The following is a 56,511-nucleotide window of genomic DNA, read 5'->3' as shown; positions in this document are numbered from 1 at the left end:
CAACCGGCACGGCCTCGGCGACGGCTCGGACACGGACCGGATCAAGCGGCAGCAGAAGTTCCTCGGCGCGGTGGTCAAGAAGGCCACCAGCAACGGCACGCTGACCAACCCGGGCAAGCTCTACAGCTTCTTCGACGCGGCCACCAAGTCGGTCACCACCGACAAGGACTTCACCATCGACGAGATGAAGAAGGTCGCCGGCAGTCTGCAGGGCATGTCCGCGGGCAAGGTGCAGTTCGTCACCGTGCCGTGGGGGGCCTACGCCCCGGACCCCAACCGGATCGCGTGGCGGCAGCCGGACGCGAACAACCTGTTCGCCGCGGTCCGCAGCGACAACCGGATCCAGGCCGCGGCGCCGGCCAAGAAGGCGACCGTGCCGCCGGCCCAGGTCAAGGTCCACGTGCTCAACGGCACGAGCACCCCGGGTCTGGCCCAGCGCGTCGGCGACCAGCTCACCGCGCGCGGCTACACCGTCGTCGGCATCGGCACCTCGCCGACGAAGCCGAGCCAGACCCAGGTGCGCTTCGGCACCGGAGCCGACCAGCAGGCCGCCGCGCTCGCGCAGATCGCACCGGGCGCCGCGCCCGCCGCGAGCACCTCGGTCACCGCGGGCGTCGTCGACCTGGTCCTCGGCGCCGACTGGGAGGGGCTGAAGGGCACGCAGCCTGCGGCGATCCCGAAGACCTCCGGTGCGGTCAACGCCGCCGACGACGTCTGCAAGTCGCAGTGACTTCCTGAGTTCTTTCTGGGAGTTTTTCGACCTGGCGTCCGATCAACGAGCGGTGTAGGTATGGTCGTTCGCGGCCCGGGGGCCGCCCGGACCGCTTTCGCCGCTCATCTCACGGGAATCGATGACTTCGCCGAGTACGCCTTCGACCACACCCTCAGCCGCCCCGACCGGCATCCCGGCCGACCCGTCCACTCCGGGGCTCGCCGGACCCGCGCGAGAGACGGTCATCGAGCAGCGCCCCGCGCGGCGACCGCGCGACCCCTTCTTCGACAACGCGAAGTTCATGGCCATCGTGCTGGTCGTCGCCGGCCACTCGATCGTCGAACTCCGCGACGTACGCATCGCTCACGCCGCCTACCTGTTCGTCTACACGTTCCACATGCCGGTGTTCATCGTGATCACCGGCTACTTCTCCCGCAACTTCACGTTCAGCGGTGGCAAGGCGCGCAAGCTGATCACGAACCTCGGCGTGCCGTACGTCGTGTTCGAGACGGCGTACTCCACCTACCACTGGGCGGTCGGGCACTCGAAGTTCGAGATCAGCCTGCTCGACCCGTACTACCTGACGTGGTTCCTCATGGCGCTGTTCCTGTGGCGCCTGTCCACGCCCGTCTGGCAGCAGATCCGCTGGCCGGTCGGGGCGGCGGTGATCATCTCGCTGGTGGCCGGTATGACCGAGCTGCCCGGTGAACTGGAGATGAACCGCACGCTCGGCCTGGTGCCGTTCTACGTACTGGGGCTGATGCTCAAGCCCGACCACTTCGAGATGCTGAAGCGCCCGATCGCGCGGGTGTTCGGCGCGATCACGCTGTTCCTGGGCTTCGTGTTCGTGCTGTTCGTCGCCGACAAGCGCATGGCCACCAGCTGGGTGTACTGGAAGACCGGCAACTCCGGCATGCATGTGAACAACATCGTCGGCTCGGGCATGCGCCTCGGACTGCTGTTCGGCGCCACCGTCCTCGTGATCGCCTTCCTCACGATGGTGCCGGCCAGGCAGACGTGGTTCACCGGGCTCGGCGGCGCCACGCTGTACGCCTACCTGCTGCACGGCTTCTTCACCAAACTGCTGGACTACATGGGCTGGTACGACCCGGCGTTCCTGCACACGATGCCGGGCGTGGCCGTGACGGCGGTGACCGGAGCGCTGCTCGCGACGTTCCTGTGCACCCCGCCCGTGCGCTGGCTCATGCACTGGGCGCTGGAGCCGGATATGTCGTGGGCGTTCGTGCCGCTGCGCCGTCCCAGGAGCGTGTGAGCAGCCCGGCCCACGTGTCGCAGACGAGATCGAGGGCGTAGGACCGCCGGACCTCCGCGCGTGCCTGCGCCCTCTCCTCCTGCCAGCGGCCGTCCGCGACGGTGGCGGCGATGTGCTCCGCCATCGCGACCGGGTCCTGGTGGATCCAGCGCTCGTCGTAGATGCGGTCCGAGCCTTCCCAGGGGAGCAGGGCCGGCACCGCGCCGGAGGCCATGCCCTCGGCCGGGGCCAGGTGGAAGCTCTCGTCGTCGCTGGTCGACAGCACGAACCCGACGCGCCGTAGCCAGGAGGCCACGTCGGGGCCCGCCGGGTCGAAGACGACGCCGGGGGCCAGCAGCGGCGAGCGCCGGATCCGGTGGAACAGCGCCTCGAAGGCCTCGCGCTCCTCCGTGCGGTTCCAGATCCACGGCAGGTCCCACGGCAGCTTGGACTTCACGAACAGCGTGAACCGCGGGTCGTGGCGCCGCAGCTCCTCCAGCACGTCCACCGCGAGGTCGAGCCGCTTGCGCCAGGGCGCGATGCCGATCATGCCCAGGTGGTGCTCGGCGCCCGGCAGCTTGGCGCGGTCGAACTGCGCGTCGTCGACCCAGTTCGGGATCACGGTGATCTTCTCGGCGGGCCAGCCGGTCATCTTTCGCGTCAGGTCCGCGTAGTGCGGGCTCACGCACACGACCTGGTCGATCGCGTCGATGTCGAGGCGGCCGGGCCACGCGCCGTACAGCTCGAAGCGGTGCAGGCGTACGACGAGGCGCTGCTCGGGCCGTCCGTTCTTCTTCAGCCACTCGCTGTACCAGACGGCGTTCGGCCCGCACCACTCGCACACCACGACGTCGGCCCACGCGGCCAGCTCGGTGCTCTTGTCCGGGTCGTGCTTGCCGAGCGCGGGCCACTGGTCGACCCGTACCTCCACGTCCGGCAGTGAGCGCAGGTGGTCGAGCAGCCGGGTGAAGAACTTCAGGTCGTGTCCCGCCACGACGATCTTCGTACGGCCCGCACCCTCCGGAGCGGGCGGGAACGCCTGGCGCAGGTAGCCGCGGAGCCGGCCGGCCGCCGCCTCCAGCGTGAACTCCTTCGCCGCCTCCAGGCAGCGGTTCCGCGCCCAAGTGTAGATCGCCGGCTCGGCCGCCTCGGCGAGGACGTCGACGACCTCCTGCTCGGTGCCCGCGAACAGCGGATAGTCCGCGCCGAGGAGGTTCTCGTGCATCGGGGTGCGGTTGAGCACGACCGGCAGCCCGAGCGCGCCCATCTCCAGGACCTTCGTGGACAGCTCCAGGCTCGCGTCCAGGTCCGGGTGGCGCCACGACAGGCCGACGTCGCAGCCGGAGGTCACCCGCATGGCCTCCGCCCGGGGGTGGCCGCCGTGCCAGACCAGGCCGGGCGTGGACTCCAGCGCGACGCGCATGCGGCGGGAGAACCCCGGGTCGGCCCGGTCATTGTGGATCTTGTCGCCGATCATGTGCAGCTCGGTGTCGACGCCGCGCGCCGCGAGGCGGCGGGGCAGCGCGGTCATCTCGTAGGTGTTCCAGCGCGGCGCGAACTTGCCCGTGTAGACGAGCTTCAGCGGCCGGCCGGGCTGGTGCCCCGCCTTGGGCTCCAGGCCCTCGGGCAGCGCGACCACCGGCGGGAACAGCACGCACTTGCCGGCCGCCTTGCTGAGCACGCCTTCGAGGAAGCAGCGCAGCTCCTCGGTCTGGCACAGCAGGAAGCGCGAGGCCTTGGCGACGGCCGCCAGCTCCCCGCGTACGCCCTTGTTCTTCGGGCCGGCCAGCTCGGCGACGTTCTGCGGCACGTCGGTGAGATAGGTCCAGAGGCGCCCGGCCAGCGGCGTGCCGGTGAGCCGCACCGCGAGCCGCCGTCCGCGCACGACGACCAGGTCGTACGGCGCGGCGGCGTCCAGCTCGGTGAGCGTGTTCGCCGCGTTCTCGACGGTCAGCGAGCCGTTGCCGGGAAGAGGAGCGTCCTCGGGGAGCCGGCGTACGGTGACGCCCGGCAGCCGCTCCAGCGGGGCGACGAGCCGGTCCGTACGCACCGGCGCCTTGAGCACGAAGGTCACCTCGACGCCGGCCTCGTGCAACGCCTGCACCATCGCCTGAGCCCAGATCGCCGACCCGTCGATGATGTTGAGGTCGACGTCGCCGTACACGAGAGCGCGCACGCGGTTTCCTTTCGCGGTGTGAGTGTTCACGGCCGGCCGATGCCGAACCGGGTGCGGAGGCCGGCGAGCGCCTCGTCCAGCGGAGTGCCGTCCTTGACCGTCGCGTCCCAGCGGAGCACGGCCAGGCCCGGGGACGTGCCGAGGAGCACGACCGGCCGGTTGCGGCCCCGGGCGACCTCCAGCAGGCCGTGCAGCGCGCGCTCGCGGTCGGGCACGCCGGGCACGCCGAGGTAGGCCCACGGGCCGCCGGGCGCGCCCGCCGCGGCGTCCACGATCACGAGGTCGACGTCGGCGGTGTCGAGCACGAGCGCGGCGTCGTGCGGCATCAGCGGCACGATGTGCGCCGCCCGGCCCAGGGCCTCGGCGGACTCCGGGCCGAGGACGCCGGCCACGATCAGGTCCGTACGGACCGAGCCGGCGATGAGGCGGTCCTCGTCGCGGGCGCTGAACATCGGGCGCTCGCGGGCGTCGACCGAGGTCACGACGTTGGGCGCGCCGCGGTGGCGCCACATGCGGTACAGCTCGCGCGGCAGCGCCACGACGCCCTTGCCCGGCTTGCGGGCGGCGTCGGTGACGGCGCGGCCCACGCGCAGCGAGGTCGACGCCTCCAGCGCCGCGACCCGCGCTTCGAGGATCCGTACCCGGGCCTCGCGGTCGGCCAGCGCCGCCTTCAGCCGGGCCGCCTGCCGGTCAGCCATCGAGCCGCTCCTCCACGACGCGGGCGATGCGCGGCCCGGCCATGCCGTCCCACAGCGGCGGGACCTCGCGCTCGCCGGTGACGGAGACCAGTGCCTGCTCGACCGCCGCGACGAGGCCCTCGGCGGTGACGAGCCGGTTGGTGCCGTGGGTGATGGTGATCGGCCGCTCGGTGTTGGGCCGTACGGTCAGGCACGGGACGCCGAGGATCGTGGTCTCCTCCTGGACGCCGCCCGAGTCGGTCACGACGGCGACGGCGCCGCGTACGGCCGCGATGAAGTCGACGTAGCCGAGGGGTTCGAGGAGCGTGACCCGCGGGTGGTCGTCCAGCCCGGCCTCGGTGAGCACCTTGCGCCCGCGCGGGTGCACGGGCATGACGATGTCGGCCAGGTCGGCGATCTCGTGCAGCCGCTTGACCAGCCCGGCGGCGACCTCGGGATCGTCGACGTTCGCGGGCCGGTGCAGCGTCGCGACGATGTAGCGCGCGGGCAGCCCGTGGGCGGCGCGCACCGCCTCGGTGTCGAAGGAGTCGATGTGGGAGAGCAGCGTGTCGATCATCGGGTTGCCGACGAAGTGCACCCGGCCCACGTCCACGCCTTCGGCGGCGAGGTGGCCGATCGCCTCGGGGCTCGTCACGAAGAGCAGGTCCGAGAGCTGGTCGACCAGCCGCCGGTTGACCTCCTCGGGCATGGTCATGTCGAAGCTGCGCAGCCCGGCCTCGACATGGGCGACCGGGATGTGCAGCTTGGCCGCGACCAGGGCGGCGGCGATGGTGGAGTTCACGTCGCCGTACACGATGACGAGCTCGGGTGAACGCTCGATGAACTCCTTTTCGAGCGCGATCATGATCGCCGCGGTCTGGGCTGCGTGACTGCCGGAGCCCACGCCGAGGTTGACGTCCGGCTCGGGCAGGCCGAGCTCGCGGAAGAAGACCTCCGACATGCGTTCGTCGTAGTGCTGGCCCGTGTGGATCACTCGTTGTTCGTGTTCCGGACCCCCGCCGCGGCGCCGCCGGTCGGACAGCGCTGCGATGACGGGTGCCGCCTTGACGAAGTTCGGCCGGGCGCCGAGAACGTGCGCGATCAAGTTTGCCTCTCGTTCATTGAAGGTGCTTAGCCTCGCCCGCCATGCAGGTGGCCAAGATGTTCTTTTTCTCCGCGGCGCTGGCCTGGCGGCACGCACGCGACGATCCCCGGCGCGCGCTCCGACTCGCCGTACGCCTGGCGCTCCGCGTCGTTCCGGGGAGGGTACGTCCTCACCTGGCCAAATGGGCAAGACCTACCCCGAAGTCGGATGAGTCCGGCGACCTGCGCGCTCTGCTCGCCGCAGCGCCCGGATCGGGCACCGGACGGCGCGCTCTCGCCGCCGGCCGGCCCGCTGATCGGCTGCGGGTGCTGCACTTCGTGACCAACGCGCTGCCCGCGACCCAGGCCGGCTACACCGTACGGACGCAGCGGATCGCGGTCGCCCAGCGGGAACTGGGGCTCGACCCGCACGTCGTGACGCGGCTCGGGCATCCCCTCGCCCAGGGGATCTCCGACGCGCGGCCGGAGTGCGAGGTGGACGGCGTGCCGTACCACCGGCTCCTGCCGTGGCTGGCGCCGCGCGGGCCGGTACGGGAGATCCGTAAGGCCGCCGACCTGGCCGGGCCGCTCGTCGAACGGCTGCGGCCCTCGGTGCTGCACGCGGCCAGCAACCACATGAACGCGGCCGTCGCGCTGGAACTGCGCGACCGGTACGGCGTCCCGGTGGCGTACGAGGTCCGCGGCTTCCTGGAGGACTCCTGGCTGTCCCGCGACCCGGCGCGTACGGAGGCCGATGAGTTCTACCGGCTCACCCGCGAGGTCGAGACGGCGCGGATGCGCTCGGCCGACCTCGTGGTCACGCTGGGCGAGGCCATGCGCGAGGAGATCGAGAGCCGGGGCGTACGCGACGTGCTCGTCGTGCCGAACGCCGTGGACGACTCGTTCCTCACGCCCCTGCCCGACGGCGCCAAGCTCCGGGCCGAGCTGGGCATCGCGCCCGGCGAGGTCGTGGTGGGGCTCACCTCGACCTTCTACGGCTTCGAGGGCATCGCGACGCTGATCGAGGCGGCCGCCCTGCGCCGCGACATCACCCTGCTGCTCGTCGGCGACGGGCCCGAACGGGCCGCTCTCGAACGTCGCGCGGCCGAGCTGGAGGTTTCCGCGGTGTTCACCGGCCGGGTGCCGGTCGACCAGGTGCGTCGGTATCAAGCCGTCCTCGATGTGTTCGCGGTCCCGCGAACGGCGGACCGTGTCTGTCAGCTGGTCACTCCGCTGAAACCGCTGGAGGCCATGGCTGGGGGAATCCCAGTAATAGCAAGTGATGTCAGAGCGCTTCGCGAAATCATCGAACCAGGCGTGACCGGCACGTTAACAGTTCCGGAAGAGCCGGAATCATGGGCCAATTGCCTGGACCAGCTCATTTACAGTCCCAAGACACGCGGCGAAATCGGACAAGCGGGCCGAGAGTGGGTCGCAGAAAATCGCACCTGGCGAGCCGTCACGGCTCGCTATCTCAAGCCCTACCGAAAAATCGCCGAAGCAGCGTCTTGAAGGGAGCCACCTGGTGGACCTGGTGGTCATCGGACTCGGATACGTCGGCCTCCCGCTCGCGCGGGAGGCCTGCCGTGCCGGACTTAGGGTCGCCGGTCTCGACCGCGATCCCCGCGTCGTGGCCGGCCTCAAGGCGGGGCTGTCCCACGTCGACGACGTCAGCCCCGCCGAGATCGAGGAGATGCTCGCGGCGGGCTTCACGCCCAGCCGCGACGAGTCGATCCTCGAGGGCGTGCGCACCGTCGTGATCTGCGTGCCCACGCCCCTGTCGACCGACGGCGGGCCGGACCTCACGGCCGTGCAGAAGGCGACCCAGACGGTCGCGCGGCACCTGGAGCCCGGCACGCTCGTGGTGCTGGAGAGCACCACGTACCCGGGCACGACCGAGGAGGTCGTCGCGCCGCTCCTGGAGGAGTCCGGGCTCAAGGCGGGCCAGGACTTCCACCTGGCGTTCTCCCCGGAGCGGATCGACCCGGGCAACCCGGTGTACGGCGTCGCCAACACGCCCAAGATCGTGGGCGGCATGACGCCGACGTGCGCGGGTGCGGCGGCGAGTTTCTACGGCAAGTTCGTGGAGCAGGTCGTGCAGGCCAAGGGCACGCGCGAGGCCGAGATGGCCAAGCTCCTGGAGAACACCTACCGGCACGTCAACATCGCGCTGGTCAACGAGATGGCGGTGTTCTGCCACGAGCTCGGCATCGACCTGTGGGACGCGATCGGGTGCGCCGCCACCAAGCCGTTCGGGTTCCAGGCGTTCTACCCCGGACCCGGCGTCGGCGGGCACTGCATCCCGATCGACCCGAACTACCTGTCGTACAAGGTGCGCTCGCTCGGGTACCCGTTCCGGTTCGTCGAGCTCGCCCAAGAGATCAACGACCGGATGCCGCGCTACGTGGTCGAACGGGCCCAGGCCCTGCTCAACCGCGAGGGCCGGGCGATGAAGAGCGCCAAGGTCCTGCTGCTCGGGGTGACGTACAAGGCCGACATCGCCGACCAGCGCGAGTCGCCGGCACGCCCGGTGGCGCGGCGGCTGCGGAAGATGGGCGCCGACCTGAGCTTCCACGACCCGCACGTGGAGGAGTGGGAGGTCGACGGCGTCGCCGTGCCGCGTGCCCGCGTGCTGTACACGGCGCTCGCCGAGGCCGACCTCGTGGTCGTGCTCACCGACCACGCCGAGTACGACGCCGACACCCTGACCCGGCACGCCCGGCTGCTGTTCGACACACGCGGCCGTACGCGACTGGCCGACGACCGGGTGGCCGAGCGCGTCGAATTGCTTTAGGCCGGTGGCCGTGCGGAATTCACCGAATGTTTCCCTCTTTCCAGAAGACTGCCCGGTGAAGTGAAAACGATGCGGGTTTTCGTCTGTACGGTGGTCCATCATCCCGAGGACGCGCGAATTCTGCACCGGCAGATACGCGCGTTGATCGACGCGGGACATGAGATCACATATATGGCGCCATTCCATGCGTGCAGTGTCGCGCCCTGGCCCGACCTCGTCCCGGTGGACGTGCCTCGCGCGACCGGCCGGCGCCGGCTGCACGCGCTGCGGGTGGCCCGCCGTGTGCTGAAGACGCGCGGCGGGGAGGCCGACCTCGTGCTCCTTCACGACCCCGAGCTGCTGCTCGCGGTGCCACGGCGGCTCCGGTCCCGTACGGTCTGGGACGTCCACGAGGACACCGCCGCGGCTCTCGGCATGAAGGGCTGGCTGCCGGCGCCGCTGCGGGTGCCGCTGCGGTTCGCGGTACGGCGGCTGGAGCGGCGTGCCGAGCGGCGGCTGAAGCTGCTGCTGGCCGAGGAGGGGTACCGCTCGCGGTTCCGCTCGCCGCACCCCGTGGTGCCGAACACCACGAACGTCCCGGAGACCCCGCCGGCGCCTCCGGGCGACGACCGGGTCGTCTACGTCGGGCAGCTCTCCCTGGCCCGCGGCGCGGCCGAGCTGATCGAGCTCGCCGAACTGCTGCGCACGGACGGGATCACGCTGGAGCTGATCGGCGCGGCCGACGCGGCCGTACGGCCGCTGCTGCGCGAGGCCCAGCGGACCGGGATGCTGCGCTGGTACGGCTTCGTGCCCAACGACCGCGCGCTGCGCATGGCCGAGGGCGCGATCGCCGGGCTGGCGCTGCTGCACGACTCCCCGAACTACCGGCACTCGATGCCGACCAAGGTCGTGGAGTACATGGCGCGCGGCCTGCCGGTGATCACGACGCCGAACCCGATCGCGGCGGAGATCGTGACGGAGGGCGCCTGCGGCCTCGTGGTGCCGTTCCAGGACCCCGAGGCGACGGCCGCGGCCGTCCGCCGCCTGCGCGACGACCCGGCGCTCCGCCTGGACATGGGCAAACGCGGCCACGAGGCCGCCCGCGCGAAGTACCACTGGCCCGAACAGGCCCGCCTGTTCGTCGCCCAGCTGGAGGAGTGGGCCTCCACCCGGACCTGACCCCGCGGGACCCGGATCACGCCGGTGACGTCCGCTGACGCCGCTCAGGCGGAGCGCAGGCGGGCGGCGATCAAGGTGGCCAGGTGGGTCGCGGTGCCCGGCAGCCCGGCGGTGACCGTCACGATCGTGCGGCCCACCCGCATCACCACCGTGCCCGACGGGGCGCCCAGACCGTACGCCGCGTCGCCCGCCTTCACCGGGTCGCGGACCCCGCTCTGCGTGTCGCGCGCCGCCCAGAACAGGGCCGACGCCGTGGTCGGGTCCGGGGCGACCCACTGGACCGTCACCGACAGCGTGCCCGCCTCGCGCTCCGGGCCGCTCGTGGCGTGCCGTTTCGGGCGCCTCAGCCGGTAGGTGCACCCGGCCGGCAGCCGCAGGCCCTCGACGCGTGCCGGGGTGGGCTCGCCGGAGTAGCCGTGCGGCAGGTCCTTCTTGCCCAGCAGTGAGCAGGCGTCCGGCCAGTCGTGTGCCGGCACGCCCGCCAGCTCGGGCGGCCCCGAACCCCGGATGCCACCGCGGAGGGCGACCAGCCGCCCCCCGCCGAACGGGCGCGGGCGGGCCGTGGGCACCGCCACGTACAGCAGGCCGCCGCCCGCGGCCAGCCACGGCCGTACGCCGTCCAGGCCCGGACGTGTCACGAGCGGCACCGGTACCGTCTTGCCCTCTCCCGTCTCCGGGTCGATGACGTCGATGCCGGCGGGCAGCAGCGGGTCGGCCAGCCGGGACCGCAGGCCGTACAGAACGCCGCCCGCCACCGAGAGCGCGGTGTACCCGGACATCTCGCGCCGCCAGGACAGCGCCCCCGAGGCGACGTCCACCGACTCCAGCCGGCGCGTCGCCGTGCCGTCCTCGGGCCGGCGGGCGAGGTCGTAGGCGACGAGGAGGTGCCCGCCGACCACCGTCATGGGGCACATGTCCCGGCAGACGTCCTCGCCCCTGCGGACCAGGAACTGCCGCCCCGTACGGTCGTAGGCGTACAGCCCGGTGCCGTCGAAGACGGCCGTCACGTCGCCGCTGACCGACACGGCGGCGTGCGCGGCGTTGGTGGTGAACAGCGTGCGTCCGGTGCGCGGGTCGACGGTGAGCGTGTGGTCGCGCGCCCCGCAGTCGAGGCTGAACGTCGCGACGGTCTCGCTGCCGCCCGAGCCGTACGGCACGGCCTCGGGCACCAGGCAGCCGTGCGCGAGGTGCTTGGTCCACATCCGGCGGCCGGACCAGGCGGACCGGCCGTACAGCGTGTGCCGCCCGTCCTCGGTCACGATCACGACGCCGGCGCCGGCCGGCCAGCGGAGCGTCGTGCGCTCGGTGGCGGCCGGCACGTCGCCGCGCTGGCGCCAGAGCAGGGTGCCGCTGACCGCGTCGAGGCCGACCATGAGGCGGTTGCCGCGGTGGCCGGTGCGTTCGAGGTAGGCGACGAGCACCTGGCCCGTACGCGCCCAGCCGAGCAGCGACCACTGCCCGCGGTAGTAGTGCCAGCGCTCGCGGCCCGTACGGGCGTCGCGGACGGTCAGGCCGCCGCCGGACACGACGACGAGCTCGCCGTCCACGATGGTGTAGGCCACCCGGTCGTACGCGGGGAGTTCACTGTCGCCCACCCGGGTGCTGAGCTGCCAGCTCACGGTGACCGGGCCGGGCGGCGGGCCGAGGTCGGCGAGCGGCGGGCGCGGCGCGTGCGTCACCGTACGGTTCACCTGCCACCACTCCGCCTGGAGGATCAGATGGTCGGCCAGTATCGCGCCGCAGACGAGCGTGACCAGGGTCGCCAGTACGCCCGGCACGGCGCGCCACCGGCTCCGCGCGGACTCGACCTTGATCACCTCCAGGACTCGGACTGCCGAGCGTAACGGGGTCGGCCGCCTGCCATCGATGATGGCCGCATGACGGCATCGGTCAAGGCGAATCAGTGGCCGGACGCGGGGCGGCTCACCGCGGTTGTCATGACATCGGTCACGTTCTTGATCAGACATGGAGACGCTTGCGAAGCGTAAAAGGTTCCTTCCGTAAGGTAAAAAACGGGGGTTCGTTATTTAACGTTCATCTAAGAAATCTCGCATTTGTCACCTGATACCGCCCGCTATCCTCACTTCGTAAATCAATCGAGGGCGGAACAAGGTGCACAACGTCGCAGTCGTCCTGGCCGGGGGTACCGGGCAGCGGATGGGCCTGGAGATCCCCAAGCAGCTCGTCAAGATCGCCGGGAAGCCGATCATGCAGCACACGCTGCAGGTCTTTCAGAGCGCACCACAGATCGACGAGATCATCGTCGCGATGACGCCCGGTTTCGTCGCGGAGGCCGAGGCCATCGTCGCCGCCGCCGGCTGCACGAAGGTCACGAACGTGATCGAGGGCGGGGCCACGCGAACCGAGACCACTATGCGCGCCATCGAGACGGTCAGCGCCACCACGCCCGAGGCGAACGTCCTCTTTCACGACGCGGTCCGGCCGTTCATCGACCACCGCGTGATCGAGGACTGTGTCAAGGCCCTGGAAAGGTACGAGGCGGTCGACGTGGCCATCCCCTCGGCCGACACGATCATCAAGGTGGACGACTACGGCGGCACCGTGATCAAGGACGTGCCCCGCCGCGACCTGCTGCGCCGGGGGCAGACGCCGCAGTGCTTCCGCCTGCCGACGATCCGCGAGGCGTACCGGCTCGCGCTGGCCGACCCCGACTTCACCGGCGGGAAGGTCTCCGCCACCGACGACTGCAGCGTCGTCCTGCGCTACCTGCCGGACGTGGCGATCGTCGTCGTGCCCGGCAGCGAGCAGAACATGAAGGTCACCCATCCGGTCGACGTGTTCCTCGCCGACAAGCTCTTCCAGCTGTCCTCCCAGGCCCCGCCCCCGCCGCCCGGCACCGAGAAGGACTACACGAGCAGCCTGTCCGGCAAGACGGTCGTGATCTTCGGCGGCAGCCAGGGCATCGGCGCCGACATCGCCACGCTCGCCCGGTCGTTCGGCGCGCAGGTGTACTCCTTCTCCCGGTCCGAGACCGGCACCCACGTCGAGAGCTCCCCCGACATCGAGGCCGCCCTGGCCAAGGCGCACGGCGAGACCGGCCGCGTCGACTACGTCGTCAACACCGCGGGCGTCCTGCACACCGGCCGCCTCGACGAGATCGACGACGCGATCGTCGAGGAGTCACTGCGGATCAACTACCTCGGCCCGCTGAAGATCGCGCGGGCGGCCATCGGCTACCTGCGCGAGTCCAAGGGCCAGCTCCTGCTCTACACCTCCAGCAGCTACACGCGTGGCCGCGCCGGGTACAGCCTGTACTCCTCGGCCAAGGCCGCCACCGTCAACCTCACCCAGGCGCTGGCCGACGAGTGGGCCGAGGACGGCGTGCGCGTCAACTGCATCAACCCCGAGCGCACGGCGACGCCGATGCGGACCCGCGCCTTCGGCGAGGAGCCCGCCGACACCCTGCTGTCCTCCCACGACGTGGCGCTGACCTCGATCGACGTGCTCATCTCCGAGCTCACCGGCCATACCGTCGACATCCGCAGGCACGACCCGACGGCGGTCTCCCGATGACCCGCGAACGCCTGCTCGGCCTCGCCCTCGTCCTGGCCTACCCCGCCACCGTCGCGGCGGCACTGTGGCCCAGCACCTGGGCCTTCGCCGCCACGGCCCTGGTCGCCTACGCCGCCGACGCGATGGCCTCCCGCGAGGACGAGAGCCTCACTGAGCGTCTGGCGCAGGTCAACGCGGGCGTCACCGTACGGTTCCTGCTCCGCGACCTGGCGCTCCTCCTGCTGCTGGCCCGGCAGGGTCACGCGGGCCGCACCGGCTTCGTTGTCCTGGCGCTGGGCCTCCTCGGCCTGCACGGGCTGCGCGGCGCGTACTCCGCGCTGACCCTGTACGTGATCCGGCGCCGGCGGCTGCCCGCCGTCACCCGCGGCATGGACCTGGCCGAACTCCGCATCCCGGACGCGCCGCACCCCGTGCTCACGACCCGGCACGCCCGTACGATGCTCCACCTCGACGTTCCGGTCCTGGCGGGAGCGCTGTTCGGCGTGGGAGCAGGCCTCGGCGGGCTCGCCGTGGCGTACGCGCTCGGGCTGGCCGCCGCCGGGCTGATGGTCCGGCACGCGCTGCGCAACCGGCACCTCGCCGACGAGGACCGGATCTTCGACGTGGTCAACCGGCGACTCGCCGAGCTGCGGCCGGAGGTCGCGCTGTACTTCTCCGGCTCCCCGGACTCGGCGTACCAGGCCAACATGTGGCTCTCGACGATGGACGACCTCGACCACCGAGCCGTGATCATCCTGCGTGAGCGCGCGATGGTCCCGCTGCTGGGCCGGACGCGTACGCCGGTGCTGTGCGTGCCGAAGGCGATGGACATGGTGCGGCTCGACCTGTCCACCCTCCGGACCGCGCTCTATCCCGCCAACGTCGGCAAGAATCTCCACCTGCTGCGCATGTCCGGCATCCGGTCGGCCTTCATCAACCATGGCGACAGCGACAAACCCGCCAGCTTCAACCCGTTCGCGCGGGCGTACGACGAGGTGTGGGTGGCCGGGCCGGCCGGCCGCGAGCGCTACCTGACCATGCGCACGGGCGTACGGAACGAGGACATCGTCGAGGTCGGCCGCCCGCAGCTCGCCCCGATCGACGGCTCCGGCGTCACCCCGGACCCGATGTTCACCGTCCTGTACGCGCCCACGTGGGAGGGCTGGTCCGACGACCTGGCGCACAGCTCCGTCGCGACGATGGGCCCGGCGATCGTAGCGGCGCTGCTCGACCACGCCCCGCAGATCCGGCTGCTCTACAAACCGCACCCGCTGACCGGCACGCGCGACCCGCAGGCGACCGAGCGGCACCACGAGATCGTCGCCATGATCGAGCGCGCCAACGCGCCGCGGCCCGGAGGCGGCGACACCGAACGACTCAAGGCCCTCACGCGGCGCCTGGAGGCGCAGGCCGGCGACGAGACCGCCGGCGATGAGGCCCAGATCTCCCGCGACACCGCCGGCGCCGGCTCCTCCGGCGACCGGCGCGAGACCGAGGAGGCCTGGACCGAGGCGTACTGGCAGGCCGGCGGCCCGCAGCGGCACCGGGTCGTCACAGGCCCGCATCCGCACGTGTACGACTGCTTCAACCACGCCGACCTGCTCGTCACCGACATCTCCAGCGTCGCCGGGGACTTCATCGTGACCGGCAAGCCGTACGCCGTGACGAACGTCAAGGGCCTGGACACCGAGGAGTTCCGCCGGCTGTTCCCGACCGCCGCCATGGCCGCGTACCTGATCGGCCCGGACTGTGCCGGGCTGGCGGATCTCGTGGCGCAGGCGCAGAGCGGCGGCCCGGACCCGATGGCCGGGCCCCGGCAGGAGCTGCGAGACCACCTCCTGGGGCCCGACGAACTCGACGCGAGCAAGAGGTTCGGCGCCGCGGTCTCCGCGCTCGGCGCCAAGTCACTCATCCACGAAGAACGGCCGCAAGCATGAGCCCCTCCCGCATCTTCCAGCAGGTCGTCCGGCGGTTCGAGGGCGATACGGCCGGTCCCGCCGTCGCCGCCGGGCTGGCCCTGTCGTACGTGCTGCTCGTCGTCGCCGCCGTGTGGCCGAGCGCCCCGCTCGTCGCGGTGTTCGCGCTGGCCGGATACGCCGCCGAGGCGTTCGTGGGCCGCCGCGCCGCGTACTTCAGCAACGCACTGAGCCAGGTCGGCCTCGGCGTGGCGCTGCGCGCGATGGTCCGCGAGGCGGCGCTGCTGCTCCTGCTGGTCCGCGAGGACACGCTGTCCGCCGGGTGGCTCGCCGCCGTCGCGGCGACGCTGGTCCTCCTGCACGTCGTACGGGCGGTGCACTCCTCCCTTGCCGTCCTGGTGACCGAGCGGCGGAAGCTGCCCGTCATCACGCGGGGCTTCGACCTCGGCCGGCTGCGCCTCCCCGCTCCGCCGCCGTTCTTCGTCCGGGAGCACCGCGGCCTGGTCTACCTCGACGCTCCGGTGCTGGCGGGCGCGCTGCTCACCGTCGCGGCAGGCGCCTCGTGGCCGGTCCTCACCGGCATGGTGCTCCCCCTCGTGGCCGGACCGGCCGCCATCGCCGTCACCGCGTGGCACGTACGGCTCAACCGGCACCTCGCCGACCGCGAGCAGGTGCTGCACCTGGTCGCCGAGGAGGTGGCGGCGTACGCGCCGGAGGTGGTGCTGTACTTCTCCGGTGCCGACGACTGCATGTACCAGATCAACATGTGGCTCGAGACCTTCGACCGGCTCGACCGCAAGAAGATGATCATCATGCGGGAGCGGCTGAACATTCCGTTGCTCGGCCGCACGTCCTCGCCGATCCTGTGCTTCCCCGGCGGCACCGAGATGATGAACTTCACGATGCCTTCTTCGACGCGCGTGGCACTCTTCCCGGCCAACGCCGGCAAGAACATCCACATGCTGCGGCTGCCGGACGTCGGCTGCGTGTTCATCGGCCACGGCGACAGCGACAAGGCGGCCAGCTTCAGCCCGTTCAGCAAGGTCTACGACGAGGTCTGGGTCGCCGGCCCGGCCGGTAGGGAGCGGTACCTCCGCAGCGACGCGGGCGTCCGCGACGACGAGATCGTCGAGGTCGGCCGCCCGCAGCTCGCCCCCATCTCCGTCTCCGGCGTCACGCCGGACCCGATGTTCACCGTCCTGTACGCGCCCACGTGGGAGGGCTGGACCGGCGACAGGTTCCACACGTCGGTCGCCACGATGGGCGTGAAGCTGGTCCGCACGCTACTGGACCACGCCCCGCACGTACGCCTGCTGTACAAGCCGCACCCGATGGCCGGCAAGACCGACCCGGCCGTACGACGCGCGCACCAGAAGATCGTCAAGATGATCGCCGAGGCCAACGCGGCGCGGGACGCGAGCGGCCAGTGGCCGGCGGACCCGGCCCACGACGCCGCGGCCCGGGCGCGCCTGTCGGAACTGACGGACCGGCTGTCCCGCCTCGGCCGCGACTCCGCCGGCTCGCAGGACGAGGCCGAGGAGTCACGGCTCGCCGCGCAGGCCGACGTGGCGGGGGACGCCCTGTGGCGCGACACGGAGGCCGAGTGCGCGCAGGCGTACTGGGAGTCGGAGGGCTTCTGGCGGCACCGCGTGGTGACCGGCACCCTCCCGCACCTGTACGAGTGCTTCAACCGGGCGGACGTGCTGATCACCGACATCTCGAGCGTGGTCGCCGACTTCATCGCGAGCGGCAAGCCGTACGTGGTGACGAACGGCGCGGACCTGACGGAGGAGGACTTCCGCCGCGTGAACCCGAGCGCGTCGGCGGCGTACCTCGTGGGCCGCGACTGCGCGGCCCTGCCGGAGATCCTGACCGCGATCGGCGGTACGGGCCCGGACCCGATGGCCGAACGCCGGAACGCCCTCAAGCACCACCTGCTGGGTGCCGACTCACCGGACGCGATGGCCCGCTTCGCCCAGGCCGTGGACGCCTTGGCCGCCAAGCGCTCCCGCGAAGCCGTCGGCGAGCCCGCCTGAACCCGCCGGCCCTTCTCCCTGTCGCGGCCGCGCTGCGCGCCCCGGCGAGGTTGTCGTCCGGGTGGCGGGACCTCAAGACCGCGTCCAGGGCCGCCGGGCCTTCTCCAGGTCGCGGCGGGCGATCTGGGTCATCGGTGCGTCGGGGCCGTGTTCGCGCTCGATCAGTGCGAGGTTCCGTTCGAGGGCTCTGATCGCCTGGTCCGGGCGGCCGGCGGCCATGTAAGCGTCGGCCAGTTCTCCGCGGGCGGTCAGCGTACGGGGGTGGGCGGGTGAGAAGAGGCGCTGGTGGAGCGTCAGGATTCTCTCCCGCAGTGTGACCACGTCGTCCAGGGCTCCCGATGACCGGCGAGCCTCGGCGAGTGCCCGGAGTGTCGGGATGATCTCTGGGTGGTCCGGGCCGCGGACGCGCTCGCGTCCGCGCAACGCGCTCTCCAGCGTCTGGACGGCCTCGGCCGGCCGGCCGGCCGGCGTGGACGTACGCTTCGCCGAGGTTGGACAAGGTCAGAAGCGTGTCCGGATGGTCCGCGCCCAGCTGGGCGCTGCGGTCGCGCAGTGCCTCCTCCAGCATGCGCAGCCCACGCTTCCGGCGGCCCGCGGCCATGTGCATGACGGCCAGGCTGCTGCGCGTGGTCAGCGTGTCGGGATGGAGCTCTCCCAGGGTCGCGGTCTGAACACGGAGATTCTGCTGGAGCAGGGCGCTCGCACGGTCGTGGTCGCCGGCCGGCCGTACGCCCCGGCCAGGTTGTTGCGTGCCCGCAGCGTCTCCGGATGCTCGGGACCGAGAATGCGCCTGCCGTCGGCACACGCCGTCTCGCCGAGGTCGACCGCCTTCCCCGGCTCTCTGCTCTCCATCAGGATGGTCACCTGTGCGGCGCGGAGCCGCACCAGGTGCGCCGCGGCCTCCCAGTCGCCGGAGACATCCTGCGCCACGGCCGCCCAGAGAGCGGAGATCTGCTGGCCGAGCCCTTCGATCTCCTCGGCCGGCCGGACGCGGAACGCCCGCGCGGCGACCGCGTCGTACAGCAGCCGGGCCGTGTCCAGGGCCGCGGTGGCGAGCGTGCCGCGCATGCGGGCGCGGTCCCGCGCGATCCGCTGGACGAACCGGTGCATGAAGACGGTCGCGCCGTCGATCCCGAAGGTGAGCAGTGACGCCTCCGCCAGTACACCGAGAAGATCGTCGATCTCGGCAGCGGTCCCCGTCTCGCGGACCAGCTCACGGGCCACGCCGGCGGGAGAGAGCAGGGCCAGGATCTCGGTCAGCGCGGCGACCCGGGCGTCGTCACCCTCGACGGAGGCGAAGGACAACAGGATCGCGGCCGCGGCGCCGACGGGGTACGGGTCGCCGGAACCGCGGCTGAGATAGTCCCGTACGGGGAAGGCCCGCAGCCGTTCGACGAACTCCGGATAGGTCAGCCGCTGGCGGCGGATGACGGCGGCGGACTGCGCGAGGGCCAGCGGCAGGTGGCCGACCTCCTCGGCGAGCGCACGGGCGTTCGGGTCGTCGGCGAGTGCCGTCCGCTCGTCCAGCAGGGCCAGGGACTCCTCGTCGGTGAAGACGCCGACCTCGATGAAGGCGGCGAGCTGCGTCTTGCCGATGCCGCGCAGCCCGGTGAACGCGACGGTCGTGGAACCCGCCGCCGTCAGCCGGTCGTACTCCTCGCGCAGGTCCGTACGGGGCTGGAAGGCGGGCGGCCGCTGCGGGACGGGCCCGGCCACGACCGGCCCGTCCGGACGTTTCCGCGCCGGACGGTGGATGTGGACGCCGCCGTGGATGTGGCCCGCCTGGACGAGGTTCCCGAGCACGTCCCCGCGGACCTCGTTGCTGGGCCGATCGCGTTCCACCGTCACATCCCGTGAGAGTCCGGGCCGCCCGGATAGCCGCGGGAAAGGCCGACAATCGAGGCATGGCGACGTTCTTGGAGACCAGGCGGCTGCGGTTGCGGCGCTTCACCGAGGCCGACGAGGACGACCTGGTGGAGCTCGACGGCGACCCGGAGGTCATGCGCTTTCTCACCGGCGGGCGGCCGACCTCCCGCCAGGAGGTGCGCGACCACGTCCTGCCGACCGTCTTCGGCTTCTACGAGCGCTTCGACGGGTTCGGCTACTGGGTGGCGGAGGAGAAACAGACCGGACGGTTCCTGGGCTGGTTCCACTTCCGGCCCGAGAAGGAGCCGCGGGACGGTGAGGTCGAGCTCGGTTACCGCCTGCGCAGGGCGGCGTGGGGGCAGGGCTACGCCACCGAAGGATCGTTGGCGCTGATCCGCAAGGGGTTCACCGAGCTGGGCGTCGAGCGCGTGATCGCCAGGACGATGACCGTCAACGAAGGCTCGCGGCGCGTCATGGAGAAGTGCGGCATGACGCTCGTCCGCACCTTCCATCCCGACGGGCTGGAGGCGATCGACGGCTCCGAGCACGGTGAGGTCGAGTACGCGCTCGGCCGGGCCGGCTGGAGGCCTAGATGATCGGCGGACGGCCCAGCCGGGTCATCCGCCAGACCGTACGCCACGAGATCGGGCGCCGGGGGCCGGCCGGCTTGCGCCAGCCCTCGCGGAAGCCGCCGAACCACGGCCGCAGCGAGGCCAGATTGCGTTCGCGGGCGACCGTCATGCCGACCCAGACCGTGAGGTACGTGAAGGCGATCGGCCAGGGCAGGTTGCGGCGGGCCAGCCACACTCGGTTGCGGGCGTTCAGGCGATAGAACATCGCATGCCGCGTCGGGGCGACCGCCGGGTGGAACATCACGCAGTCGGCGTCGTAGACGATGTGGTAGCCCGCGTTGAGGGCCTGCCAGGCGAGGTCGGTCTCCTCGTGGGCGTAGAAGAAGTCCTCGGGCAGGCCGCCGGCCGCGTCGAAGACCGCGCGGCGTACGGCGCAGGCCCCGCCCAGGAACGTCGTGACCTCCGAGGACCGCAGCGGGTCGCCGGCACGCAGCCGGGGCACGTGGCGGCGCACCCCCGGGCCGCCCTCGGGGTCGCGTACGCGGAAGGACACGATGCCGAGCTTCGGGTCCGCGAGGAAGCGATCGCGCAGGTGGGCGCCGAGGTCGGCCGAGTCGTAGTAGCCGTCGTCGTCCAGGAAGACGATCAGCTCGCCGGTCGTCGCCTCGACTCCGCGGTTGCGGCCGGCCGGGATGCCGACGTTCTCCGGCAGGCGCACGACCCTGACGTTCTCCGGCCACGTGCCGGGGACGTCCGCGCCGTTGCCGACCAGCACGATCTCGACCTCGACGTCCCGCTGTACGAGGGCGCTGTCGACGGCGCGCTTCAGCTCCATCGGGCGGTTGCCCATCGTCAGGACGACCACCGAGAGCTTCACTTGAGCCTCCGCGAGGCGACGATGCTGACGAAGTGCAGGCCCGTCTGGACCACCGCGACGACGGCGACCGCGACCGCGAGCACGCGCGTGGCGGCGATTCCGTCCGTCAGGCGGTCGACCACCGCAGCGGCGACGATGAGCAGGGACAGCTCGACGGCGCCGATGATGCGGTGGAACTTCAGCAGCGAGACCGCCTCGCGGGCCAGCGCCAGGCCGGTCGACTCCGGGCGCAGGGCCCGGTCGCCGGTGGCCGGGTCCGCCGAGAGGCCGGACTTGGCGCGCGCCACCACGACGTTGTCGGTCTCCGCCTTGATCAGCGCGGCGCCGAGGGCGGCGAGCAGACCGAGTTCGACGTAGCCGCCGTTCTCCCACGCGCCCTGGGCGCGTACGCCGAGGCCGACGAGCAGCGTCACCTCGGACATGTAGTGCCCGATCCGGTCGAGGAAGACCCCGGTGATCGAGGTGCGCTTGCGGAACCGCGCGACCTCGCCGTCGGAGCAGTCGAGGAGAAGGTAGGCCTGGATGAGCACCGCCCCGGCGATCGCCCAGACGAGCCCGGCGGCACCGTGGGGGGTCACCGCGACGGCCGCTCCACCGAGCATCCCGCACAGGATCATCAGGTAGGTGAGCTGGTTCGGGCTGAACCCGATGCGCACGAAGAGCCAGGTGAAGTAGGGCGAGACGTTGCGCATGTACAGGCGCCCGGCCCAGTGCTCCTCGTTGCGCCGATCCTTCAGACCGGGGGGTTGCCCGCCCGCCCTGACCTCAGCCAGCGAAGGTGCCGACATATTCGCGTACCGCTTTCAGCAGGGCACCCTCGTCCAAACTCAGGTGCTCCAGGATGGTGTACCGGCCCGGCCTGGTCGACGGAGCGTACGCCACGGCTTGGGCGAACTGCTCCGGCGTCAGGCCGATGTCATGGGGAGTCTTGGGCAGCCCATGACGGTCAAGGCTCGCGACGATCTCGCCGAGGCGCTCGGCGCCCTCGCCGAGATGTGTCGCGCGCAGGTGATAGCAGAACGCCGCGCCCAGGCCGGCCAGCTCGCCGTGGTTGGCCGTGCCGGGGAACAGCGCGTCGATCGCGTGCAGGATCTCGTGGTCGCCGCCGCTCGCCGGCCGTGAGGACCCAGCGAACGACATCGCCATCCCCGAGAGTACGAGCCCTTCGGCGAGTACGGTCAGGAACTCGTCGGACTCGATCGAGCGGGGCTGGAAGAGCAGGGCCTCGGCGGCGACGCGGGCGAAGGTCAGTGCGAGCCGGTCGATCGGGTCGCCCTGCTCGCGGTGGGACAGCAGCCAGTCCTCGACCGCGGAGAAGTTGCTCAGGACGTCGCCGATGCCGGCCCGTACGAGACGCTCCGGCGCGGCGCGTACGTAGTCGAGGTCGACGATCATGGCGAGCGGCATCGTCACGCCGAACGACGCCTTGCCCTTCTCGTGCTCCAGCGAGGCCGTCGGCGAGCAGATGCCGTCATGGGAGAGGTTGGTCGCGACGGAGACCATCGGCATGCCGGCGAGCGTCGCGGCGTACTTGGTGGCGTCGATCGTGCGGCCGCCGCCGATGCCGACGACCGCCTCGTACGATCCGCCGCGCAGGCGCGAGCCCAGGGCCATGGCCGCGTCCACGGACGCGCCCTCGACCCGGAACACCTCGCATTCCTGCAGGCTGGGGCGTACGTGCTCGGCGATCTGGTCGCCCTGGCCGGGACCGACCGCGATGGCCACCCGTCCCTCCGTCGCGATGCGCCGGTCGGCGAGCAGCTCACCGAGGTGCGCGATCGCACCTCGGCGCACGTCGATCGACAGCGGAGCGGGGAGCATCCGCGACAGCAGGGGCATCTCAGTAGGCCTTGGCGATCCGGCGGGCCTTCTCCAGGTCGTCGTGGTTGTCGACCTCGACCCAGTCGACCGCACCGATGGGGGCGACCGAGATCTTGCCGCCGCGGTTCACCAGCTCCTGGTAGCCGTCCTCGTAGTACTGGTCGGGGTCGCTCTCCCAGGTGGCCTTCAGCGCGTCGGCGAGCGGCTCGGCCGCGGCCGGCTCCAGCAGCGTGGCGCCGATGTACTCCCCGTTCGCGGTGGCCGGGTCCATCAGCTTCGTGATGCGCCGCAGGTGCCCGTCGCCGTCGAGGATGACCTTCATCTCCTCCTCGGCGAGCTTCTTCACGTCGTCCACGGCGAGCAGGACGTCCGGGCCGCGATTGCCGAGCAGCGTGCGCTCGACGCTCACCGGGTGGACGGTGTCGCCGTTGACCATGAGGATGCCCTCTTTGAAGAAGTCGCGGGCGAGCCACATGGAGTAGGCGTTGTTCCACTCCTCGGCCTTGTCGTTGTGCACGAGGGTGATGTCGACGCCGTACCGGCTCTCCAGCGCGGCCTTGCGCTCCTCGACCGCTCCCGCGCAGTAGCCCACGACGATGACGACGTCGGTGAGCTCGACCTCGGCGAGGTTGCCGAGCGCGATGTCCAGGATCGTCGTCTCGCCGTCCACGGGCACGAGCGCCTTGGGGAGGGTGTCGGTGTACGGGCGGAGCCGGCGCCCCGCTCCTGCGGCGAGAACCATGCCGATCATTAGACGGTCTCCTCTGATGCTGCCTTCGCCTCGGCTCGCGCCGCCTCGGCTTCTTCTTCCTGCTCCGCCGCGGTGCCTCCGGGCGCTTCTCCCTCGTCCTCGAGGTCGACCATGATCCCCTTGCCGGTACCGGTGCGCGTCCAGGTGTAGACGCTCTCGATGCCGAACAGCAGGCCGAGGTAGACGGTGAGCACCGCGATGGTGATCGGCAGCTCGCCCGCGAGGGTCGCGATGGCCACGATGAGCAGCCGGCCGTCCCAGCCGAGCCCGGCGCGGAAGACCCACTTGGCGGGCCACAGCCGCTGCCGGGTGCGGTAGACGGTGTCGTAGTGGTGGTAGGCGAGTACGCCGATGAAGGCGTACGTCAGCGGCTTGGACACATCGTGCGCGAAGGCGAGCGTGGAGATGTAGCCGTACTCGATCGCGCGCATGATCGGCGGCACCAGCCAGTCGAGCCGCCCGTTGTGCGGGTGGGTCGAGGCGGGACCGGCGAGCAGCAGCGCCAGGACGGGAGCGAAGATCGCCGGGCTGGTCTGGCCGCCGACGCCGGCGATCAGCAGGATGCCGGTGACGATCGCGGCCACGAGCAGCGGGAGCAGCGGCGGGAGCTGACCGCCGCTGAGGCGGCCGAGCGTCTGCGCGACCGGGCCGTCGTCGCGGTAGGCCACCAGCCGGTCGCCGTGGAAGAGGAACTCCTCGCTCGGCTTCTGCCGCTGCTGCGGCGCCTCCGACATTCCCCCAGGAAGCACGGTGCTCACTGGTCGCTCACGCTCCTCACTCGCTGCGCGGCCGACCTCGTCCCTCGGCCATCCACTCCGCTCCCTGCGTAGCGATCGCTCCGGCTCACTGGTCGCTCACCTTCCGCAGTTCAGTTGTCGTCTCAGGCGTCAAGGCGGGCCGCCCTCGGCTGGGTCAGCGAGCGGAGGAACCGGCCGCCGATGGTGTAGGAGGCGGCGATGACGCCCCAGGTCAGCAGCGCGATGAACGTGACCTTCGCGTTGAAGATGGCGGCGGTCAGCGAGATCAGCGCGAACCGCTCGCCGATCGGCAGCACGATGATCTTCTTGAACCAGTGGAAGATCCGGATCTTCTCCGACCGCGCGGACAGCCATACCGCGAGGTGGCTCAGGCCGCCGCCCTTCGGCCGGCTCTTGGCCGGCTCGGGCTCGTCGAGCATGGTGTCCTCCGGCATCGCCAGCGGCACGATCGGCAGCGGGTCCGGCGTCTTGCGCCGCTTGGAGGCGCCGAACGCGAAGTCGACCATGTGCCGGCAGGTCTGCAGGGTCAGCGCGGCCACCGCGAGGTACCAGACGTCGCCGCCGTGCACGGAGCTGCCGACCGCGGCCGCGGTCGAGCCGACCGCCAGCCCGGCGAACACGGTGTACTCCTTGGCCCGGTCGAACGTCGCGTCGAGCCAGGCGCCCAGCGTGCTGAACTGCCGGGAGTAGCGGGCGAGCTGCCCGTCCACACAGTCGAAGACGAACGCGAAGTAGAGGCACACCGCCCCGAGGAGCATGCCCCAGCGGTGCCCGGTCGCGAACCACGCCGCGGCCACCACCGAGATGCCCATCGAGATCGCGGTGACGCCGTTCGGCGTCCAGCCGCGCTTGGCGCACCAGCGGGCGATGTAGCGCGAGTAGGTGCTCACCGCGTAGGTGGTGAAGAACCCGTCGTTGTTCTTGACCGCGGCGCTGAGGCGTACGCGGTCCTCATCGACCGCGTCGACGGCCTGCTGGAGCGCGTCGGCCTGCTCCTGGTCGAGCACCCGCTCGCAGACGAGCTCACGGCTGCCACGCGCGGTGACCTTGACGCCCGCGCGCACCATGCCGACGACCAGCAGGGCGGGCGCGTCGTCGCCGGTGATCGGCGTGCTGCCGATCAGCGGGGACAGGCCGGTGTTCTCGGCCTCGGCGTCGCCGTGGTTCTCGAGCTCGTCCTGGGTCTGCCAGAGGATGCGGACCGGGCTGATCTCGGTGAGGCCGCCCGGCACGTCGGCGAGCTCGGCGAGCTGGTCGGCCACGGACGCGAGGGTCTCGGTCTGCTCCTCCGAGACGCGCAGCACACCACGGAAGAGACCGTTCGGGTCGGTCACCTGGTGGAAGCGCGTGCCGGACGAGACGATGCGGCCACGGCGGATGCGCATCGCCGGACGGCGAGGCTCGTCGCCGACCGGCCGTACGCGCGTCGCGGCCGCGGAGGCGGGAGCCTTGGAGTTGAAGACGAGCCGGAGGAACACCTCGCGGTGCGCCACGACGTCTCCGTGGACGACGAGCATCGGCTCGGTGGCCTCACGCGCCACCCGGGCGATCTCGCGGAGATCTTCGGCCAGTCCTTTGGACTCGATCACCGTGCAGCCGAGCTCTCTCAGCTCAGCGGCGTTCTCCGGGCGGGTGAGCACACGACGGTCCCCCACGTCGAGGGATTTGAGCTGATCAAGCAGCCGGCCGACGACACTGCCGCTCCGGAGCGCCAGTCCGGCCGTCGGCGAGGATACGGACGCGACCGTCTCGGTCGCGACTACCAGTGCCAACGTCATGGGCGCCCTCCGAACGTCATCTCACAGTCCTTGGGGTCTTGGGGGTCTTTCGCGGCGAACGCCGCGAGATACGAGCGCCGACCTTACCGGAGGCGTCACCCTGTCGGTGCTTCGCCGTAAACATCTGTTCGCCCGCTGGCCGGGTGGAAAGTCCCCATAGGTTACCGTCGCCCGCGACCGGTGATCCGCACGCGCGGCCAGTAGAGTTCGGGCCCATGAGTTCGTGGGGAACGCCATGAGCACGACAGCGGTGGTCCTGGCCGGTGGCACCGGCCGGCGTCTCGGTCTCGAAGGACCGAAACAACTGGCGTCGGTGGGCGGCCGACCCATTCTCTCCCGCGCGATCGGCGCGTTCGACGCGGCGCCGGAGATCGACGACATTCTCGTCGTGATGGCCCCGGGCCATCGGGCGGCGGCCGAGCTGGCCGCCCGGCCGTACGCGAAGGTCACCGGCGTCATCGAGGGCGGCGCGAGCCGTACGGACTCGACGCTGTGCGCGCTGTCGGCCCTGGCCGGGCTGCCGGGACGGACGCGGGTGCTCTTCCACGACGCCGCCCGGCCGTTCGTGGACGGGCGGATCATCGCCGAGTGCGCCGCCGCGCTGGAGACGGCCGAGGCCGTCGCGGTGGCCGTGCCCTCATCCGACACCGTCGTCGTGGTGGAGGACGGCCGGGTGGTGGAGATGCCGCGCCGTGACAGCCTGCGGAGGTTCCAGACGCCCCAGGGCTTCCGGCTCTCCACGATCCGCACGGCGTACGAGCGCGCGCTCGCCGACCCGGAGTTCGCCGGTACCCCTCCGACCGACGACTGCGGGGTGGTGCACCGCTATCTGCCCGAGGTGCCCATCGTGGTGGTCCCGGGCAGCGAGCGGAACATCAAGATCACGCATCCGGTCGACCTGATCGTCGCCGAGCAGATCACTGCCGGCGAGGAGGACGCCCCAGGCTCGGCGGGCTGACGAGGAAGCCGGCGCCCCAGGACAGGTGCATCGTCGCGTACACGATCGGCAGCCGCAGCCACGCCGAGAGCGGCAGGCCGCGCCCGGTCGGCACGGAGCCGGCGATGATCGCGGCGGCGTACCCGCCCGGCAGGATCCAGCCCGGCCAGAAGCCGATGGCGCCGACCACGACGCCGACGACGATGGCCACGACCGCGATGGGCGGCGCGAGATAACGCAGGTTGAGGGTGCCCTGGTGCTCACGGCCCACCACACGCCGCCACTTGCCGGTGTGGAAGAACTGCTTGGCCAGCGCCCGGATGTTGGGCCGCGGACGATAGGTCACCCGCATGCGGGGGGTGAACCAGACCTTGCCGCCCGTCTGGCGGATGCGGTGGTTCATCTCCCAGTCCTGCGCGCGTACGAATGTCTCGTCGTACCCGCCGACGCGTTCGAGCGCGCTGCGCCGGAACGAGCCGAGGTAGACCGTCTCGGCCTCACCCGCGCCGCCACCCGTGTGGAACGGCGCGTTACCGATGCCGATCTTGGAGGTCATCGCGCGGGCCACGGCCTTCTCGAACGGCGTGACGCCCTCGGCGGCCATGATGCCGCCGACGTTGTCGGCACCGCTGTCCTCCAGGGTCTCCACCGCGGCCTGTACGTAGTCCGGCGGCAGCACCGAGTGCCCGTCGACCCGCACGACGATGGAGTACTGCGACGCCTTGATGCAGGCGTTCAGGCCCTGCGGCGTACGCCCGGTGGGGTTGGGGACGAGGATGATGCGCGAGTCGTCCGCGGCGAGCTTTTCCGCGATCTCCTGCGTACGGTCGCGCGACGGGCCGATGCCGAGCACCAGTTCGAGGTCACCGGCGTACTCCTGGGAGAGGACTCCGCCGACCGCCTCGGCGAGGTGCCGCTCCTCGTTGAGCACCGGCATGATCACGGAGACCGCGGGCCAGGCGCGGTTTCCGGCGAGGGGTGTGTTAGGCGAGGGATTCATGACGGCGCCACGGTACTGTACGAACGCGAGGTACGCCGCAAGGTAGGCAACACTTCGCACCTCGGGGAGGCGAAACCGGCATGTCCGAAGACACCGAGTCCGACCCGCAGGAGCGATACTTTCGCCCCCGCCCGGGCGCTCCCGGTGACGGCATCGGCGACACAGAGGACGCGGACCAGCCCGACGGCGTCGCCGTCGGTGACGCCGAGGCCACGCACGTCAAGGTGGAGCGCCAGCCGCGCCGGACGTACGCGGGCGGTGCGCGCAGGCATCGCCGCGGCATCGTGGCCACGGGCGCGATGTCCGCGTTCGTCCTGCTGTTCTCCGGTGGCGGATGGGTGTTCCAGGACTACGTCCTGGGCAGCGTCAAGCGCGTCAACGCCTTCGACGGACTGAAGAACCGCCCGGACTCCGGCCCCGAGGGCTCCATGAACATCCTGCTCGCCGGCGTCGACCGCCGCGAGGGCCTGAGCACCCAGCAGATCAACCAGCTCCACCTCGGCAAGGTCGGCGGCCAGCGCTCGGACACGATGATGCTGGTGCACATCTCGTCCAAGCACGACAAGATCACCGTGGTCAGCCTGCCGCGCGACTCCCTCGTGACGATCCCCGGCCACCGCTCCAACGGTTCCGAGGGCACCAAGGGCAGCCAGGTCGGCGAGCGTCAGGGCAAGCTCAACTGGGCCTACATGTACGGCGGGGCGCCGCTGACCGTGCAGACCGTCGAGCGCGCCACCGGCGTGCACGTCGACCACTACATCGAGGTCAACTTCCTCGGCTTCCTCAAGGTCGTCGAGGCCCTCGGCGGCGTCACCGTCTGCACCGAGCAGGCGATCGACGACCCGAAGAGCGGCCTGCGGCTGCCGGCGGGCAAGAGCAACGTCGACGGCCCGACCGCCCTCGCCTACTCCCGCGCCCGCTACACGCTGACCGGCGGCAGCGACCTCGGCCGGATCGACCGGCAGCAGCAGTTCATGTCCGCGGTGGTGCACAAGGCGCTGAGCGAGCCGGCCAAGTTCCCGGCGTTCCTCAGCGCCTCACTCGATGCCATCCGCGCCGACAAGGACCTGTCGAAGAACACCCTGACCGCGCTGGCCATGCAGATGAAGGGCATGAGCACCGACAGCATCGCCTTCACCACGGTGCCGCTGTCCAACTCCAACTACATGGTCTCGATCGGCGGCCAGCAGCAGTCCACTGTGCTGTGGGACCGATCAGCGGGCGACCGGCTGTTCCGGCAGATCGAGGGCGACAAGCCGATCATCCAGCCCACGACGCCCCCGCCGAGCGCCTCCCCCACGGTCAAGCCCAACGGGCTCACCGTGCCGCCGGGGCAGATCGACGTACGGGTGATCAATGGCGTCGGCACCGTGGGGCTCGCCGCCAAGGCGGCCCGCGCCCTGCACAAGGTCGGCTTCGGCACGACCGTGGTCCCGGGCGCACGCCAGGGCGTCACGACGACGGTGATCCAGTACGGGCCCGGCCGCGAGGACTCCGCCAAGACGCTGAAGGCGGCGATCCCGGGCGCGAAGATCAAGGCGGTCTCGTCGCTCGGCTCACGCCTGCAAGTCGTCGTGGGCTCCTCCTGGCCCACGCCGAAGCAGGTCAAGGTGGCGGCGACGCCGTCGGTCTCGCCCACGGGCGGCGGAGATCAGATCAAGGCGAAGACGGCCACACAGAACCTCTGTAAGTGACCGCCTGATGCGATTTCCGCGACGCTGCGGATAGTGATCATGACGATTCGAATCGTCAGGCGTCCCACTCCCCAAATGTGGCTTTTGCCTACTAGCCTGGCTGATCTAACGCCGGATCGTGCGGGTCGCGGCCACTCTGGAGGAGTAGCGATGTCCAACGGCGCTCGCCACACCTGGGGCTTCTTCGCGGGGGTGGTTCTCACCGCCGCGCTCGTCGCTTTGCTGATCTTCGGTACCTACCGGCTGCAGCACGGCTACGTGACGCAGTTCCACAAGCAGGACAAGTGGATCGGCGGCGGCCTGCTGGCGGGGGCCGCGATCGTGTTCGCCCTCCTCGCCAGCTCGCGTCTCTCGCCGCTCGGCTCGCTCATCGGCGGCCTCGTGCTCACCGCCGCCGGCGTGGTCTTCTTCGTGTCCCAGAAGACGACCGCCGACCTGATCAACCGGTTCCCGTTCAAGGAACAGCGCGTCACGCTGGCCGGGCTCGAGGAGGAGGGGTTCATCCTCTTCGCCGGGGTGGGGCTGTTGTTCTCGTCGTTCTTCCCGTCCCGGTGGCGGGCGCGCGAGGACGAGGACGACGACTCCGGCTATGAGTACGGCCTGCCCGAGGCGCGGCACCCGTACCGCGACCCGGCGGGCGCCACCGACCCCATCGGCGGGCGGCACGCGGCCCGCGACGAGCAGCCGACGTCGTACGCGTCCTATGAGGGTCCGCAGGGCTCGTACGAGCCGCAGCGGACGAGCTATGACTCGCCGCTCTACGAGCCGACGCAGCAGCCGCAGTCGCCGTACGCCTCGGGCCGCGCGCCGTTCAGCCCGCCGGACGAGAGCGGCGGCACGCGGGAGATGTACCGCCCCGAGTAGTCCCAGGTCAGGCCATACCTCACCGGGTATTGCCGGGCCCGTCGCGGTGGCCGGAGGATCGCTGTCATCCTCCAGAAGGGCCATCTGCTCATGCTCACCTATCGGCTCGACGAGCCCGGCGGCGTCGACGGCATCGTGGCGTACGAGACCGGCCGGCCGGACCCGAAGGCCACCGAGATCGTCGTACGTGTCCGCGCGGCCTCCATCAACCGGCGCGACCTGCTCATCCTTCACCAGCGCTACCCGCTCCCGGCGGTGCCCGGGGTGATCCCCCTCAGTGACGGGGCCGGCGAGGTCGTGGAGGTGGGCGACCAGGTCACCCGCTTCAAGGTCGGCGACCGCGTCGTCGGCGGCTACTGGCCCCGCTGGCACGATGGCCGGCTGCGGCCCGAGCTGGTCACCCAGCTCGGCTGCACCCAGGACGGCATGCTCACCGAGTACGCGCTGCTGGACGAGCAGTGGGCGGTGGGCGTACCGGAGCACCTGACGTGGGCGGAGGCGGCGAGCCTGCCGTGCGCGGCGCTGACCGCGTGGACGTCCCTCGTCGGCGGCCGGCCGCTCCTGGCGGGACAGACGGTGCTCACGCTCGGCACCGGCGACGTCGCCCTGGCCGCCCTGCAGTTCGCCAAGGCCATGGGGTGCCGGGTCGTCTCGACCACCTCCAGCGAGGCCAAGGCCGCCCGGCTCCGCTCGCTCGGCGCGGACCACGTCGTCAACTACGTCTCGACCCCGGAGTGGTGGCGTGCCGTACGGGAGCTGACCGGCGGACTTGGTGCGGACATGGTCGTGGAGACCACCGGCCCCGCGACGATCGAGCAGTCCGTACGGGCGGCGTCGACCTACGGCCAGATCGTGCTGCTGTGGGGAACGGGCGACCCGGCCGGCACACCGGGGTCGGCCATCGAGATCCCCGGCACCGCGTTCCGGTCGAGCCTGGTGACCCTCCGGCGAGTGTTCGTCGGCCACCGGGCCGATCACGAGGCGATGAACCGGGCGATCTCGACCAACCTCCTGCGCCCGGTCGTGGACCGCGCGTTCGACCTCGCCGACGCCCGCGAGGCGTACACCTACTATGCCGAGGAGAACCCGTTCGGAAAGGTGGTTATCACTTCCGGGGCCTGATCTGATGATTTATCACGACGGTTCGTAGGGGTCAATCCCGTACTTTCGGGGTGGCGCTTTTCCCCGCTTCGGCTGTTTCCTGACAGTGATAAAAGGGGCCGGAGAAGAAGCGGGGGGGCCGCTATGCCTCACTGGACCTATTACGATCATCAGCGGCCGGGGGGATCCGCCTGTACACGCTGCCCGAACGGCACGTTACGCCACCTCACATGGCCTGAGATCATCGCCATGTACGGCTCGGTAACCGAATTGGTTTCAACATGGGGACGCGCGATACGGGCGGAATACCGGCAACTCAGAGACGGGGGGTACGTTCCGCAGGGCCATGTCATCCGATGTGATGACTGTTCGGCGTTCCATGTTCTCCATAGCGCCTTTGACTGCGAGGCGCTATGGCCGGTGAAGTCGGCCCCGGAACCGTACGGCGAGATGACGTGCCCGGGCTGCCGCCAGACCCTGCTGGTGGCCCCGGGGCGCCTGGGGTCACTGCGAGCGGCGTACTTCAAGAGCCGCCGGCAGACGACCACCGGCTGGATCTGGCTGATGCCGACGTAACCGCGGGGGCGCCGGGGCGGCTGCTGCGAAGCACCTGCCCCGGCGCGGGGCCGGAGGCCTCCTTAAGGAACCGGCGGGCGTTCTCTGGGTCACGAGTCGGCAGTCGCGGTCAGCAGGGCTACTGAGACACGGAAGTGACATCGGGTTGTCGCGCCCTTCACGTCGACGAGCCAGCTGTCGGGACTCAGCTGGAACACCTGTCGGCCCTTGGGGCGCATTGGACTACGGGGCCGATGCCGCCATGCCACGTCTGCCGCCACGGCGCGGGCCTGTTCGATGTGGGGCCCGATCGGCAAGACCGCCGTCATTTGGAACCTGTGCTCACCGCCACCGACCATGGACTCCTCGATCAGAACATGCCACTCGTTCACCCGGCTTTGCGGGAAAGGTTCCATGTTCTGATCATCTCCTAGCCAGAACTAGCCCACGGTGAGCGATGCAACAGCCGGCTGGCCCATGATCAGCGCCTCAGGGCGGTCACCTGACCCTCTTGATCCGATCGCCGCCGATAAGGCGGAGGGGGCCTACTTCAGGATCTGGCGGGCCATCACGACGCGCTGGATCTGGTTGGTGCCCTCGTAGATCTGAGTGATCTTCGCGTCGCGCATCATGCGCTCGACCGGGTAGTCCTTCACATAACCGTAGCCGCCCAGGAGCTGGACCGCGTCCGTCGTGATCTCCATGGCGGCGTCGGAGGCGAAGCACTTGGCCGCGGACGAGATGAACGTCAGATCCTTCTCGGCGGCGCCCAGCATCCGGCGTTCGGACTTGGCCGCGGCGGCGTACGTCAGCTGCCGTGCCGCCTCCACCTTCATCGCCATGTCCGCCAGCATGAACTGCACGCCCTGGAAGTCACCGATCGGCTTGCCGAACTGCTCGCGCTCCTTGACGTAGCCGACCGCGTAGTCCAAGGCGCCCTGGGCGATGCCCAGCGCCTGGGCCGCGATGGTGACGCGCGTGTGGTCGAGGGTGGCGAGCGCGGTCTTGAAGCCGGTCCCCTCCTCGCCGATGATCCGGTCCGCCGGGATGCGCACGTCCTCCATGATGACCTCGCGCGTCGGCGAGCCCTTGATGCCGAGCTTCTTCTCCGGCGCGCCGAAGCTCACGCCCTCGTCGGACTTCTCCACGACGAAGGCCGAGATGCCGCGGGCGCCCTGAGACGGGTCGGTGACCGCCATCACGGTGTAGTAGTCCGACACGCCCGCGTTGGTGATCCAGCGTTTGGTGCCGTTCAGAACCCAGTGGTCGCCGTCGCGTACGGCGCGGGTCCGCATGGCGGCCGCGTCGCTGCCGGCGTCGGGCTCGGACAGCGCGTAGGAGAACATCGCCTCACCGCGAGCGACAGGACTCAGATACCGCTTCTTCAGATCTTCCGATCCGGAAAGCAGGATCGGTACCGTGCCGAGCTTGTTGACCGCGGGTATCAATGAGGAGGAGGCGCACGCCCGTGCGACCTCCTCGATCACTATGACGGTCGCGAGGGCATCGGCGCCGACCCCCTCGTACGACTCCGGAATATGCACGGCGTGCAGGTCCGCCCGGACCAGCGCTTCGTACACGGCCTGGGGAAACTCTGACTTCTCGTCCGTCTCGGCCGCCGACGGAGCGATCTTCGCGTCGGCGAGAGCCCGGACCGTCTCCCGCAGGAGCCCGTGCTCTTCGGAGAGTTCGTACAGAGGAAAGTCTGGGGTCATGTGCCGATCGTACGCTGTCTACCTACTCGCCAGTAGGGCCGGTAGCATCGCGATCTGGCCCGTGGGGACGTCAGTGGGGTCGGGCATCAATTTCTCATGAAGGGAGGCAGGGCCTTGGCACAACGCTTGACCGTGATCGGCACTGGCTACCTGGGCGCCACCCACGCGGCTTGCATGGCCGAACTGGGCTACGAGGTGCTCGGCATCGACGTGGACGCGGACAAGATCGCCCGCCTGTCCGCAGGTGAGCTGCCGTTCTACGAACCCGGCCTTGAACCGATCCTGCGCCGCAACCTCGAGAACGGACGGCTTCGGTTCTCCACCTCCTACGACGAGGCGGCCGAGTTCGGCGACGTCCACTTCGTCTGCGTGGGCACACCGCAGAAACCCGGCGAGTACGCCGCCGACATGAGCTACGTCGACGACACGATCACCGCGCTCGCGCCCCGCCTCACGCGCGCCTGCCTCGTGATCGGCAAGTCGACGGTCCCGGTCGGCACCGCCGAACGCCTCTCGCGCCGGCTCGCCCGGCTGTCTCCCGCCGGTGACCTGGCCGAACTCGCCTGGAACCCGGAGTTCCTCCGCGAGGGCTATGCCGTCGAGGACACCCTGCACCCCGACCGCATCGTCATCGGCGTCGAGTCCGACCGCGCGGAAAAGGTCCTGCGCGACGTCTACACGCCCATGACCTCAGAGGGCGTGCCCCTGATCGTCACCGACTACGCGACCTCCGAGTTGGTCAAGGTCTCGGCGAACGCCTTCCTCGCCACGAAGATCTCCTTCATCAACGCGATGGCGGAGGTCTGCGAGGCCGCGCACGCCGATGTGACGAAACTCTCCGAAGCTCTTTCCCACGACGATCGAATCGGCGGCAAGTTCCTCGGCGCCGGTCTCGGATTCGGCGGCGGCTGCCTTCCCAAGGACATCCGCGCGTTCATGGCGCGCGCCGGCGAGCTGGGCGTCGACCAGGCGCTGTCGTTCCTGCGCGAGGTCGACGCGATCAACATCCGGCGCCGCATCCGCATGGTCGACCTGGCGCGCGAGCTGCTCGGCGGCTCGTTCATCGGCCGTACGGTCGGCGTGCTGGGCGCGGCGTTCAAGCCCAACTCCGACGACATCCGCGACTCGCCCGCGCTCGACGTGGCCACCTCGATCCGCGCGCAGGGCGGCCAGGTGACCGTCTTCGACCCGCAGGCCCTGGAGAACGCCCGCCGGGCCCACCCCGAGCTCGGATACGGCACGTCCGCCCAGGACGCCGTCGCGGACGCACACGTGGTGCTCCTGCTCACGGAGTGGAAGGAGTTCCGCGACCTCGACCCCGAGGAGCTCGGGGCGTTCGTGGCGGAACGCAACATCGTCGACGGCCGCAACGCGCTCGACCCCGAGCGCTGGCGGGCCGCCGGCTGGCACTACCGCGCGCTGGGCCGCCCCTAGAAGCGATCCCGGCTCCCGCCGTCAGGCGGGGGCCGGGCCCTCGGTGACGGCCTTGATCCGCTCGTACGGCAGCCGTACCCGCTCGACGGTGGCGTCCACGGCTTCCGTGCACGCGGCGGTGAACACGCACAGCAGGCGGTGCTGGGCGGGCATGTACATCCCGTTCACGTAGTGGACGGGGCGCCCGGCCTCCGACGTCTTACGCGCGGCGTCCGCGAGGGCGCGCTGGATCCTGGCCAGGGCGCCCGGCATCGCGTCGGCCGGCAGGCAGATCGCCACGTACACCGTGGCGGGAAAGCCTCCGGGTGAGTCGAACACGGGGTTCACCATGGTCCTAGCGCAGAGCCGGTACGGCAGCGCGGCAGGAGCGCGCCGCGCCTCGCTCCGGGTGTACGGCGATGCGATCGGGTCCGGCGCATCGGGACCGTTGCCGGCGCATGGTGCCCCTCCTCTTGTCGGCGGTCCGGGGCCTCCTTCCACCTTCGAAGGTGGGCCGGGCCGACGTCTGCACGGCCACCCACCGTTCTCCGCCCCCTGCCAGCCTTACCTGCGGATTCCCGTTATCCGTACTCGCGAAAAACCGCGCGTACTGTTGTGGATATGGGTGTCCGATGCCTGATCGTCGACGACGATGACGGCTTCCTCCGGGTCGCTCGCGACCTTCTGGAGCGGGAGCAGATCAACGTCGTCGGGGTGGCCTCGAACAGCGCGGGAGCGCTTAGCCTGATGTCCGACTCTCGGCCGGACGTCATGCTCATCGACGTCAACCTCGGCGACGAGAGTGGCTTCGACCTGGTCGACTCCATCGCGGGAGACGCCCCTTCAGCGTCGCCCCTCCTGATCCTGATCTCCACCTACACGCTGGACGACTACCTCGACATGCCGGTGCCCGGCTGCGTGGCGTTCGTCCGCAAGTCCGATCTATCCGGAACCACGATCCGCCGCATTCTCGTCGACGCCGGTCAGGGCTGCTGAGCGGGAACGCCACGCGGCGCGAGACGGTTATGAGCGTCATGAACGACGAGGCGGTCATCCGGCGCATTCTCACGGCGTCCACGACATGGGCGTTCGTCGGCCTGCGCGACAACCCCGGGCGCACCGCGTACGACATGGCGTCGCTGCTCCAGACGCGCGGGAAGACGATCGTGCCGGTCCACCCCGACGCCGAGACCGTCCTCGGTGAGCCCGGGGTCGCCTCGCTCGCCGAGGCGACCGCGCCGGTGCACGTCGTCGGCGGCTACCGCCGCTCACGCCACGCCGGTCAGGTGGCCGACGAGGCGATCGCGATGTTCGGCGCGTACGGGCCGCGGGCGGACGGCGAGGTCAGGGCGCTGTGGTTCCCGCTGGGCGTGATCGATGAGGACGCCGCGCGGCGGGCCGCCGACGCCGGTCTGGACGTGGTCATGGACCGCTGCCCGGCGATCGAGTGGGCGCGGCTCGGCCTACCCCGCTGAGGCGCGGCGCAGCCGGTCGCCCTTGGCCTTGGCCTGGTCGTGCAGGTCGCGCTGGAACTCCTCCATGCGCTCGCGTAGGTCGGAGTCGCTCGCCGCGAGGATGCGGACGGCCAGCAGGCCGGCGTTGCGGGCGTTGCCGACCGCGACCGCCGCGACCGGCACCCCGGCGGGCATCTGCACGATCGACAGCAGGGAGTCCATGCCGTCGAGGTACTTCAGCGGGACCGGCACGCCGATCACCGGCAGCGGCGTGACCGAGGCCAGCATGCCCGGCAGGTGGGCGGCGCCGCCGGCGCCCGCGATGATCACCTGAAGCCCGCGCCCGGCCGCCTCCTCGCCGTACGCGATCATGTCGTGCGGCATCCGGTGCGCCGAGACCACGTCCGCCTCGTACGCCACGCCGAACTCCTCCAGCGCCTCGGCGGCGGCCTTCATCACCGGCCAGTCCGAGTCGCTGCCCATCACGACGCCAACGCTCATCGGGGTCCGTTCCTGAGGTAGTCGGCCGCGTGGCGGGCCCGCTCGCGTACCTCGTCCAGGTCGTCGCCGAGCGCCGTCACGTGGCCGATCTTGCGGCCCGGCCGGATGTCCTTGCCGTAGAAGTGCACCTTCATGCCGGGATCGTGCGCCATGACGTGGATGTAGCGCGGGTAGATCTGTGGCTCGTCACCGCCGAGGACGTTGGCCATCACGGCGTACGGCGCGGTGGGCCGGGTGTCGCCGAGCGGCAGGTCGAGGACGGCGCGCAGGTGCTGCTCGAACTGCGAGGTGCGCGAACCCTCGATCGTCCAGTGGCCGGAGTTGTGCGGGCGCATCGCCAGCTCGTTGACCAGAACGCCGCGGTCGGTCTCGAACAGCTCGACGGCGAGCAGGCCGGTCACGCCGAGCCGGTCGGCGATGCCCAGCGCCAGCCGCTGGGCCTCCTCGGCCCGGTCGGCGTCGAGGCCGGGCGCCGGCGCGATCACCTCGTGGCAGATGCCGTCGCGCTGCACGGTCTCCACGATCGGGTACGCCGCGCCCTGGCCGTACGGCGAGCGGGCCACCAGGGCGGCCAGCTCGCGGCGGAACGGCACGTGCTCCTCGGCGAGGAGCTCGATCCCCTCGGCCGCGGCGCGCTGGATCACCTCGCGGGCCTCGGCGGGCGACTCGCAGACCCACACGCCCTTGCCGTCGTAACCGCCGCGTACGGCCTTGAGGACGAGCGGCCAGGCGCCGAACTCCTCGGCGTCGGCCAGACTCGCGACCGGCGCGAACCTCGGCACCGCCACACCCATGCCGCTCAGCCGCTCGCGCATCGCCCGTTTGTCCTGGGCGTGCAGCAGCGCGGCGGAGCCGGGACGGCACGCCGTCCCGGACTCCTCCAGGGCCTTGATGAACTCCCCCGGGACGTGCTCGTGGTCGAACGTGACCACGTCGCAGTCCTTGGCGAAGGTGCTCAGGTCGTCGAGCGAGCGGTGATCTCCGACGCGGACGTCGGAGATGACTCGCGCGGCGGAGGCGTGCGCGCTGTCGCTGAGGACGCGGAGCGTCACGCCGAGACCGATCGCCGCCTGCTGGGTCATGCGGGCGAGCTGCCCGCCCCCCACCATGCCGACGGCGGGTATACCTTGCCTGTCCGTCACGCCACGCAGCCTACCGGCCCCTATAGCCCCAGCTCGCGCGCGATGAGCATGCGCTGGACCTCGGACGTGCCCTCGCCGATCTCCAAGATCTTGGAGTCTCTCCAGTGGCGGGCGACGGGGTATTCGTTCATGAAGCCGTAGCCGCCGTAGATCTGGGTGGCCTCGCGGGCGTTGGTGACCGCGATCTCCGAGGAGTGCAGCTTGGCGATGGCGGCCTCCTTCTTGAACGGCTCGCCGCGCATCATCCGCTCGGCGGCGCGGTACCACGCGAGCCGGGCCGTGTGGGTGCGCACCTCCATGTCGGCGATCTTGAAGGCGATCGACTGGTTCTTGCCGATCGGCGCGCCGAAGGCGGTGCGCTCCTTGGCGTACTTGACCGACTCGTCCAGGCAGGCCTGGGCGAGGCCGGTGGCGAGCGCCGAGATCGCGATGCGCCCCTCGTCGAGGATCGACAGGAAGTTGGCGTAGCCGCGGCCCCGCTCGCCGAGGAGGTTCTCCTCCGGCACCCGGCAGTCGCTGAAGGACAGCTCGCGCGTGTCGGAGGCGTGCCAGCCGACCTTGGAGTATTTCGGCGCGACCGAGAGACCGTCGTTGGGCGTCGGCACGATGATCGAGGAGATCTCGCGCTTGCCGCCCTCGGAGCCGCCGGTCACCGCGGTGGCGGTGACGAGCGAGGTGATGTCGGTGCCGGAGTTGGTGATGAAGCACTTGGTGCCGTTGATCACCCACTGGCCGTCGACGAGCTTGGCGGTCGTACGAGTGGCGCCCGCGTCGGTGCCGCCGCCCGGCTCGGTCAGGCCGAAGGCACCCAGGGCGCGGCCGGCCAGGAGCTCGGGCAGCCAGGTCTGCTTCTGTTCCTCGGTGCCGAACCGGTAGATCGGCATCGCGCCGAGCGACACCGCGGCCTCGAGAGTGATCGCCACGGAGGAGTCGACCCGCGCGAGCTCCTCCAGAGCCAGGCAGAGGGCGAAGTAGTCGCCGCCCATGCCGCCGTACTCCTCGGGGAAGGGCAGCCCGAACAACCCCATGTCGCCCATCTGGCGAACGATGTCGTACGGGAACTCCTCGTCCGCGTCCAGTCGTTCGGCCTGTGGAGCGACAACGTCGCGGGCGAACTCCTCAACGGTCTTGCGCAGGGTCTCGTGCTCGTCGTCGAGCCGGTAGTCCATGATCACCTCGGTCGGAGAGACATGAGCCGTATCCCGTCATATGACCGGCGGCCGCGATCGGCGGCTGCCAGAATCGGGGGCCACAGGCACATGCTGCCACGAACCCCGTCTATCCTCGTCGTGCCGGGGGTAAGGAGAGTTGCGGGCCTACCGAGGATGCGCGATCAACCGCGACCGCGAATGAAAGGTCTCCCTTCGTGAGAATCGCCGTAAATCTGTACCGACGATTCGCCCACCTCGTGCACGAGGTGGCAAAGTTCGGCGTGATCGGCGTACTCAACTTCGTCATCACCATCGGGATCTCCGACACCCTCCACCTGGGCCTCGGCGTGGGGCCGTTGACGTCCTTCGGTGTCGGCACCGCGATCGCGACGACGTTCTCCTACTTCGCGAACCGCTTCTGGACCTTCCGGCACCGCGACACCAGCGGCCTGGGCCGCGAGTACATCCTCTTCTTCGTCCTCAACGGCGTGGGCCTGCTGATCACCTGGGTGTTCATCGGCGTCACCCACTACGTCCTCGACCTCCACAACGGCATCGCGTTCAACGTCGCCCAGGTCGTGGGCACCGCGGCCGCGACGCTGTTCCGCTTCTGGGCGTACAAGAAGTGGGTGTTCCTGCCCGCCGCCGCGCCGCCGGTCGACCCGCACACCGGCCTGCCCGAGGCCGAGGCGGAGGCGGCCCCCGAGGCCGAGTCGGCGCCCGAGGCGGAGCCCGAGCCGGTGCCGGCCGGGATCACACGCCGCGCCCGCTGACCCTCGACGCAAAGCGGCCCCCGCGCACCCTTTGAGGTGCGCGGGGGCTGCTTTTTGCGCCGACGTCTGAGCCGGTCGCCGCATGGCCGAAACGGGTCGCGCGACCCCTTACGGACCGCCGAAACCGGCGCATCATAGCGCTCTCAGGTCACTTGCCCACCAATCATGCCATTACGGACATTACTGACTCATTGGTCCACGATTCAACTAGCGTTGTCGGAACGGCTGGAGGACAGGGTGCAGTCACGAACACACGACACCCCGTACCCGTACGGGGATCACGGATCGGATGTGAGAGACATTGATCGACATCCTTGACGTCTGCCATGACCAGGTCGGCCAGCACGAGGCGGCCGACGGCACGACCCGCTACGGAAAATGGCTGGACGCCCAGCCGCCGAAGACGAGCGTCTACGCCACGGCGGACTGGTGCGCCTCCTCTGCGATCTACTGCATCGCGCAGATACCCGGCGGTCTGGAGGCGATCGGCGGGCTGCACAAGAGCGACGCCTACGTCGAGAACTGGCACGACCGCATGGCCGTGATGGGCCGCGTCTCCATGACGCCGCAGCCCCGGCGCATCGTCTTCTACGACTGGCGGGGCACCGGGCCCGACGACAACCACCTCGGCATCCTCAAGGAACGCGACGGCGACCGGCTCTACGCCTATGAGGGCAACCACGACGACCGGTACGAGCTGGTGGAACGCCCCTTCGACGGCCAGGTCGTCGGATTCGCCGAATGGTGGTCCTTCGTCCCCGGCGCCACCTCCGACGACTGGTTCATCGAGCAATGAGCCTGCTGCACCTCTTCGACGTGAGCGCCTACCAGGCCACCACCGTGCCGAGCGCCGACGCGGTGTTCGTCAAGGCGACCGAGGGCTCCTCCTACACCTCCAGCAGGTTCGCGGCCCAGTGGGCGAGCGCCAAGACCCACGCCAGGCACCGCGGTGCCTACCACTTCGCCCGCCCCGAGGCGTCGTCGGCGAAATCCCAGGCCGACCGGTTCCTCGACGTCGTCGACCCCGCACACGGCGAGTCCCTGTGGCTGGACCTGGAGGCCTCCGACCTCAACCAGGCCAAGACGCACGCCTGGGCGGTCGCGTGGGCCGACCGGGTCCGCGACCAGGCGCCCGGCATCACGTACGGCGTCTACATGGGCGGCGGCTACGCGACCAACAACACCGGCCGCGACCTCGCCGCGGAGTATCCGTTCTGGTGGTACCCGCAGTACCCCGGCAGCGGGTCCACCTCGACCTGGCCCTCGACGTTCTCACCCTGGCTGCCCAGCGGTCTGACGTGCGGCTGGACAAAGCCGCACATCTGGCAGTTCTCCAGCGCGTTCAGCGGCCAGTACGACGCCAGCGTCTCCACCCTCACCATCGAACAGCTCGCCAACGGCGGGCGGCAACCGACCACGGAGGTTGACGTGTACGGAGGAATCCCCCCGCTCCAGATCGGCGAGCGTTACACCCGGACCTGCCCCAAGGGCTCGATCAACATCTGGGGCATCGCGTACGACTCGACGAACACGCTGACCTACCGGATCGCCGCGCACTCCAACAAGGGCGGCGGCGAGGTCAAGAGCGATCTCGTCGTCGGCGGCCCGAACAGCACGAGCGACGCGTGGCCCAGGAAGCAGACCTGGCAGACGAGCCTCACCGACGTCGACTGGTTCTCCATCGAGCTGGTCTCCGGCGACCCGTCGAAGCCGGACGCCAACGGGAAGATCGTGCAGCCCGGCTGGGACGCCTCCCTGACCGGCTGAGCCGCGACGCGGCCCGCGTGGCGAGGACGCGCTACGCGGGCCCGGGCGGCACGCCCGCGCCCTCGTCGCGTACGGCGCTGCGGTCGAGGACCTCGGCCACGCGGTCGACCTCGGGCACGGCGTAGCGGCAGCGCCGCGGCCCTGGCTGTGCTCGAGGTCAGCGGCCGGGGATCACGTTCACGGGTTCGTCGAGCCACAACTCCCGATGGCCGGTCGTGACCGTCGACCCGAACCGTTCCCGCTCGGGCCTGCCCCAGTCGTGCCACCGTGTGTACGCGAACTCCAGGTCGGCCCACGGTCGTTGGGTGCCTCCTTCGCGAATGATCGCCTGACCGTCCGCGTCGACCCGTTGGAACGCCCAGGAGCCGTCAGGGGCGAGGAGCCAGTGCTCCAGGTACGCGTCCGGATGCTGTTGCTGGATCCCGACGTGCCCGCCGCGGCGATCCGGGCCGCTGAGATCGGTGAGAACACCGAACGGTTCGCCGCCGGGATCGGGCCGGCCATCGCGCGCCTGGCCGAGTTCGACGGGCACCCGTACGTCAGCATGCGGACGGCTCTGTACGACCGGCTTCCGACGTGGCGCATGATCGGGTTCGATGGGGTCCTGTACGTCTCGACGTTCGGAACCGCCGCCGAGGGGCACCGATCGGGCATGTACAAGCTCACCGCGGCGACCGGCGGTGTGCTGCACGCAGGGTTCCGCCGGCAGTTCGAGGAGATGTGGCGGCAGGCCCGCCATCTGTGGAAGGAAAGGACCGCGACGTGATCGAGGCCGAGCTGAAGGCGCGCGTCCGCGAGCCCGAGGCCCTGCGCGGGCGCCTGCGTCGGCTCGCCGACGAGGAGCGCAGCGTCTACCGCGACGCGTACTCCGACCGGCCTGGCCGGGACCTCACGGCCGAAGGCAGAGAGCTACGCGTCAGGGGTCGTGGAGACGGGCGAGATGCGCCGTACGGTCCTGACCTACAAGGAGCCGGCCGTCGACTCCGGCAGCGGGTCCAGGCCCGAGCACGAGACGAAGGTCGCCGACGCCCGTACGGTCCTGCACGACCTCGGCATCACCGACGATGGCCTCACGACGGAGCAGTACACCGACGCGGTCATGCGGGCCCGCTTACCACGCGCTCGATGGCGAGCAGCGCCTCCTCCCGCTTGCGCAGGAAGACCGCGAACGTGGCCGGGCGCGAGCGGATCAGCTCCAGCCGGCCGCCGTCGGCGGTGGCGAGCGAGCGCGCGAGGTAGAGCCCCAGGCCGGTGCCCTGCCGGCCGCTGACGTTGCGGTCGAACACCCGGCGTTCGAGCTCGGGCGGTACGCCCGCGCCCTCGTCGCCGACCTCCACGACGATCGAGGTCGCGGTCTCCTTGGTGTGGATGGTGACCTTGCCGGCGCCGTGCACCAGGGAGTTGTCCAGCAGGGTCGCGACGATCTGGGAGAGGCCGCCCGGGCTGACCACGGCCGTCAGCCCCCGTACGCCCGACATGCCGATCCGGCGGCTCTCGCGCCGGAACACCGGCTCCCACTCCTCGAGCTGCTGTGTGACGATCTCGTCCACCCCGATGGCGATCGCGTCGCCGGTCGGGTCGTGCTTGGCGCGGGCGAGGAGCTGCTCGACGACGGCCGCGAGCCGCTCGACCTGCGCGGCCGCGGCGGCGCCCTCCTCGCGTACGACGTCGGGGTACTCCGCCGCCTCGACCATCTCCTCCAGGCGCATGGACAGGGCGGTCAGCGGCGTACGCAGCTGGTGGCTGGCGTCGGAGGCGAACTCCCGGCTCGCGGCGAGAAGGTCGGCGATGCGTACGGCGCTGCGGTCGAGGACCTCGGCCACGCGGTCGACCTCGGGCACGCCGTAGCGGCGGCGCCGGGGACGCGCGTTGCCCGAGCCCAGCCGGTCGGCGGTCTCGGCCAGGTCGATCAGCGGCAGGGTCAGCTTGCGGGCCTGCACCATCGCGAGCGCGACCGCCACGCCGACGCCGAGCACGACGAGGCTGCCGATGAGCAGGAAGGTGCGTACGGCGTCGGCCTCGACGTCGGCCGCGTCCCGTGAGACCTGGACGTGGAGGCCGCGGTCGTTGGCCGCCATCTTCGTGATCACGTGATCGCCCTTGGCCGGGGCCTTCCCGGCGGTGATCTGCGTGCCGTCGGCCATGGTCACGACGATGTAGCGGCCGGGGAACTCCTTGGAGATCTGGTCACCCGTGATCGACTGGCGCATCTCCTCGCGGAGGTTGACGCCCGCCACGACGGTCGCCGCCTCGCGCTCGACCTGCTGCTGTGCCTCGTCGTAGATCAGACGCTCGGTGGAGTAGGCCAGCGGGATGCCGAGCAGGAGCACGGCGACGACCGCGACGGCGAGCGTCGACAGCAGCAGACGTCGCCTCATGGGGGTCCCTCTCTTCCGACCGTGACGTGATGCCGTGGTTCACGTCACGGTCCGCCTGTCTAGGGATCGTCCGGTTGATCGGTGCCGCGCGGTGCCCGGACGGCACCGTGCCGCGTCGGTCGCCGGCCAGACCCGGACCGGCTACCTCCGCCCTGCGGAGCGTCCGCACACGACAACCGAGACACTCCCTAGTCGCCGCGTTCGAACCGGAATCCGACTCCGCGGACGGTCGTGATGTAGCGAGGGCTTCCCGCGTCGTCCCCGAGCTTGCGGCGCAACCAGGAGATGTGCATGTCGAGGGTCTTCGTGGAGCCCCACCAGTTGGTGTCCCACACCTCGCGCATGATCTGCTCACGGGTGACGACCTTGCCGGCGTCGCGTACGAGCACGCGCAGCAGGTCGAACTCCTTGGTCGTGAGCTGCAGCTCCTGGTCGCCCATCCAGGCCCGGCGCGACTCTGCGTCGATCCGCACCCCCTGGACTATGGGCGTCTCGGTGCTGCCCCGGCGCAGCAGGGCGCGGACCCGGGCGAGCAACTCCGCCAGCCGGAACGGCTTGGTGACGTAGTCGTCGGCCCCGGCGTCGAGGCCGACGACGGTGTCAACCTCGTCGGCACGGGCGGTCAGGATGAGGATGGGAACGCCGTGACCTTCGGCCCGTACGCGCCGGGCCACCTCAAGGCCGTCGAGCTCGGGAAGACCGAGGTCGAGCACGATCAGATCCACCCCGCCCCCGAGCGCCCGTTCGAGCGCCTGCGGACCGTCGGGACTGACTTCGACGTTGTATCCCTCCCGCCGCAAAGCTCTGGCAAGAGGCTCGGAGATGGACGTGTCGTCCTCGGCGAGCAGTACTGAGGTCATGAGCCGATCGTAGAGCTATTCAAGAACGTTTCCTCCGTAGTAGAGGGGGCTTGACCTGCGATTTGCCAGTCATAGAGCTCCTAGGAATGCGCCAAATCCGAGCTAATGAGCGGTAATTGGCGCGACCTTCAGACCGGCGTGACTCCATGTCTACGACGTGAGAACGATCGATCCTTTCCGCGAGAGGCCGCGAACCGCGCCGTGAGTTCGCGCCTCAGATCTTCGGGCTCGACGATCGTGTCGACGACGAGTTCCCCGGCGAGGCGCACGATGTCGATGTCTTCCTCGTACTCCGCGCGGAGTTTCTCGATGTACGCGGCGCGCTCCTGCTCGTCCTCGATCGCCATGATCTTGTTGTAGTAGACCGCGTTGACGGCCGCCTCGGCGCCCATCACCGCGATCTTGGCGGTAGGCAACGCAATAGTGGCCTCGGGGTCAAAGCCTGGGCCCGCCATTGCGTAGAGGCCGGCCCCGTACGCTTTCCGGACAACTACGCAGATCTTGGGCACGGTGGCCTCGGAGACCGCCGTGATCATCTTTGCGCCGTGCCGGATGATCCCTTGGCGTTCGACCGCTGTTCCAACCATAAAACCGGGCACGTCAGACAGGAACAGCAGTGGCACGTTGAAAGCGTCGCAAAGCTGGATGAACCGCGCGGCCTTGTCCGCCGAGTCGACGAACAGCACACCGCCCTTGAACATCGGGTTGTTCGCGACCACCCCGACGGGCCGGCCGTCGAGCCGGCCGAAGCCCACCGTGAGCTCCTTCGCCCACAGGCTGTGGATCTCGAAGAAGGAGTCCTCGTCGAGCAGGCCCTTGACGTAGCGGCGCATGTCGAAGGCGACCCGCTCGCTGGCCGGGACGAGCTTGCGCAGGTCGATCGGCTTGGGGTCACGCGGCTCGGCCGCCGGCGGCTCCTGTTCCCACCCGGACGGCAGGTAGGACAGGAAGTCGCGTACGGCGTCGAGCGCCTGCGGCTCGTCCTTGGCCAGGAAGTGCCCGCACCCGGAGACCGAGCAGTGCATCTTCGCCCCGCCCATCTCTTCGAGCGTGGTCTGTTCCTTGACCACCATCTCCACCATGCGCGGGCTGCCGAGGTACATCGAGGCGTTGCCGTCCACCATCGCGACGAAGTCGCAGAACGCCGGGATGTAGGCGCCACCCGCCGCGCTCGGCCCGAACAGCGCGCAGACCTGCGGGATCGATCCGCTCGCGCGCACCTGCGTGTGGAAGATCTTCCCCGCGCCGCGCCGGCCGGGGAACATGTCGACCTGGTCGGTGATCCGCGCGCCCGCCGAGTCGACCAGGTAGATCATCGGCACACGCGTGTCGTAGGCGCGCTCGATGATGCGGACGATCTTCTCGACCGTACGGGCGCCCCAGGAGCCGGCCTTGACCGTCGAGTCGTTGGCCATGAGCGCGACCGGACGGCCCTGGACCGTGGCGGTCCCGGTGACGACGCCGTCGGCCGGCAGGCCGGGGGTGAGGGCGTTCGCGTAGACGCCGTCCTCGACGAAGGACCCGGCGTCGACGAGCAGCCGGATCCGCTCACGGGCGAACAGCTTGCCCTTGACCGCGTTGGCGTCGTGGTACTTCGGCGAACCGCCGTGCTCGATCTTCTCGCGAAGCTCCGCCAGGTGAGGGTGGCCCGGCTCGTCCTGTGATGGCTGCATTGTGTGCTCGGTCACGGTCGGACTTTACCCCGTGCCCCCGGGCCGCCCACGCGTGGTGTCGGCCACGTTCTAGCCTGAGAGGCATGCCGGATCACTCGGGTCGCGCAGCCGACGAGCTTCTGGACATCGTGGACGCGAGCGACCAGGTGATCGGCCAGGTGACACGCGGCGAGGCGACCGCGCGGGGGCTGCGGCACCGCTGCGCGGCCGTCTTCGTACGGGACGGGTCAGGCCGGATCTTCGTGCACCGGCGGACCCCCGAGAAACTGATCTTCCCGTCGATGTACGACATGTTCGTCGGCGGCGTGGTCGGCGCGGGCGAGACGTACGACGACGCGGCGCTGCGGGAGGCCGAGGAGGAGCTGGGAGTGTCCGGCCTGGCCCGGCCGGTGCCGCTGTTCTCGTTCCTGTACGAGGGCACGGGCGCGGCGGCCGGGCACACGTGGTGGTCCCGGGTGTACGAGGCCCGCTGCGACCTGCCGGTGAACCCGCAGGCGGAGGAGGTCGCCTGGCACGCCTTCCTGACGGAGGAGGAGCTGGCCGGCCGCCTGCCGCAGTGGGACTGGGTCCCCGACGGCCTGGAGGCCTACCACCGCCTCCAGGGCCTCGGCGAGGCCTGAGGCCCGGTCAGGTCACGGTGAGGACGATCTTGCCGGTCGTGCGGCCCGTCTCGCCGAGGGCGTGGGCCTTGGCGGCCTCCTCCAGGGGGAAGACGGTGTCGATCTCGGCGTGCAGGCGGCCGGACTCCACGAGGGCGACGATCTCCTTCAACCCCGCGTAGTCCGGCTCGACCAGTGTCCAGCCCGCCGCGATGCCCCGTGCGGCCGCCTCGGCCCGCAGCGACTCCTCGACCGGTGGCACGAACGACACCAGGACCCCGCCGTCCCGCAACGTGCGCAGCGACCGTGTTCCGTAGTCACCCCCGATGGTGTCCACCACGACGTCGACGTCGCGTACGGCCTCGGCGAAGTCCACCTGCGTGTAGTCGATCATCTCGTCGGCGCCCAGGGACCGGACGAGATCGTGCTTGGGCGTACGCGCGGTGCCGATCACGTGGGCGCCGAGAGCCTTGGCGATCTGTACGGCCACGTGGCCGACGCCGCCGGCCGCGGCGTGGACCAGGACCCGTTGCCCGGCCTGGAGGCCGGCGGTGTCCACCAGGCCCTGCCAAGCGGTGAGCGCGACCAGCGGAAGGGCCGCCGCCCGTACGTGGTCGAGGGTCGCCGGCTTGCGGATGAAGTGGCGCGGCGGCGCGGTGACGTACTCGGCGTACGCTCCGGCCGGGTGCGGGAAGCGCGGCATGCCGAAGACCTCGTCGCCCGGCTTGTACAGGGTCACGCCCGGGCCGACCTCCTCGACCACGCCCGACACGTCGAAGCCCAGGACCGGCAACGACGCGCCGAAGCGCCCGCCGGTGGCCCGCGCCTTCCAGTCGGTCGGGTTCACCCCCGCCGCGTGGACCCGTACGAGGATCTCCACCGGTCCCGGCTCCGGCCGCTCCACTTCAACGATCTTCAATACCTCCGGGCCGCCCAGGGTGTCCTGGCCGACCGCGCGCATGCTCGTCATGACTGACAGCCAACGCCAGACGACCGGCGTACGGAAGTGGCCTGACTGCCATTGCTGGTTAAGATCTGGCCATGACCCACCGCGTCGTCGTCCTCGCGCTGGACGGCGCGATCCCGTTCGAACTCGGCATCCCGGGCCGCATCTTCGGGGCCGCGCGCGGCCCCGGCGACACCCCGCTCTATGAGGTGGTCACCTGTACGGCGGACGGCCGCCCGGTCCGCAGCGCCGCCGACTTCGCCATCGCGGTCGACCACGACGCCACGGTGCTGGCCGGCGCCGACACCGTCGTGATCCCGCCCTTCGCGCGCCCGGACACCGGGCAGGCGGCCGTGGCACTCGCCCACATCCGGCCCGGCACGCGGATCATGTCGATCTGCACGGGTTCGTTCGTGCTCGCCGCGGCCGGGCTGCTCGACGGGCGGCGCGCGACCACCCACTGGGGCGAGGCCGACCACTTCCAGCGGCTCTTCCCCAAGGTCAAGCTGGACCCGAAGGTCCTGTTCGTGGACGACGGCGACGTGCTCACCTCCGCCGGCGCCGCCGCGGGCGTCGACCTGTGCCTGCACGTCGTACGCCGCGACCACGGCAGCGAGGTGGCCAACCGGGCCGCGCGCCGCTGTGTCGTGCCGCCGTGGCGCGACGGCGGCCAGGCCCAGTACATCGAACGTCCGGTGCCCGAGCCGCACGACACCGGCACCGCCCCCGTACGGGCCTGGGCGCTCGAACGCCTCGACCGGCCGATCACGCTGGCCGGCCTGGCCGCGCAGGCGGGGATGAGCGTACGGACCCTCAGCCGCCGGTTCCGCGAGGAGGTCGGTGTGAGCCCCGGGCGCTGGCTGACCCGGCAGCGCGTCGAGCTGGCCCGGCAGCTCCTGGAGTCCAGCGACCTCCCGGTGGACCAGATCGCCCGGCGCGCCGGGTTCGGCACGGCCCTGTCGCTGCGCCAGCACCTGCACGCCGCCCTCGGCGTCTCACCGCTCGCCTACCGCCGGACGTTCCATCGCCAAGACGGCGAGCGACTCTCCGGGGAGCTCTCCGCCAGGGCGTACGCCGTCGGCGGAGGCGAGTAGCAGCTCCCCGTCGGGCAGGCGCACCGGCTCGGTGCCGAGGTTGGCGGCGATCCGGACCGAGCCCCGGTAGACCACGATCCACGCGTCGCCGTGCCGTACGGACACCTCGGTCAGGCGGGTGTCGGTCAGCTCGGGGCAGGAGCGGCGCAGCGCGATCAGCGCGCGGTACCACTCCAGCAGCTCACGGTGCGGCGGCTTGTCCGGCTCGTCCCAGTCGAGCAGCGAGCGGCGGAACGTCCCCGGCGCCTGCGGGTCGGGCACGTCCTCCGACGCCCAGCCGTGCGTGGCGAACTCCCGCCTGCGTCCCTCGCTGACCGCCCGCGCCAGCTCCGGCTCCACGTGGTCGGTGAAGAAGCACCACGGCGTGCCGGCGCCCCACTCCTCCCCCATGAACAGCATCGGCGTGAACGGCGAGGTGAGCAGCAGCCCGGCGCCGACCTTGAGCAGGCCCGGCGAGAGCGTCGCGGAGATCCGGTCGCCGGTGGCGCGGTTGCCGACCTGGTCGTGGTTCTGGATGAAGCCGAGGAACCGGTGACCGGGCGTACGGAGCGGGTCGACCGGACGGCCGTGCGAGCGGCCGCGGAAGCTCGACCACGTGCCGTCGTGGAAGAACGCCCTGGTCATCGTCTTGGCGAGCGCGTCCATCGAGCCGAAGTCACCGTAGTAGCCCTGGCGCTCGCCGGTGAGCGCCGCGTGCACGGCGTGGTGGAAGTCATCGTTCCACTGCACGTCCAGGCCGTAGCCGCCGGCCTCGCGCGAGGTGACCAGCCGCGGGTCGCCCAGGTCGGACTCGGCGACCAGCGACAGCTCCCGCCCGGTCGCGGCCCGCAGGCCGTCCACCGCGATCGCCAGCTCCTCCAGGATGTGCAGGGCGCGGCCGTCCTGCATGGCGTGCACGGCGTCGAGCCGCAGCCCGTCCAGGTGGTAGTCGCGCAGCCACATCAGCGCGTTGTCCACGATGTACGCGCGCACCTCGTCCGAGCCGGGCCGGTCCAGGTTCACCGCCGGGCCCCAGGGCGTCCGGTGGGCGTCGGTGAAGTACGGGCCGTACCGGCCGAGGTAGTTCCCGCTGGGGCCGAGATGGTTGTAGACCACGTCGAGGACGACGGCCAGACCGCGCCCGTGGCAGGCGTCGACCAGCCTCTTCAGCCCGTCCGGCCCGCCGTACGGGTCGTGCACGGCCCACAGCGCCACGCCGTCGTACCCCCAGCCGTGCCGGCCCGGGAAGGCGGCGACCGGCATCAGCTCGACCGCGTCGACGCCGAGCTCGACCAGGTGATCGAGGCGCTCGATCGCGGAGTCGAACGTGCCCTCCGGCGTGAAGGTCCCGACGTGCAGCTCGTACAGGACGCTGCCGCCGAGCGGCCGTCCCCGCCAGGCGCCGTCGGTCCAGGCGAACCGGCCGTGGTCGTACGCGCGGCTGAGCCCGTGCACGCCCTCGGGCTGCCAGGGCGAACGCGGGTCGGGGAAGGGCCCCTGGCCGTCCACGACGAAGCCGTAGTCCTCGCCCTCGCCCTCGGCCTCGGCCGTCCACCAGCCAAGCCGTACGTCCGGCGTCATGGCGTACCGACGGCCGCCCGCCTCGACCTCGACGTTCGCGGCGTCCGGCGCCCAAACCTTGTACCTCATGCGGCCCTCATGCGGCCTCGACCAGGAGGGCGACCGGAAGCGTGCCGAGGAGCCCGGCCAGCGGCACCGGCGAGGCGTACGACTGGCCGGTGAGCAGGTCGCGCCACGGACCGCCGGGCAGGGGCAGGCGCGTGTCCCCCCAGCCGCCGCGGCGTTCGAGCGCGGCGGGCAGCCGGGTCACCACGGTCGTGACGCCGCCCCGGCGGAAGGCCAGCGCGTGCTCGGCCGCCGGCCCCTCCGCGGCGAGGGGCTCGTGCCCTCCGGCGAACCACTCCGGATGCTCGCCGCGCAGCCGCAGCGCGCGCGAGGCGACGAGGAGCTTCTCCCCGTCCAGGCCGGCGGGGAGCGTGCCGGCGTCGAGGTCCGCGAGCAGCTCGCGGCGGCGGGCGTAGTCCACCGGGCGCCGGTTGTCCGGGTCGACCAGGGACAGGCCGGTGAGCTCGCAGCCCTGGTAGACGTCGGGCACGCCCGGCATCGTGAGCTGCACGAGCTTCTGGCCGAGGGAGTTGACCCGCGCGTACGGCGCGAGGACGCCGACGAAGGCCGCGACGTCCTCGACCAGCGCCTCGTCCTCGAACACCGCGTCCACGTGGGCGAGCACCGCCTCCTCGTACCCGGTGTCCTGCGCGGTCCACGAGGTACGGGTCTTGGCCTCGCGCATGGCCTTGGTGAGGTACTCCTTGAGCCGGTCGGGGGACAGCGGCCACGCCCCGGTGAGCGTCTGCCACATCAGGTAGTCCAGGTCGGGCTCCAGCGGGCTGTCCGGCGCGCCGTCGCGCCAGCGCGAGGCCGCCTCGGCCCACTCGCCCGGCAGCTCCGACAGCACGGCCAGCCGGGCGCGTACGTCCTCCTCCCGCTTCGTGTCGTGCGTGGACAGCGTGGTCATCGTGGCCGGCCGGTCCTGGGCGATCTCCACGCAGCGTTCGTGGAACTCCGCGGGCGGCACCGAGAACCTCGTGGGGTCGCCGCCGACCTCGTTCAGCGCCGACAGCCGCGACCAGCGGTAGAACGCGGTGTCCTCGACGCCCTTGGCCATCATCGGCGCGGACGTCTGCTGGAACCGGATGACGAACTCGTCCCGCGCCTCGTCGCGCCCGGTCAGCCCGAGCAGCAACGGCACGACGCGGTCGAGCACCTCGCCGCGTGGCAGGACGGCACGCGCCTCGGCGGCGGTCAGCGCGACGATCTCCAGGTCGCGCGCCGACGGTTCTTCGCCGGGGACGACGTAGGTGCGGTAGACGGGCATCGCGACGAGGAGCTCGACCAGCACCTGCCGGAGCTCTCCGGGGTCCTCGTCGGGCAGGATCCGCCCGAGCAGCCGGGCGAGCCGGTCGACCTCGGGCACCAGCAGCCGCTCGGCGGCGTACCGCCGCGCCTCCCGCTCGACCGCGGTGAAGTCGCCGGTGCCGCCGGTGAAGCCGGTGTAGGCCTCGGTCAGCGCCTTCTCTCCGGCCGGGTCGGTGAACAGGCCGCCGATCACGCCGAGGACGTCGTAGCCGGTGGTCCCGGCGCAGGGCCAGTCGGCGGGCAGCGTCTCGTCGTCGGCGAGGATCTTCTCGGCCACGATCCAGGTGTCGTGCCGCGCGAGTTTGCGCAGGTAGCCGCGTGGATCGGCGAGGCCGTCCGGATGGTCGATCCGCAGGCCGTCGATCAGGCCCTTCCGCAGCAGCCGCAGCGGCACCACATGCGTACGGTCGAAGACCTCCGGGTCCTCGGCGCGCAGCCCGATGAGCGTGGAGACGTCGAAGAACCGCCGGTAGTTCGGTACCGCCTCGCGCCAGTAGCCGAGCCGGTAGTGGCCGCCGCGCGGGAAGATGTGCTCGTGGTAGCGGACCACCTCGCCACCGTCACCGGCCTCGTCGTGAGCCTCGTCGTCGGCCGCGCCGAGCACCGGCAGCACGAGGGCGCCCTCGGACCACTCGATGTCGAACCAGCGCGCGTACGTCGAGTCCGGGCCGTCGCGCAGGACGTCCCAGAAGGCCGTGTTGAGCGTCTCCGGCGCCGGGATCGCCATGTGGTTGGGCACCAGGTCGATGACGATCGCCAGCCCGTGCTCGCGCAGGCGGGCGGCCATCTCGCGGAAGGCCTCCTCGCCGCCGAGGTCCGCCGCGACGCACGAGTGGTCGACCACGTCGTAGCCGTGCGCCGAGCCGGGCGTGGCCTGCAGGATCGGCGACAGGTACACGTGGGAGACCCCGAGCGCGGCGAGATAGCCGGCGAGCTCACCGGCCTCCGCGAACCCGAACCCCTTGCGAAGCTGCAGCCGGTACGTCGCCGTGGGGGGTCTAGACACGACGGAGCACCTGGATCGATCGGGCCTCGAGCATCGGTTTCTCCCCTGCCATCGCGGCGGTCTCCTCATCCTCCAGCGCGTAGCTGGTGGTCGTGTCGATCACGCAGGTCCACATGCCCCGGTGCGCCTCGGGCAGCACGAACGTCAGGTCCTGGTCCGAGCCGTTGATCAGCAGCAGGAACGAGTCGTCGCGTACGGGCTCGCCGCGCCGGTCCGGCTCGGTGATCGCGTCGCCGTTCAGGAAGATCATGATCGCCTTGGCGTAGCCGGTCCGCCAGTCGCCGTCGATCATCTCCTTGCCGTCGGTGGTGTACCACGTGACGTTGTCGCCGGACAGGAACCGCCTCCGGCGGAAGACCGGGTGGTCGCGGCGCAGCGTGGTCAGCCGCCGGACGAACTCCCGCAGGGCCCCGCTCTCGGCCGTGTCGGTCCAGTCGACCCAGCTCAGCTCGCTGTCCTGGCAGTAGGCGTTGTTGTTGCCGTGCTGCGTGCGGCCCAGCTCGTCGCCGTGGGAGATCATCGGCACGCCCTGGGACAGCAGGAGCGTGGTCAGGAGGTTGCGCTTCTGCCGCTCGCGTACGGCGAGGATGTCGGCGTCGTCGGTGACTCCCTCGGCGCCGTGGTTCCAGGACCGGTTGTCGTCGTTGCCGTCGCGGCCCCCCTCGCCGTTGGCCTCGTTGTGCTTGTGGTCGTAGGAGACGAGGTCGTGCAGGCTGAAGCCGTCGTGGCAGGTCACGAAGTTGATCGAGGCGAGCGGACGCCGGCCGTCGTTCGCGTACAGGTCGCTGGAGCCGGTGAACCGCTTGGCGAACTCCGCCAGCATGCCCTCCTGCCCGCGCCAGAAGTCGCGCATCGAGTCGCGGTACTTGCCGTTCCACTCGGTCCACAGGGGCGGGAAGTTGCCGACCTGGTAGCCGCCCTCGCCCACGTCCCACGGCTCGGCGATCAGCTTGACCTGCGAGACGACCGGGTCCTGCTGCACCAGGTCGAAGAAGGCCGCCAGCCGGTCGACGGCGTGCAGCTCGCGGGCGAGCGTGGAGGCCAGGTCGAAGCGGAACCCGTCCACGTGCATGTCGGTCACCCAGTAGCGCAGCGAGTCCATGATCATCTGCAACGTGTGGGGGTTCTGCACGTTGATGCTGTTGCCGGTGCCCGTGGTGTCCATGTAGTAACGCGGGTCGTCGTCCACGAGGCGGTAGTACGCGGCGTTGTCGATGCCGCGGAACCCGAGCGTCGGCCCGAGGTGGTTGCCCTCGGCGGTGTGGTTGTAGACGACGTCGAGGATGACCTCGATGCCCGCCTCGTGCAGGGTCCGCACCATGAGCTTGAACTCCTGCACCTGCTGGCCGCGCCCGCCGCTGGCCGCGTACCCGCTGTGCGGGGCGAAGAAGCCGATGGTGTTGTAGCCCCAGTAGTTCGACAGGCCGCGCTGGATCAGCACGTCGTCGTGGACGAACTGGTGCACGGGCATCAGCTCGATCGCGGTGGCGCCCAGCTCGCGCAGATGGTCGACCATCGCCGGATGGGCCAGGCCGGCGTAGGTGCCGCGCTCGGCCTCCGGGATCGCGGGGTGCCGCCGAGTCAGCCCCTTCACGTGCGCCTCGTAGATCACCGTCTCGTGGTACGGCGTCCGCGGCGAACGGTCCTCGCCCCAGTCGAAGAACGGGTTGATCACCACGCTCTTCGGCACGTACGGGGCGCTGTCGTCGTCGTTGCGGGCGTTCCTGTCGGCGAACCGGTAGGCGAACAGTGCCTCGTTCCAGTCCACGTCGCCCTCGATCGCCTTGGCGTACGGATCGAGGAGCAGCTTGGCGGGATTGCACCGCGCGCCCTGAGACGGGTCGTAGGGTCCGTGGACCCGGAAGCCGTACCGCTGCCCCGGGCCCACCCACGGCACGTAGCCGTGCCAGACGAACCCGTCGATCTCGGTCAGGGCGATCCGTGTCTCTTCGCCGGCGTCGTCGAACAGGCACAGCTCGACGCCCGTGGCGGCTTCGGAGAAGAGGGAGAAGTTCGTACCCGCGCCGTCATAGGTGGCGCCGAGGGGATAGGGGTCACCCGGCCATATACGCATCACATCGGTCGCTTTCCCCCAGGTGATCGGCTCACACGCATCCCCGAAAACCAGCTTGTGACGTACGCAACACAGCTCCTACCTGCGGACATTGGCCAAATCCGGATCCGTGAGTTAGCTTAGGGGAGCCTTACCTTGCTTCACGCTGTTGCTTCACGTTCATCGCTCCGCACGGAGAGGTCCCCCCGTATGTACGTGTGCGTCTGTCACGCCGTCACAGAAGACGTCGTGCGTGATCACATGGCCGCCGGAGCCTGCTCCGCCAAGGAGGTCCGGGCGGCCTGCGGCATGCGTCCCGGCTGCGGTTCGTGCGTCAACCGAATATGCGCGCTGCTCGCGGAGACCGTCGAGCGGCCGGTGCTCGAGGGCGCCGCCTGAGCCACCCGATCTTCAATCGGGCCGTGGCATTGCTTGCGCTTTGCTCCTGGCGTGCCACGATTGGGTGACATGGAAGGCGACACCGACGTAATCAACCTGCTCAACGAGCAGCTGACGGCCGAACTCACCGCGATCAACCAGTACTTCCTGCACGCGAAGATGCAGGAGCACTGGGGTTTCACGGCACTGGCCGAACACACCAGAGCGGAGTCGTTCGATGAGATGCGGCACGCCGAGGTCCTGACCGACCGCATCCTCATGCTGTCCGCGCTGCCCAACTACCAGCGCCTGAACCCCTTGCGCGTCGGCCAGACGGTGCCGGAGCAGATCCGCTCCGATCTGGCCGTCGAGATGGAGGCCGTCGGACGGCTGCGTCCGGGCATCGATCTGATGCGCGCTCGCGGTGACGTCACGTCGGCCCGCATCTTCGAGCGCATCCTCGAGGACGAGGAAGAACACGTCGACTACCTGGAGACCGAGCTGGAACTCCTGGAAAAGCTCGGCGAACAGCTTTACCTCCAGCGCTACGCCGTACCCGCGAAGAGCGAATGACCCGTTAGAGCCTGGCGGGGCGCCCCCCCCGCGGGGGGGGCCCCCCCCGCGAAGTGGCGCGGGGTATACACGGCGGCCGGGGGGGGGGCGCGGCGGGGGAGGGCGGCGGGGGGGCGGGGGCCCCAAGGACGCCCCGCGCCCCCCGCCCCCCCCCCCGGGGGGGGCGGGGGGGGGCGATGGTGACACCCCCAAGGGGGGGGGGGCGGGCCCCGCGCCCCCGGGCGCGAG

The 56,511-nt window shown here is 70.7% G+C and carries 50 protein-coding genes and 2 pseudogenes (1 of these 52 only partly in view); 25 read left to right on the top strand and 27 right to left on the bottom strand.

The window, feature by feature from the left end:
- Both QWU11_RS23150 and QWU11_RS23145 read left to right on the top strand, forming a co-directional pair.
- Positions 1-730 carry the 3' portion of an LCP family protein gene (locus QWU11_RS23150; RefSeq protein ID WP_290116408.1) on the top strand. It extends 677 nt beyond the left edge of the window, so 730 of the gene's 1,407 nt are visible here — the last part of the coding sequence; its start codon lies beyond the left edge, outside the window; its stop codon occupies positions 728-730.
- Positions 731-851: 121 nt separating this feature from the next.
- Positions 852-1,985, top strand: coding sequence for an acyltransferase family protein (locus QWU11_RS23145; protein WP_290116407.1), 1,134 nt, complete (start codon positions 852-854; stop codon positions 1,983-1,985).
- Here QWU11_RS23145 and QWU11_RS23140 read toward each other — a convergent pair.
- Genes QWU11_RS23140 through wecB form a run of 3 tightly spaced genes read right to left on the bottom strand, consistent with a single transcriptional unit; the run spans position 1,915 to position 5,919 of the window.
- A complete protein-coding gene (locus QWU11_RS23140; protein WP_290116406.1) occupies positions 1,915-4,140 on the bottom strand; it encodes a glycosyltransferase in 2,226 nt (741 codons plus the stop codon). The genes QWU11_RS23145 and QWU11_RS23140 overlap by 71 nt on opposite strands.
- A gap of 26 nt (positions 4,141-4,166) precedes the next feature.
- A complete protein-coding gene (locus QWU11_RS23135) occupies positions 4,167-4,838 on the bottom strand; it encodes a hypothetical protein (protein ID WP_290116405.1) in 672 nt (223 codons plus the stop codon).
- Positions 4,831-5,919 (bottom strand): UDP-N-acetylglucosamine 2-epimerase (non-hydrolyzing), encoded by a 1,089-nt coding sequence (wecB, locus tag QWU11_RS23130; protein ID WP_290116642.1) that lies wholly within the window; start codon positions 5,917-5,919, stop codon positions 4,831-4,833. The genes QWU11_RS23135 and wecB overlap by 8 nt, the downstream gene beginning before the upstream one ends.
- A gap of 59 nt (positions 5,920-5,978) precedes the next feature.
- Between wecB and QWU11_RS23125 the strand changes: the two genes are divergently transcribed.
- The 3 genes from QWU11_RS23125 to QWU11_RS23115 all read left to right on the top strand — a co-directional run bounded on the left by QWU11_RS23125 (position 5,979) and on the right by QWU11_RS23115 (position 9,852).
- A complete protein-coding gene (locus tag QWU11_RS23125) occupies positions 5,979-7,412 on the top strand; it encodes a glycosyltransferase family 4 protein (RefSeq protein ID WP_290116404.1) in 1,434 nt (477 codons plus the stop codon).
- 13 nt (positions 7,413-7,425) lie between these two features.
- Entirely contained in the window at positions 7,426-8,694 is a 1,269-nt protein-coding gene (locus QWU11_RS23120; RefSeq protein ID WP_290116403.1) for a nucleotide sugar dehydrogenase, read from the top strand.
- 69 nt (positions 8,695-8,763) lie between these two features.
- Entirely contained in the window at positions 8,764-9,852 is a 1,089-nt protein-coding gene (locus QWU11_RS23115) for a glycosyltransferase (protein WP_290116402.1), read from the top strand.
- A gap of 44 nt (positions 9,853-9,896) precedes the next feature.
- Here QWU11_RS23115 and QWU11_RS23110 read toward each other — a convergent pair whose 3' ends face one another.
- On the bottom strand, positions 9,897-11,669 hold the full coding sequence (locus QWU11_RS23110) for a PQQ-binding-like beta-propeller repeat protein (protein ID WP_290116401.1): 1,773 nt from the start codon (positions 11,667-11,669) through the stop codon (positions 9,897-9,899).
- A 295-nt stretch (positions 11,670-11,964) separates the two neighbouring features.
- On the opposite strand from QWU11_RS23110, the gene QWU11_RS23105 reads away from it, so the two are divergent.
- Genes QWU11_RS23105 through QWU11_RS23095 form a run of 3 tightly spaced genes read left to right on the top strand, consistent with a single transcriptional unit; the run spans position 11,965 to position 17,317 of the window.
- Positions 11,965-13,386 (top strand): bifunctional cytidylyltransferase/SDR family oxidoreductase, encoded by a 1,422-nt coding sequence (locus tag QWU11_RS23105; protein WP_290116400.1) that lies wholly within the window; start codon positions 11,965-11,967, stop codon positions 13,384-13,386.
- The gene (locus tag QWU11_RS23100; RefSeq protein ID WP_290116399.1) at positions 13,383-15,302 is read left to right on the top strand and encodes a hypothetical protein; all 1,920 of its coding nucleotides are present in this window, start codon (positions 13,383-13,385) and stop codon (positions 15,300-15,302) included. The genes QWU11_RS23105 and QWU11_RS23100 overlap by 4 nt, the downstream gene beginning before the upstream one ends.
- A complete protein-coding gene (locus QWU11_RS23095; protein ID WP_290116398.1) occupies positions 15,299-17,317 on the top strand; it encodes a glycerophosphotransferase in 2,019 nt (672 codons plus the stop codon). Before QWU11_RS23100 ends, QWU11_RS23095 begins: the two co-directional genes overlap by 4 nt.
- A 72-nt stretch (positions 17,318-17,389) precedes the next feature.
- Here the strand turns inward: QWU11_RS23095 and QWU11_RS23090 are convergent.
- The 3 genes and pseudogenes from QWU11_RS23090 to QWU11_RS23080 form a co-directional block, all read right to left on the bottom strand.
- A pseudogene (locus QWU11_RS23090) lies at positions 17,390-17,770 on the bottom strand (tetratricopeptide repeat protein); the annotation flags it as partial.
- A gap of 16 nt (positions 17,771-17,786) precedes the next feature.
- Positions 17,787-17,951: pseudogene (locus QWU11_RS47390) on the bottom strand (tetratricopeptide repeat protein); the annotation flags it as partial.
- On the bottom strand, positions 17,948-19,159 hold the full coding sequence (locus QWU11_RS23080; RefSeq protein WP_290116397.1) for a hypothetical protein: 1,212 nt from the start codon (positions 19,157-19,159) through the stop codon (positions 17,948-17,950). The gene QWU11_RS23080 and the pseudogene QWU11_RS47390, both read right to left, overlap by 4 nt.
- Before the next feature lie 62 nt (positions 19,160-19,221).
- Between QWU11_RS23080 and QWU11_RS23075 the strand changes: the two genes are divergently transcribed.
- Positions 19,222-19,779: a GNAT family N-acetyltransferase gene (locus QWU11_RS23075; RefSeq protein WP_290116396.1), complete on the top strand. Its 558-nt coding sequence runs from the start codon at positions 19,222-19,224 to the stop codon at positions 19,777-19,779.
- Here the strand turns inward: QWU11_RS23075 and QWU11_RS23070 are convergent.
- The 6 genes from QWU11_RS23070 to QWU11_RS23045 all read right to left on the bottom strand — a co-directional run bounded on the left by QWU11_RS23070 (position 19,772) and on the right by QWU11_RS23045 (position 25,740).
- The gene (locus QWU11_RS23070) at positions 19,772-20,605 is read right to left on the bottom strand and encodes a glycosyltransferase (RefSeq protein WP_290116640.1); all 834 of its coding nucleotides are present in this window, start codon (positions 20,603-20,605) and stop codon (positions 19,772-19,774) included. The two genes, QWU11_RS23075 and QWU11_RS23070, sit on opposite strands and share 8 nt — an antisense overlap.
- A 23-nt stretch (positions 20,606-20,628) precedes the next feature.
- Entirely contained in the window at positions 20,629-21,420 is a 792-nt protein-coding gene (locus QWU11_RS23065; RefSeq protein ID WP_290116395.1) for a CDP-alcohol phosphatidyltransferase family protein, read from the bottom strand.
- Positions 21,398-22,453, bottom strand: a complete 1,056-nt coding sequence (locus QWU11_RS23060; RefSeq protein WP_290116639.1) for an iron-containing alcohol dehydrogenase family protein — start codon at positions 22,451-22,453, stop codon at positions 21,398-21,400. The genes QWU11_RS23065 and QWU11_RS23060 overlap by 23 nt, the downstream gene beginning before the upstream one ends.
- Positions 22,454-22,472: 19 nt before the next feature.
- Positions 22,473-23,204 (bottom strand): phosphocholine cytidylyltransferase family protein, encoded by a 732-nt coding sequence (locus tag QWU11_RS23055; protein ID WP_290116394.1) that lies wholly within the window; start codon positions 23,202-23,204, stop codon positions 22,473-22,475.
- Positions 23,204-23,962 (bottom strand): DUF5941 domain-containing protein, encoded by a 759-nt coding sequence (locus QWU11_RS23050; RefSeq protein WP_290116393.1) that lies wholly within the window; start codon positions 23,960-23,962, stop codon positions 23,204-23,206. Before QWU11_RS23050 ends, QWU11_RS23055 begins: the two co-directional genes overlap by 1 nt.
- 122 nt (positions 23,963-24,084) lie before the next feature.
- A complete protein-coding gene (locus QWU11_RS23045) occupies positions 24,085-25,740 on the bottom strand; it encodes a CDP-alcohol phosphatidyltransferase family protein (protein ID WP_290116392.1) in 1,656 nt (551 codons plus the stop codon).
- 235 nt (positions 25,741-25,975) lie between these two features.
- On the opposite strand from QWU11_RS23045, the gene QWU11_RS23040 reads away from it, so the two are divergent.
- Positions 25,976-26,698: an IspD/TarI family cytidylyltransferase gene (locus QWU11_RS23040; protein ID WP_290116391.1), complete on the top strand. Its 723-nt coding sequence runs from the start codon at positions 25,976-25,978 to the stop codon at positions 26,696-26,698.
- On the opposite strand, the gene QWU11_RS23035 is transcribed toward QWU11_RS23040, so the two are convergent.
- Positions 26,658-27,677, bottom strand: coding sequence for a glycosyltransferase family 2 protein (locus QWU11_RS23035; protein WP_290116390.1), 1,020 nt, complete (start codon positions 27,675-27,677; stop codon positions 26,658-26,660). The two genes, QWU11_RS23040 and QWU11_RS23035, sit on opposite strands and share 41 nt — an antisense overlap.
- An 80-nt stretch (positions 27,678-27,757) precedes the next feature.
- Between QWU11_RS23035 and QWU11_RS23030 the strand changes: the two genes are divergently transcribed.
- The 4 genes from QWU11_RS23030 to QWU11_RS23015 all read left to right on the top strand — a co-directional run bounded on the left by QWU11_RS23030 (position 27,758) and on the right by QWU11_RS23015 (position 31,912).
- The gene (locus QWU11_RS23030) at positions 27,758-29,371 is read left to right on the top strand and encodes an LCP family protein (protein WP_290116389.1); all 1,614 of its coding nucleotides are present in this window, start codon (positions 27,758-27,760) and stop codon (positions 29,369-29,371) included.
- A 150-nt stretch (positions 29,372-29,521) separates the two neighbouring features.
- Complete coding sequence (locus tag QWU11_RS23025) at positions 29,522-30,235, top strand: hypothetical protein (protein ID WP_290116388.1); 714 nt, start codon at positions 29,522-29,524, stop codon at positions 30,233-30,235.
- 90 nt (positions 30,236-30,325) lie between these two features.
- Positions 30,326-31,357: an NAD(P)-dependent alcohol dehydrogenase gene (locus tag QWU11_RS23020; RefSeq protein ID WP_290116387.1), complete on the top strand. Its 1,032-nt coding sequence runs from the start codon at positions 30,326-30,328 to the stop codon at positions 31,355-31,357.
- Positions 31,358-31,756: 399 nt separating this feature from the next.
- Positions 31,757-31,912, top strand: coding sequence for a hypothetical protein (locus QWU11_RS23015; RefSeq protein WP_290116386.1), 156 nt, complete (start codon positions 31,757-31,759; stop codon positions 31,910-31,912).
- A gap of 89 nt (positions 31,913-32,001) precedes the next feature.
- On the opposite strand, the gene QWU11_RS23010 is transcribed toward QWU11_RS23015, so the two are convergent.
- Both QWU11_RS23010 and QWU11_RS23005 read right to left on the bottom strand, forming a co-directional pair.
- Positions 32,002-32,307 (bottom strand): hypothetical protein, encoded by a 306-nt coding sequence (locus QWU11_RS23010; RefSeq protein WP_290116385.1) that lies wholly within the window; start codon positions 32,305-32,307, stop codon positions 32,002-32,004.
- A 129-nt stretch (positions 32,308-32,436) separates the two neighbouring features.
- A complete protein-coding gene (locus QWU11_RS23005) occupies positions 32,437-33,606 on the bottom strand; it encodes an acyl-CoA dehydrogenase (RefSeq protein WP_290116384.1) in 1,170 nt (389 codons plus the stop codon).
- Between the two features lie 114 nt (positions 33,607-33,720).
- Here QWU11_RS23005 and QWU11_RS23000 point away from each other — a divergent pair, with 114 nt between their 5' ends.
- Positions 33,721-35,040 (top strand): UDP-glucose/GDP-mannose dehydrogenase family protein, encoded by a 1,320-nt coding sequence (locus tag QWU11_RS23000; RefSeq protein ID WP_290116383.1) that lies wholly within the window; start codon positions 33,721-33,723, stop codon positions 35,038-35,040.
- Positions 35,041-35,061: 21 nt separating this feature from the next.
- Here the strand turns inward: QWU11_RS23000 and QWU11_RS22995 are convergent, their stop codons facing one another.
- Positions 35,062-35,370 (bottom strand): hypothetical protein, encoded by a 309-nt coding sequence (locus QWU11_RS22995; protein ID WP_290116382.1) that lies wholly within the window; start codon positions 35,368-35,370, stop codon positions 35,062-35,064.
- Positions 35,371-35,640: 270 nt separating this feature from the next.
- Here QWU11_RS22995 and QWU11_RS22990 point away from each other — a divergent pair, with 270 nt between their 5' ends.
- The gene (locus QWU11_RS22990; RefSeq protein WP_290116381.1) at positions 35,641-36,015 is read left to right on the top strand and encodes a response regulator; all 375 of its coding nucleotides are present in this window, start codon (positions 35,641-35,643) and stop codon (positions 36,013-36,015) included.
- Between the two features lie 38 nt (positions 36,016-36,053).
- The gene (locus tag QWU11_RS22985) at positions 36,054-36,494 is read left to right on the top strand and encodes a CoA-binding protein (RefSeq protein ID WP_354670883.1); all 441 of its coding nucleotides are present in this window, start codon (positions 36,054-36,056) and stop codon (positions 36,492-36,494) included.
- Here the strand turns inward: QWU11_RS22985 and purE are convergent.
- From purE to QWU11_RS22970, 3 genes are read right to left on the bottom strand one after another with little or no spacing between them, the layout of a single operon-like run.
- Positions 36,483-36,974, bottom strand: a complete 492-nt coding sequence (purE, locus tag QWU11_RS22980; protein ID WP_290116379.1) for a 5-(carboxyamino)imidazole ribonucleotide mutase — start codon at positions 36,972-36,974, stop codon at positions 36,483-36,485. The genes QWU11_RS22985 and purE overlap by 12 nt on opposite strands.
- The gene (locus tag QWU11_RS22975) at positions 36,971-38,083 is read right to left on the bottom strand and encodes a 5-(carboxyamino)imidazole ribonucleotide synthase (RefSeq protein ID WP_290116638.1); all 1,113 of its coding nucleotides are present in this window, start codon (positions 38,081-38,083) and stop codon (positions 36,971-36,973) included. The genes purE and QWU11_RS22975 overlap by 4 nt, the downstream gene beginning before the upstream one ends.
- A 53-nt stretch (positions 38,084-38,136) precedes the next feature.
- The gene (locus tag QWU11_RS22970; RefSeq protein ID WP_290116637.1) at positions 38,137-39,288 is read right to left on the bottom strand and encodes an acyl-CoA dehydrogenase family protein; all 1,152 of its coding nucleotides are present in this window, start codon (positions 39,286-39,288) and stop codon (positions 38,137-38,139) included.
- 194 nt (positions 39,289-39,482) lie between these two features.
- On the opposite strand from QWU11_RS22970, the gene QWU11_RS22965 reads away from it, so the two are divergent.
- The 4 genes from QWU11_RS22965 (at position 39,483) to QWU11_RS22950 (ending at position 42,573) form a co-directional block, all read left to right on the top strand.
- Positions 39,483-40,040 (top strand): GtrA family protein, encoded by a 558-nt coding sequence (locus QWU11_RS22965; RefSeq protein ID WP_290116378.1) that lies wholly within the window; start codon positions 39,483-39,485, stop codon positions 40,038-40,040.
- Positions 40,041-40,341: 301 nt separating this feature from the next.
- Positions 40,342-40,836: a hypothetical protein gene (locus QWU11_RS22960; RefSeq protein ID WP_290116377.1), complete on the top strand. Its 495-nt coding sequence runs from the start codon at positions 40,342-40,344 to the stop codon at positions 40,834-40,836.
- Positions 40,833-41,807, top strand: coding sequence for a glycoside hydrolase family 25 protein (locus QWU11_RS22955; protein ID WP_290116376.1), 975 nt, complete (start codon positions 40,833-40,835; stop codon positions 41,805-41,807). The genes QWU11_RS22960 and QWU11_RS22955 overlap by 4 nt, the downstream gene beginning before the upstream one ends.
- Positions 41,808-42,192: 385 nt before the next feature.
- Positions 42,193-42,573, top strand: coding sequence for a hypothetical protein (locus tag QWU11_RS22950; protein WP_290116375.1), 381 nt, complete (start codon positions 42,193-42,195; stop codon positions 42,571-42,573).
- A 331-nt stretch (positions 42,574-42,904) separates the two neighbouring features.
- Here QWU11_RS22950 and QWU11_RS22945 read toward each other — a convergent pair whose 3' ends face one another.
- From QWU11_RS22945 to QWU11_RS22935, 3 genes are all read right to left on the bottom strand, one after another.
- Positions 42,905-44,185: an ATP-binding protein gene (locus QWU11_RS22945; RefSeq protein WP_290116374.1), complete on the bottom strand. Its 1,281-nt coding sequence runs from the start codon at positions 44,183-44,185 to the stop codon at positions 42,905-42,907.
- A 188-nt stretch (positions 44,186-44,373) separates the two neighbouring features.
- Positions 44,374-45,045: a response regulator transcription factor gene (locus QWU11_RS22940; RefSeq protein ID WP_141956913.1), complete on the bottom strand. Its 672-nt coding sequence runs from the start codon at positions 45,043-45,045 to the stop codon at positions 44,374-44,376.
- 128 nt (positions 45,046-45,173) lie between these two features.
- Positions 45,174-46,733, bottom strand: a complete 1,560-nt coding sequence (locus tag QWU11_RS22935; protein WP_290116373.1) for an acyl-CoA carboxylase subunit beta — start codon at positions 46,731-46,733, stop codon at positions 45,174-45,176.
- 68 nt (positions 46,734-46,801) lie between these two features.
- Here QWU11_RS22935 and QWU11_RS22930 point away from each other — a divergent pair, with 68 nt between their 5' ends.
- Positions 46,802-47,338 carry an NUDIX domain-containing protein gene (locus QWU11_RS22930; protein ID WP_290116372.1) on the top strand — a complete coding sequence of 179 codons (537 nt, stop codon included), beginning with the start codon at positions 46,802-46,804 and terminating at the stop codon, positions 47,336-47,338.
- 7 nt (positions 47,339-47,345) lie between these two features.
- On the opposite strand, the gene QWU11_RS22925 is transcribed toward QWU11_RS22930, so the two are convergent.
- Positions 47,346-48,278: an NADP-dependent oxidoreductase gene (locus QWU11_RS22925; RefSeq protein ID WP_290116636.1), complete on the bottom strand. Its 933-nt coding sequence runs from the start codon at positions 48,276-48,278 to the stop codon at positions 47,346-47,348.
- Between the two features lie 80 nt (positions 48,279-48,358).
- Here QWU11_RS22925 and QWU11_RS22920 point away from each other — a divergent pair, with 80 nt between their 5' ends.
- Entirely contained in the window at positions 48,359-49,357 is a 999-nt protein-coding gene (locus tag QWU11_RS22920) for a helix-turn-helix domain-containing protein (protein WP_290116371.1), read from the top strand.
- On the opposite strand, the gene treZ is transcribed toward QWU11_RS22920, so the two are convergent.
- The 3 genes from treZ to glgX are packed head-to-tail and all read right to left on the bottom strand — an operon-like array spanning position 49,259 to position 55,353.
- Positions 49,259-50,986, bottom strand: a complete 1,728-nt coding sequence (gene treZ, locus QWU11_RS22915; RefSeq protein WP_290116370.1) for a malto-oligosyltrehalose trehalohydrolase — start codon at positions 50,984-50,986, stop codon at positions 49,259-49,261. The genes QWU11_RS22920 and treZ overlap by 99 nt on opposite strands.
- Before the next feature lie 7 nt (positions 50,987-50,993).
- On the bottom strand, positions 50,994-53,279 hold the full coding sequence (gene treY, locus QWU11_RS22910; protein ID WP_290116369.1) for a malto-oligosyltrehalose synthase: 2,286 nt from the start codon (positions 53,277-53,279) through the stop codon (positions 50,994-50,996).
- Positions 53,272-55,353 carry a glycogen debranching protein GlgX gene (glgX, locus tag QWU11_RS22905; protein WP_354670890.1) on the bottom strand — a complete coding sequence of 694 codons (2,082 nt, stop codon included), beginning with the start codon at positions 55,351-55,353 and terminating at the stop codon, positions 53,272-53,274. The genes treY and glgX overlap by 8 nt, the downstream gene beginning before the upstream one ends.
- A gap of 189 nt (positions 55,354-55,542) precedes the next feature.
- Between glgX and QWU11_RS22900 the strand changes: the two genes are divergently transcribed.
- Both QWU11_RS22900 and bfr read left to right on the top strand, forming a co-directional pair.
- The gene (locus QWU11_RS22900; RefSeq protein WP_290116367.1) at positions 55,543-55,731 is read left to right on the top strand and encodes a (2Fe-2S)-binding protein; all 189 of its coding nucleotides are present in this window, start codon (positions 55,543-55,545) and stop codon (positions 55,729-55,731) included.
- 69 nt (positions 55,732-55,800) lie between these two features.
- Positions 55,801-56,283, top strand: coding sequence for a bacterioferritin (gene bfr / locus QWU11_RS22895; protein ID WP_290116366.1), 483 nt, complete (start codon positions 55,801-55,803; stop codon positions 56,281-56,283).
- Positions 56,284-56,511 lie beyond the last annotated feature (228 nt).

Source organism: Actinomadura sp. DC4, assembly GCF_030406325.1.
Taxonomy (GTDB): domain Bacteria; phylum Actinomycetota; class Actinomycetes; order Streptosporangiales; family Streptosporangiaceae; genus Actinoallomurus.
This window is presented reverse-complemented; position numbering and strand designations above follow the sequence as displayed.

Excerpts from the sequence above, each read along its gene's own strand:
- QWU11_RS23145 (WP_290116407.1), top strand. The coding sequence starts at position 852 with ATGACTTCGCCGAGTACGCCTTCGACCACACCCTCAGCCGCCCCGACC.
- QWU11_RS23135 (WP_290116405.1), bottom strand. The coding sequence starts at position 4,838 with ATGGCTGACCGGCAGGCGGCCCGGCTGAAGGCGGCGCTGGCCGACCGC.
- QWU11_RS23125 (WP_290116404.1), top strand. The coding sequence starts at position 5,979 with ATGTTCTTTTTCTCCGCGGCGCTGGCCTGGCGGCACGCACGCGACGAT.
- QWU11_RS23115 (WP_290116402.1), top strand. The coding sequence starts at position 8,764 with ATGCGGGTTTTCGTCTGTACGGTGGTCCATCATCCCGAGGACGCGCGA.
- QWU11_RS23100 (WP_290116399.1), top strand. The coding sequence starts at position 13,383 with ATGACCCGCGAACGCCTGCTCGGCCTCGCCCTCGTCCTGGCCTACCCC.
- QWU11_RS23095 (WP_290116398.1), top strand. The coding sequence starts at position 15,299 with ATGAGCCCCTCCCGCATCTTCCAGCAGGTCGTCCGGCGGTTCGAGGGC.
- QWU11_RS23075 (WP_290116396.1), top strand. The coding sequence starts at position 19,222 with ATGGCGACGTTCTTGGAGACCAGGCGGCTGCGGTTGCGGCGCTTCACC.
- QWU11_RS23070 (WP_290116640.1), bottom strand. The coding sequence starts at position 20,605 with ATGGGCAACCGCCCGATGGAGCTGAAGCGCGCCGTCGACAGCGCCCTC.
- QWU11_RS23065 (WP_290116395.1), bottom strand. The coding sequence starts at position 21,420 with ATGTCGGCACCTTCGCTGGCTGAGGTCAGGGCGGGCGGGCAACCCCCC.
- QWU11_RS23060 (WP_290116639.1), bottom strand. The coding sequence starts at position 22,453 with ATGCTCCCCGCTCCGCTGTCGATCGACGTGCGCCGAGGTGCGATCGCG.
- QWU11_RS23055 (WP_290116394.1), bottom strand. The coding sequence starts at position 23,204 with ATGATCGGCATGGTTCTCGCCGCAGGAGCGGGGCGCCGGCTCCGCCCG.
- QWU11_RS23045 (WP_290116392.1), bottom strand. The coding sequence starts at position 25,740 with ATGACGTTGGCACTGGTAGTCGCGACCGAGACGGTCGCGTCCGTATCC.
- QWU11_RS23040 (WP_290116391.1), top strand. The coding sequence starts at position 25,976 with ATGAGCACGACAGCGGTGGTCCTGGCCGGTGGCACCGGCCGGCGTCTC.
- QWU11_RS23035 (WP_290116390.1), bottom strand. The coding sequence starts at position 27,677 with ATGAATCCCTCGCCTAACACACCCCTCGCCGGAAACCGCGCCTGGCCC.
- QWU11_RS23030 (WP_290116389.1), top strand. The coding sequence starts at position 27,758 with ATGTCCGAAGACACCGAGTCCGACCCGCAGGAGCGATACTTTCGCCCC.
- QWU11_RS23025 (WP_290116388.1), top strand. The coding sequence starts at position 29,522 with ATGTCCAACGGCGCTCGCCACACCTGGGGCTTCTTCGCGGGGGTGGTT.
- QWU11_RS23020 (WP_290116387.1), top strand. The coding sequence starts at position 30,326 with ATGCTCACCTATCGGCTCGACGAGCCCGGCGGCGTCGACGGCATCGTG.
- QWU11_RS23010 (WP_290116385.1), bottom strand. The coding sequence starts at position 32,307 with ATGGAACCTTTCCCGCAAAGCCGGGTGAACGAGTGGCATGTTCTGATC.
- QWU11_RS23005 (WP_290116384.1), bottom strand. The coding sequence starts at position 33,606 with ATGACCCCAGACTTTCCTCTGTACGAACTCTCCGAAGAGCACGGGCTC.
- QWU11_RS22995 (WP_290116382.1), bottom strand. The coding sequence starts at position 35,370 with ATGGTGAACCCCGTGTTCGACTCACCCGGAGGCTTTCCCGCCACGGTG.
- QWU11_RS22990 (WP_290116381.1), top strand. The coding sequence starts at position 35,641 with ATGGGTGTCCGATGCCTGATCGTCGACGACGATGACGGCTTCCTCCGG.
- QWU11_RS22985 (WP_354670883.1), top strand. The coding sequence starts at position 36,054 with ATGAACGACGAGGCGGTCATCCGGCGCATTCTCACGGCGTCCACGACA.
- purE (WP_290116379.1), bottom strand. The coding sequence starts at position 36,974 with ATGAGCGTTGGCGTCGTGATGGGCAGCGACTCGGACTGGCCGGTGATG.
- QWU11_RS22975 (WP_290116638.1), bottom strand. The coding sequence starts at position 38,083 with ATGGTGGGGGGCGGGCAGCTCGCCCGCATGACCCAGCAGGCGGCGATC.
- QWU11_RS22955 (WP_290116376.1), top strand. The coding sequence starts at position 40,833 with ATGAGCCTGCTGCACCTCTTCGACGTGAGCGCCTACCAGGCCACCACC.
- QWU11_RS22945 (WP_290116374.1), bottom strand. The coding sequence starts at position 44,185 with ATGAGGCGACGTCTGCTGCTGTCGACGCTCGCCGTCGCGGTCGTCGCC.
- QWU11_RS22940 (WP_141956913.1), bottom strand. The coding sequence starts at position 45,045 with ATGACCTCAGTACTGCTCGCCGAGGACGACACGTCCATCTCCGAGCCT.
- QWU11_RS22930 (WP_290116372.1), top strand. The coding sequence starts at position 46,802 with ATGCCGGATCACTCGGGTCGCGCAGCCGACGAGCTTCTGGACATCGTG.
- QWU11_RS22925 (WP_290116636.1), bottom strand. The coding sequence starts at position 48,278 with ATGCGCGCGGTCGGCCAGGACACCCTGGGCGGCCCGGAGGTATTGAAG.
- QWU11_RS22920 (WP_290116371.1), top strand. The coding sequence starts at position 48,359 with ATGACCCACCGCGTCGTCGTCCTCGCGCTGGACGGCGCGATCCCGTTC.
- treZ (WP_290116370.1), bottom strand. The coding sequence starts at position 50,986 with ATGAGGTACAAGGTTTGGGCGCCGGACGCCGCGAACGTCGAGGTCGAG.
- glgX (WP_354670890.1), bottom strand. The coding sequence starts at position 55,353 with ATGCGTATATGGCCGGGTGACCCCTATCCCCTCGGCGCCACCTATGAC.
- QWU11_RS22900 (WP_290116367.1), top strand. The coding sequence starts at position 55,543 with ATGTACGTGTGCGTCTGTCACGCCGTCACAGAAGACGTCGTGCGTGAT.
- bfr (WP_290116366.1), top strand. The coding sequence starts at position 55,801 with ATGGAAGGCGACACCGACGTAATCAACCTGCTCAACGAGCAGCTGACG.